General features: G+C 66.3%; 51 protein-coding genes and 6 pseudogenes (2 of these 57 running past the window's edge). 17 read left to right on the top strand and 40 right to left on the bottom strand.

Going from position 1 to position 56699, the window contains the following annotated elements:
* From J2S53_RS07075 to J2S53_RS07065, 3 genes and pseudogenes are all read left to right on the top strand, one after another.
* Window positions 1-177, top strand: partial view of a transposase gene (locus tag J2S53_RS07075; protein ID WP_456240324.1) — the 3' portion only. The gene continues 249 nt to the left of window position 1, outside the view; 177 of the gene's 426 nt are visible here — the last part of the coding sequence; its start codon lies beyond the left edge, outside the window; its stop codon occupies window positions 175-177.
* Window positions 137-529 (top strand): annotated as a pseudogene (locus J2S53_RS07070) (transposase). The gene J2S53_RS07075 and the pseudogene J2S53_RS07070 overlap by 41 nt, the downstream one beginning before the upstream one ends.
* Window positions 493-911, top strand: a pseudogene (locus J2S53_RS07065) (transposase). Before J2S53_RS07070 ends, J2S53_RS07065 begins: the two co-directional pseudogenes overlap by 37 nt.
* A 138-nt stretch (window positions 912-1049) precedes the next feature.
* Here the strand turns inward: J2S53_RS07065 and J2S53_RS07060 are convergent.
* Complete coding sequence (locus J2S53_RS07060) at window positions 1050-1271, bottom strand: hypothetical protein (RefSeq protein ID WP_456240323.1); 222 nt, start codon at window positions 1269-1271, stop codon at window positions 1050-1052.
* Between J2S53_RS07060 and J2S53_RS07055 the strand changes: the two genes are divergently transcribed.
* Both J2S53_RS07055 and J2S53_RS07050 read left to right on the top strand, forming a co-directional pair.
* A complete protein-coding gene (locus J2S53_RS07055) occupies window positions 1266-1397 on the top strand; it encodes a hypothetical protein (protein ID WP_456240322.1) in 132 nt (43 codons plus the stop codon). The genes J2S53_RS07060 and J2S53_RS07055 overlap by 6 nt on opposite strands.
* Before the next feature lie 383 nt (window positions 1398-1780).
* Window positions 1781-1957 carry a hypothetical protein gene (locus J2S53_RS07050; RefSeq protein ID WP_456242862.1) on the top strand — a complete coding sequence of 59 codons (177 nt, stop codon included), beginning with the start codon at window positions 1781-1783 and terminating at the stop codon, window positions 1955-1957.
* 129 nt (window positions 1958-2086) lie between these two features.
* On the opposite strand, the pseudogene J2S53_RS07045 reads toward J2S53_RS07050, so the two are convergent.
* Window positions 2087-2338: pseudogene (locus tag J2S53_RS07045) on the bottom strand (DUF4158 domain-containing protein); the annotation flags it as partial.
* Window positions 2339-2594: 256 nt separating this feature from the next.
* On the opposite strand from J2S53_RS07045, the gene J2S53_RS07040 reads away from it, so the two are divergent.
* Together J2S53_RS07040 and J2S53_RS07035 are read left to right on the top strand one after the other, a co-directional pair.
* Window positions 2595-3251 (top strand): hypothetical protein, encoded by a 657-nt coding sequence (locus tag J2S53_RS07040; RefSeq protein WP_456240321.1) that lies wholly within the window; start codon window positions 2595-2597, stop codon window positions 3249-3251.
* 53 nt (window positions 3252-3304) lie between these two features.
* Window positions 3305-3598 carry a hypothetical protein gene (locus J2S53_RS07035; RefSeq protein WP_456240320.1) on the top strand — a complete coding sequence of 98 codons (294 nt, stop codon included), beginning with the start codon at window positions 3305-3307 and terminating at the stop codon, window positions 3596-3598.
* Between the two features lie 308 nt (window positions 3599-3906).
* Here J2S53_RS07035 and J2S53_RS07030 read toward each other — a convergent pair whose 3' ends face one another.
* The 5 genes from J2S53_RS07030 to J2S53_RS07010 all read right to left on the bottom strand — a co-directional run bounded on the left by J2S53_RS07030 (window position 3907) and on the right by J2S53_RS07010 (window position 7995).
* Entirely contained in the window at window positions 3907-4095 is a 189-nt protein-coding gene (locus J2S53_RS07030) for a hypothetical protein (protein WP_456240319.1), read from the bottom strand.
* Window positions 4096-4138: 43 nt separating this feature from the next.
* Window positions 4139-4411 carry a hypothetical protein gene (locus J2S53_RS07025; RefSeq protein WP_456240318.1) on the bottom strand — a complete coding sequence of 91 codons (273 nt, stop codon included), beginning with the start codon at window positions 4409-4411 and terminating at the stop codon, window positions 4139-4141.
* A gap of 61 nt (window positions 4412-4472) precedes the next feature.
* A complete protein-coding gene (locus tag J2S53_RS07020) occupies window positions 4473-5696 on the bottom strand; it encodes a helix-turn-helix domain-containing protein (RefSeq protein WP_456240317.1) in 1224 nt (407 codons plus the stop codon).
* Window positions 5697-6193: 497 nt separating this feature from the next.
* Window positions 6194-6553, bottom strand: a complete 360-nt coding sequence (locus tag J2S53_RS07015; RefSeq protein WP_456242728.1) for a pyridoxamine 5'-phosphate oxidase family protein — start codon at window positions 6551-6553, stop codon at window positions 6194-6196.
* 332 nt (window positions 6554-6885) lie between these two features.
* Entirely contained in the window at window positions 6886-7995 is a 1110-nt protein-coding gene (locus J2S53_RS07010) for a tyrosine-type recombinase/integrase (protein WP_456240316.1), read from the bottom strand.
* A 235-nt stretch (window positions 7996-8230) separates the two neighbouring features.
* Between J2S53_RS07010 and J2S53_RS07005 the strand changes: the two are divergent.
* Window positions 8231-8404 (top strand): annotated as a pseudogene (locus J2S53_RS07005) (helix-turn-helix domain-containing protein); the annotation flags it as partial.
* A gap of 15 nt (window positions 8405-8419) precedes the next feature.
* Here J2S53_RS07005 and J2S53_RS07000 read toward each other — a convergent pair.
* The 16 genes and pseudogenes from J2S53_RS07000 to J2S53_RS06925 form a co-directional block, all read right to left on the bottom strand.
* Window positions 8420-8608, bottom strand: coding sequence for a DUF4158 domain-containing protein (locus tag J2S53_RS07000; protein WP_456242727.1), 189 nt, complete (start codon window positions 8606-8608; stop codon window positions 8420-8422).
* Between the two features lie 258 nt (window positions 8609-8866).
* Complete coding sequence (locus J2S53_RS06995) at window positions 8867-10213, bottom strand: aspartate kinase (RefSeq protein WP_456240315.1); 1347 nt, start codon at window positions 10211-10213, stop codon at window positions 8867-8869.
* Between the two features lie 404 nt (window positions 10214-10617).
* Window positions 10618-10874 (bottom strand): annotated as a pseudogene (locus J2S53_RS06990) (hypothetical protein); the annotation flags it as partial.
* A gap of 51 nt (window positions 10875-10925) precedes the next feature.
* On the bottom strand, window positions 10926-11906 hold the full coding sequence (locus J2S53_RS06985) for an LLM class F420-dependent oxidoreductase (protein WP_456240314.1): 981 nt from the start codon (window positions 11904-11906) through the stop codon (window positions 10926-10928).
* Window positions 11907-12053: 147 nt separating this feature from the next.
* Entirely contained in the window at window positions 12054-12464 is a 411-nt protein-coding gene (locus tag J2S53_RS06980; protein ID WP_456240313.1) for an ectoine synthase, read from the bottom strand.
* Window positions 12465-12506: 42 nt separating this feature from the next.
* Window positions 12507-13727 (bottom strand): NAD(P)/FAD-dependent oxidoreductase, encoded by a 1221-nt coding sequence (locus tag J2S53_RS06975; RefSeq protein WP_456240312.1) that lies wholly within the window; start codon window positions 13725-13727, stop codon window positions 12507-12509.
* The gene (locus J2S53_RS06970; RefSeq protein ID WP_456240311.1) at window positions 13724-13921 is read right to left on the bottom strand and encodes a ferredoxin; all 198 of its coding nucleotides are present in this window, start codon (window positions 13919-13921) and stop codon (window positions 13724-13726) included. Before J2S53_RS06970 ends, J2S53_RS06975 begins: the two co-directional genes overlap by 4 nt.
* Before the next feature lie 20 nt (window positions 13922-13941).
* The gene (locus J2S53_RS06965; protein ID WP_456240310.1) at window positions 13942-15147 is read right to left on the bottom strand and encodes a cytochrome P450; all 1206 of its coding nucleotides are present in this window, start codon (window positions 15145-15147) and stop codon (window positions 13942-13944) included.
* Between the two features lie 45 nt (window positions 15148-15192).
* A complete protein-coding gene (gene ectA / locus J2S53_RS06960) occupies window positions 15193-15732 on the bottom strand; it encodes a diaminobutyrate acetyltransferase (protein ID WP_456240309.1) in 540 nt (179 codons plus the stop codon).
* Window positions 15733-15772: 40 nt separating this feature from the next.
* Complete coding sequence (ectB, locus tag J2S53_RS06955) at window positions 15773-17035, bottom strand: diaminobutyrate--2-oxoglutarate transaminase (RefSeq protein ID WP_456240308.1); 1263 nt, start codon at window positions 17033-17035, stop codon at window positions 15773-15775.
* Window positions 17032-17295, bottom strand: coding sequence for a phosphopantetheine-binding protein (locus J2S53_RS06950; protein ID WP_456240307.1), 264 nt, complete (start codon window positions 17293-17295; stop codon window positions 17032-17034). The genes ectB and J2S53_RS06950 overlap by 4 nt, the downstream gene beginning before the upstream one ends.
* Before the next feature lie 49 nt (window positions 17296-17344).
* Window positions 17345-18880 (bottom strand): class I adenylate-forming enzyme family protein, encoded by a 1536-nt coding sequence (locus J2S53_RS06945; RefSeq protein ID WP_456240306.1) that lies wholly within the window; start codon window positions 18878-18880, stop codon window positions 17345-17347.
* Window positions 18880-19767, bottom strand: a complete 888-nt coding sequence (locus J2S53_RS06940) for a 4'-phosphopantetheinyl transferase superfamily protein (RefSeq protein WP_456240305.1) — start codon at window positions 19765-19767, stop codon at window positions 18880-18882. Before J2S53_RS06940 ends, J2S53_RS06945 begins: the two co-directional genes overlap by 1 nt.
* Window positions 19764-21044, bottom strand: coding sequence for a diaminopimelate decarboxylase (locus tag J2S53_RS06935; RefSeq protein WP_456240304.1), 1281 nt, complete (start codon window positions 21042-21044; stop codon window positions 19764-19766). The genes J2S53_RS06940 and J2S53_RS06935 overlap by 4 nt, the downstream gene beginning before the upstream one ends.
* Before the next feature lie 709 nt (window positions 21045-21753).
* Window positions 21754-22734 (bottom strand): LuxR C-terminal-related transcriptional regulator, encoded by a 981-nt coding sequence (locus J2S53_RS06930; protein ID WP_456240303.1) that lies wholly within the window; start codon window positions 22732-22734, stop codon window positions 21754-21756.
* Between the two features lie 110 nt (window positions 22735-22844).
* Window positions 22845-23420, bottom strand: coding sequence for a CGNR zinc finger domain-containing protein (locus J2S53_RS06925; RefSeq protein ID WP_456240302.1), 576 nt, complete (start codon window positions 23418-23420; stop codon window positions 22845-22847).
* A 263-nt stretch (window positions 23421-23683) separates the two neighbouring features.
* On the opposite strand from J2S53_RS06925, the gene thpD reads away from it, so the two are divergent.
* Both thpD and J2S53_RS06915 read left to right on the top strand, forming a co-directional pair.
* Window positions 23684-24586: an ectoine hydroxylase gene (gene thpD, locus J2S53_RS06920; protein ID WP_456240301.1), complete on the top strand. Its 903-nt coding sequence runs from the start codon at window positions 23684-23686 to the stop codon at window positions 24584-24586.
* Between the two features lie 276 nt (window positions 24587-24862).
* The gene (locus tag J2S53_RS06915) at window positions 24863-26173 is read left to right on the top strand and encodes an MFS transporter (RefSeq protein WP_456240300.1); all 1311 of its coding nucleotides are present in this window, start codon (window positions 24863-24865) and stop codon (window positions 26171-26173) included.
* A gap of 104 nt (window positions 26174-26277) precedes the next feature.
* Here J2S53_RS06915 and J2S53_RS06910 read toward each other — a convergent pair whose 3' ends face one another.
* Entirely contained in the window at window positions 26278-26448 is a 171-nt protein-coding gene (locus tag J2S53_RS06910; protein ID WP_456240299.1) for a hypothetical protein, read from the bottom strand.
* 250 nt (window positions 26449-26698) lie between these two features.
* On the opposite strand from J2S53_RS06910, the gene J2S53_RS06905 reads away from it, so the two are divergent.
* A complete protein-coding gene (locus J2S53_RS06905; protein WP_456240298.1) occupies window positions 26699-27571 on the top strand; it encodes an IS5 family transposase in 873 nt (290 codons plus the stop codon).
* Window positions 27572-27586: 15 nt separating this feature from the next.
* Here the strand turns inward: J2S53_RS06905 and J2S53_RS06900 are convergent, their stop codons facing one another.
* From J2S53_RS06900 to J2S53_RS06890, 3 genes and pseudogenes are all read right to left on the bottom strand, one after another.
* Window positions 27587-29578, bottom strand: a complete 1992-nt coding sequence (locus J2S53_RS06900) for a hypothetical protein (RefSeq protein WP_456240297.1) — start codon at window positions 29576-29578, stop codon at window positions 27587-27589.
* Window positions 29575-30723 (bottom strand): annotated as a pseudogene (locus tag J2S53_RS06895) (5'-methylthioadenosine/S-adenosylhomocysteine nucleosidase family protein). Before J2S53_RS06895 ends, J2S53_RS06900 begins: the two are co-directional and overlap by 4 nt.
* Window positions 30720-31448: an NUDIX hydrolase gene (locus J2S53_RS06890; RefSeq protein WP_456240296.1), complete on the bottom strand. Its 729-nt coding sequence runs from the start codon at window positions 31446-31448 to the stop codon at window positions 30720-30722. Before J2S53_RS06890 ends, J2S53_RS06895 begins: the two are co-directional and overlap by 4 nt.
* A gap of 746 nt (window positions 31449-32194) precedes the next feature.
* Between J2S53_RS06890 and J2S53_RS06885 the strand changes: the two genes are divergently transcribed.
* From J2S53_RS06885 to J2S53_RS06875, 3 genes are all read left to right on the top strand, one after another.
* Window positions 32195-32338 carry a hypothetical protein gene (locus J2S53_RS06885; RefSeq protein WP_456240295.1) on the top strand — a complete coding sequence of 48 codons (144 nt, stop codon included), beginning with the start codon at window positions 32195-32197 and terminating at the stop codon, window positions 32336-32338.
* Complete coding sequence (locus J2S53_RS06880) at window positions 32326-32652, top strand: hypothetical protein (RefSeq protein ID WP_456240294.1); 327 nt, start codon at window positions 32326-32328, stop codon at window positions 32650-32652. Before J2S53_RS06885 ends, J2S53_RS06880 begins: the two co-directional genes overlap by 13 nt.
* 219 nt (window positions 32653-32871) lie before the next feature.
* A complete protein-coding gene (locus J2S53_RS06875; protein WP_456242726.1) occupies window positions 32872-34599 on the top strand; it encodes a coagulation factor 5/8 type domain-containing protein in 1728 nt (575 codons plus the stop codon).
* 839 nt (window positions 34600-35438) lie between these two features.
* Here J2S53_RS06875 and J2S53_RS06870 read toward each other — a convergent pair.
* Entirely contained in the window at window positions 35439-35915 is a 477-nt protein-coding gene (locus tag J2S53_RS06870; RefSeq protein ID WP_456240293.1) for a winged helix-turn-helix transcriptional regulator, read from the bottom strand.
* Window positions 35916-36002: 87 nt separating this feature from the next.
* Between J2S53_RS06870 and J2S53_RS06865 the strand changes: the two genes are divergently transcribed.
* Window positions 36003-37250 (top strand): MFS transporter, encoded by a 1248-nt coding sequence (locus J2S53_RS06865; RefSeq protein WP_456240292.1) that lies wholly within the window; start codon window positions 36003-36005, stop codon window positions 37248-37250.
* Between the two features lie 49 nt (window positions 37251-37299).
* Here J2S53_RS06865 and J2S53_RS06860 read toward each other — a convergent pair whose 3' ends face one another.
* The 6 genes from J2S53_RS06860 to J2S53_RS06835 form a co-directional block, all read right to left on the bottom strand.
* Window positions 37300-37533 carry a hypothetical protein gene (locus tag J2S53_RS06860; protein WP_456240291.1) on the bottom strand — a complete coding sequence of 78 codons (234 nt, stop codon included), beginning with the start codon at window positions 37531-37533 and terminating at the stop codon, window positions 37300-37302.
* Between the two features lie 234 nt (window positions 37534-37767).
* Window positions 37768-38772, bottom strand: coding sequence for an SDR family oxidoreductase (locus J2S53_RS06855; protein ID WP_456240290.1), 1005 nt, complete (start codon window positions 38770-38772; stop codon window positions 37768-37770).
* Window positions 38769-42044: a polyketide synthase dehydratase domain-containing protein gene (locus J2S53_RS06850; RefSeq protein WP_456240289.1), complete on the bottom strand. Its 3276-nt coding sequence runs from the start codon at window positions 42042-42044 to the stop codon at window positions 38769-38771. The genes J2S53_RS06855 and J2S53_RS06850 overlap by 4 nt, the downstream gene beginning before the upstream one ends.
* Window positions 42037-46725: a type I polyketide synthase gene (locus J2S53_RS06845; protein ID WP_456240288.1), complete on the bottom strand. Its 4689-nt coding sequence runs from the start codon at window positions 46723-46725 to the stop codon at window positions 42037-42039. The genes J2S53_RS06850 and J2S53_RS06845 overlap by 8 nt, the downstream gene beginning before the upstream one ends.
* 17 nt (window positions 46726-46742) lie before the next feature.
* Window positions 46743-48257 (bottom strand): PfaD family polyunsaturated fatty acid/polyketide biosynthesis protein, encoded by a 1515-nt coding sequence (locus J2S53_RS06840; RefSeq protein ID WP_456242725.1) that lies wholly within the window; start codon window positions 48255-48257, stop codon window positions 46743-46745.
* 13 nt (window positions 48258-48270) lie between these two features.
* Window positions 48271-49002, bottom strand: coding sequence for an EF-hand domain-containing protein (locus J2S53_RS06835; RefSeq protein WP_456240287.1), 732 nt, complete (start codon window positions 49000-49002; stop codon window positions 48271-48273).
* 531 nt (window positions 49003-49533) lie between these two features.
* On the opposite strand from J2S53_RS06835, the gene J2S53_RS06830 reads away from it, so the two are divergent.
* The gene (locus J2S53_RS06830; protein WP_456242724.1) at window positions 49534-50733 is read left to right on the top strand and encodes an acyl-CoA dehydrogenase family protein; all 1200 of its coding nucleotides are present in this window, start codon (window positions 49534-49536) and stop codon (window positions 50731-50733) included.
* Between the two features lie 145 nt (window positions 50734-50878).
* Here the strand turns inward: J2S53_RS06830 and J2S53_RS06825 are convergent, their stop codons facing one another.
* From J2S53_RS06825 to J2S53_RS06805, 5 genes are read right to left on the bottom strand one after another with little or no spacing between them, the layout of a single operon-like run.
* On the bottom strand, window positions 50879-51439 hold the full coding sequence (locus J2S53_RS06825; protein WP_456240286.1) for a GAF domain-containing protein: 561 nt from the start codon (window positions 51437-51439) through the stop codon (window positions 50879-50881).
* A gap of 16 nt (window positions 51440-51455) precedes the next feature.
* On the bottom strand, window positions 51456-52043 hold the full coding sequence (locus J2S53_RS06820; RefSeq protein ID WP_456240285.1) for a GTP-binding protein: 588 nt from the start codon (window positions 52041-52043) through the stop codon (window positions 51456-51458).
* Complete coding sequence (locus J2S53_RS06815) at window positions 52021-52377, bottom strand: DUF742 domain-containing protein (RefSeq protein ID WP_456240284.1); 357 nt, start codon at window positions 52375-52377, stop codon at window positions 52021-52023. The genes J2S53_RS06820 and J2S53_RS06815 overlap by 23 nt, the downstream gene beginning before the upstream one ends.
* A complete protein-coding gene (locus J2S53_RS06810; RefSeq protein WP_456240283.1) occupies window positions 52374-52790 on the bottom strand; it encodes a roadblock/LC7 domain-containing protein in 417 nt (138 codons plus the stop codon). Before J2S53_RS06810 ends, J2S53_RS06815 begins: the two co-directional genes overlap by 4 nt.
* Before the next feature lie 20 nt (window positions 52791-52810).
* The gene (locus J2S53_RS06805; RefSeq protein WP_456242723.1) at window positions 52811-54328 is read right to left on the bottom strand and encodes a sensor histidine kinase; all 1518 of its coding nucleotides are present in this window, start codon (window positions 54326-54328) and stop codon (window positions 52811-52813) included.
* 961 nt (window positions 54329-55289) lie between these two features.
* On the opposite strand from J2S53_RS06805, the gene J2S53_RS06800 reads away from it, so the two are divergent.
* Entirely contained in the window at window positions 55290-55694 is a 405-nt protein-coding gene (locus J2S53_RS06800) for a four-helix bundle copper-binding protein (RefSeq protein ID WP_456240282.1), read from the top strand.
* Window positions 55695-56466: 772 nt separating this feature from the next.
* Here the strand turns inward: J2S53_RS06800 and J2S53_RS06795 are convergent.
* Window positions 56467-56699: the final stretch of a Rieske 2Fe-2S domain-containing protein gene (locus J2S53_RS06795; protein WP_456240281.1), read on the bottom strand. It continues 664 nt past the right edge of the window; only the last 233 of its 897 coding nucleotides appear in the window; the start codon falls outside the window, past its right edge; the stop codon is at window positions 56467-56469.

The following is a 56699-nucleotide window of genomic DNA, read 5'->3' as shown; positions in this document are numbered from 1 at the left end:
CGGAACGGTCACAGCGGTAAAACCATTTCCACCACCGCCGGACCGGTCGAGGTTTCCGTTCCCCGTGATCGGGAGTCCAGTTTCGAACCGAAAATCGCAGGAGAAACATTCCCGGCGGGTCGGGCAGGTCGAGGACATGATCCTGTCGTTGTACGCCCGCAGCATGACCACGCGTGATATTCAGGATCATCTCACAGAGATCTACGAGGAGGATGCGTCTCCGGCGTTGATGTCGACTATCACCGATGTGGTCACCAACGTGATCACCACCTGAGCAGAATCGCCCGGTCGACGAGGTGTATCCCATCGTGGCTCTGTCGATGCCCTCCGCATCCGGGTGCGCGACCGGGGTGTGGTCACCCTCAAGTCCGCCCACCTGGTCGTCGGCGTGGACCTGGAGGGGTTCAAACAGGTGCTGGGCATCACCGATCGCCGAGACCGAGAACGCGACGTTCGACAACAGCGCCCTGTCGCAACGGCGGTCATCGTGGTTTGCGGGACATTTTCATCGCGTGTTGTGACGGACTGACCGGGCTGCCGGAGGCGATCACCACGGTATTTCCCGACACGGTGGTGCGAACCTGTGTGGTGCACGTGATACGCAACGCGATGCGGTTCGTCTCGTACGGAGATCGCAGAAAGTCGCGGCCAGTATGCGGGCGATGGGCACCGCCCCGTCGGTCGAGGCGGCCGAGGCCGCTTTCCGGGAATTCGACCGAGACCATGGAAACCATTATCGGGGCGCGGTGGAAGTATGGCGCCGTGCCTGGAGCGACTTCATCCCGTTCCTGGACTACCCGCCCGAGCTACGTCGGATTGTCTACACCACCAACAGGATCGAATCGCTGAGCTATCAACTCCGGAAAATCACTAAAACGAGGGACATTTCCCCGACGACGGGGCTGCCATGAAACTACTGTATCTCGGAATCCGCAACATCGACAACAAACGCGGCGGGCCGTCCGGCACCGGAACGAACGGGTGGAAAAAGCACTCAACCACCTCGTCAGCATTTTCCCAGAACGATTGCCCCTCAACTAACAACACGCCTACCAGGCCTTACACAAAAACTTGACAAGCCCAACCGGCACGCGTTGGTGCTTGCCGCCTTTGCGGGTCAGCTCGACCACCCGGTAGTCGGCGTGGGTGTAGTAGTCGCCCACATCCAGGTGCAGCGCTTCGGCCACGAGGCAGCCGGTGCCGGTCAGCAGCGCCACGAGCGCGGCGGTACGCAACCGGTGCCGGCCGGGGTCGTGGTCGGCGGCGTGCACGAGCAGATCGAGCTGGTGGAACTGGAAGGCGACAGCGTGGAAACACTGCCCATCCTGGAACGCATGAGCATCCGCAGCTCCCGCCACGGCGCCGAGCTGTACCTCGCCGGCCAGGCAGCCTGGTAGGACCTGCGGACCACAGTGGAACCTATGCGCAACCTCCTCGGCCACGCCGCCCCGGACGGGCTCGAATACCACCAGGCCCGGGACTGGACGTTCGCCCTGCTGGCCGACCGCGACGAAACCCAAGTCGAGCGCAAAACCCCGAACTCGCCATCACCCGGGAAGCCATCCACGCCACCACCCGCGCCCGAGAGGCCCGTGAAACGAACGGATATCCCTAGCCACGTCAGGTACAGCGCAAGGAATTGCGCGACGGACATACGTCAAGGTGACGCAATACCGAGACGACGACACGAAAGCGACCGAGAGTATGGACGTGGACGACACCACCCGATTCTCCCCTGAAGGAGCAGCGCGCACGCTGCGGGCGCACCGACGACCTCGACGTGGCCACCCTCGACACTACCGTGGGCATCATCTGCCTGACCCTGTGCGGCAGGTGCGTCGCGCAGGAACGACTTCCTCGACTGCCGGTGACGACCGTGATGACCATGGCCACCGCGCACTGCGGGCACCTCGGCATCACTCTCGACGAGATGGCCGTGGCCCAACGGAGTACCTAGCCGACACTGGCACCGTCGACCACGCCTCGCCCCTCGGTTCCCGTGTGGAGACCTGGGCGGTTGTCGTTGATCAACCGGCGTGGCACTCGGGGTCTGAGGAAGAACCGGGACAGACAGATCATTGATGTCGACCTGCCCCGCCAGCCGCTCGACGATTTGCCAGGGCACCTCCAACGGATCGGGCAGAAACCGGCCGAGCATGCGCATCGTCACCAGCTGCACGGCCATCCCCAGCCGATTCTGCGGACGCCGCCGCTGCCGCACGCGGGTCACGTCGATATCGCTGAGCACACAAAACCGGTCCAACTCCGGCTGCGACGGCGCCCACGTAGACCACCCGAACTCCTCTACCTGCTCATCACTCAGAAACTCCAGCGACACACTCCCGCACCCCACACCGCACGCTGAACTGCGATCAAGGGCTTAGCGTTCAATCTGTCCCGGTTCTTCTTCAGACCCAGAGGCTGATAGCGGGAATCCTCGTACGACGCCCGAACCCACGGGTGAACGTCGTTTTACCCGCCCAACGCTCGGACTGATCTTGAAACCGCACTGTTTTTGTGATTTTCCCTCGACCTGGGAGTGGTGTTTGTTAGCTTCCAACCGAAAGTTGATCAACGATGCTAGGGAGAGTCTGATGACTGTGAACGAGTCCAATGCGGTAACCAGTACTGCCCTGGATGCCCAGCAGGACGCGTTGGCCACCCGGCTGGCCACGGAATCTCACGCGGCGACGATCGTGGCCGATGCTCGGGGTGTACCGGTGGCCGACGTGGTGGCGCGCTCGACCCGCAACATGGTGCACGGCCCCGATGGCCAGTTCATCGAGGTTGCCTTCCCGTCCCCGTCGACGGAGGCCTTCAGCGCCGGGGGGATCAACATTGTGCCCTCGCGCGAGAGCGTCTCGGTGGACCGGGCCGTGACGATGTCGGCCGAGGCCAGCATCACCGCGCGCGCCGGCCAGCTGAACAGCTTCACCTTTGGTGAAAAGCAGTCTTTCACCGGGGCCGAACTGGCCGACCACGTTGCCGCCCAGCGCCGCACGGCCAGTGTGCCCGACGTGCAGGCCCAGAACCTGATCACCAACGTCACCGACTGCCTCGTGGCTGGTGGCGTGATTGTGACCGCCACCGGGTTGGTGTTGGCCGCGATCGGTTGTGGCACGATCTGTTCAGCGCTGATCGTGGGGACCGCGACCGCGGCGATCGCACCGTTTGTGTGTGCTGGCTGTATCGGTGCGGCGCTGGGAGCCCCCACCGGGGTCATCTACCAGTGCCTCACGTCTTTCACCTGACCCGCCGGAAGCACCACTTCGGAGAGGCGCCCGCGAGAGGAGAGGGAACACTCGTGTCCGAGGTCCTCGACTGGCTGCCTGTGCTGGCGCAACTGGTCGCCCTGGCTGGCACGGCGTGGTATGCCCGTGCCCTGTGGGCAGCCGAGGTCGGTCGCCGCTACAGGATCCTGTCCCTGCTGGGGGGGTACTGCTTCCTGAGTATGCCCAGCACGCTGTTCGCCGCTGGGACCTACTCGGTGACCTGGGGGCTGATTCTGCTGGGGATGTGCATGGTGGGATTCGTGGCCACCTTCGCCCTGGGCGGCGTGCCGTTTCCCAGCACAGTCGCCTCCCACCGGCACCGATGAACCGATTCCTTCACGCCGCTCTTGTCCGGTGGCATGCGATGGTGGTGTTCGTATACCGCGAATACCACCTCGTGGGGTTGCGGCAGCGCCGGGGGTGGAACCGGCGGATTGCCAAGTCAGGACCGACGAAGACAGCGCTGGCGGGCCACCTCGTATGCTACGCTGACCTGCATATACGTTGTTCTCTCGGCCATTACTGCCGCTCCCGCTCACCAGGAAACAAGTTTCGGGGTCACTCAATCAACGGGGAACGTGCTGTGGACACACGTCGGCTCCGGAACAGGAGCTCCGGGGCCGACGTGCCGGGGTTATTCCGAGGGTCTGGTGTGGATGTGCAGGCGTACGTCGTAGCCGTGGGGAATTCCGTCGGGAAACGCCACGGCCAGAGCCTGCTGTTCGAGGGTTCGCACGCTGGTGGCCACCGATGGTCGTGCTGAGTTCGGCGGCGTGTCGGGCAGGTGGCCGTGCAGCGTGATCCGTCGGGTCGGGCGGATCACCGGCGGTCGTCCTGACTGGAGACCGGCGTGTGCAGCAGGCAGGTCATGCAGGGCATCCCGGTGATCTCGGTGACCAGTTCGGCCTGGCGGGGTAGATCGCGGTGCTACAGTAAGCGCGCAGCGACTCCGGGATGCCGCCGGGCTCGGGCGTTTCCAGCAGGTGCACGACGCGTCGCGCTTGGCCACCGGCGACGGTGGTGTGCAGCCGTGCGGCGAAGATGCCCGGCAGGTATTCCCGAATCTCGGATGTCGACAGGGTCGTCAGGGAGCCGGTGGGCTCGACCGTGCGGGCCTGTTCTGCCCCGCGGTGTGCCATGACACGCAGTGTGCCCCGGGTATTACGCATGGTGTGCGCTGGTGGCGCACACGCGGAAAGATCACCCGCTCGGGGCAACGCCCATGCGCCAGGCCAGCCCACGCAGATCGCGGTCGGAGCGGGAATCACGGGGTGAGCGGCCCAGCAGGTCGGCCACGGTTTCGCGTACGAGAGGACTGTTGCGCACTCGCTGGGGGGCGATGGATTCGGCGGTGATCAACGAGCGCAGTCCCTGCTCGCGGGTGCTGCGGTCGGTGGCAAGGGCGCGGCCGAGGTCGGCGTAGAACATGCCCCGCCGCGCTTTGGCCGGCAGAAGATCGACCCGAACGTGGCGGGCGATCTCGGCGACCGCCGGTCCGCGGCCGAGTTCGGTGCCCAAGCTCACCCGCCACACCCCGACGTTGTTGTGCCCGAAGTGCAGGTACCCGAAGTTCTCACGGTTTTCAGGCAACCGTGCGGCGAGCTCGCTGGCTTCGCCGAGGTGCTCGTAGGTGCGGTCGGCATCGGCGCGGGCGGCGCAGGCCAGCGCGGCGTTGAGGTGCAGCATCCCGGCGATCTGCCGGGTGTTGACACCGTCGAGGTGCCCGCGTAGCTCATCCAGGGCGCGCAGGCTGACCTCGTACTGAAACGTCCTGCCGTGTGCTCCGGCGGCATGCCCGCGCAGCCAGGCGGCGAACGCGCGCCATTCGGGCATCTCCAACCGCTCGGCGCAGTGTTCGGCTTCTCGGGCGGCCACCACCGGTAGGCCGCGCACGCCGAGGTTTTTCGTGAGCACGGCCGCGGAATGGTAGGTGTGCAGCAGTCCGATCAGGATCGCTGCCCGGTGGTGGGGCTGCTGGAGGTAGGCGGCGTGCAGCTGTTGCAGCAGCTCGGGAACTACTTGGCCTTGGGCGGCGTAGTCGGCGCTGGCCCGCAGCACGGTGTTGAGATGGTTGACCTCGGCGGCGAGTTCGGCCCACGGACGGGCGGCCACGCCGGGATCGATCCCGAGGTTGAGGGTCGACAGCGCGTGCTCGACCTCGGCCAGGGCCGCGTGCGCGTCGCTGCCCACCGGGTTGGTCGGCGGATACGGGGTGCCGGTCAACTCCTGCGGACTCACCCGCAGGGCGGTGGCCAGCCCTTCCAGCGTGGCACGGCTGGTGACCACCTTCTCGCCCCGCTCGAGTTCACCGAGATAACCGTGGGAGAGCCCGGCCAGCTCCGCGGCCGCGCGCAGACTCAGCTGCCGCCACGAGCGCACCTCGCGAAGCCGACGTCCCAGCGCATCCTGGTCCACAGTGTTCACCTCCGTCACTGCCTCCCTCTCGGAGAGTACCCGGATTGACCGGGTCGCTGACGACCCCGAGCTCGTACACCGGCGAGAGATGCCTGGTGCGATGGTTCACCCTCGAGTCGATGAGTTCGTGTGGCGACCGGTGTGCCACACGGTCGGTGAAAAGAACGTGGTGAAGCTCCGAGACCACGCGGTGTGGTGGCAGACTCCGAAGGGGGAAACGAATCCGCAGCAGCGCTTGTGACGTCACAACCAGGTAGACAGAAATGGGCCCGAGTAGCAGACGTACAAGATCCTTCGGTAGAGCAGCGGGCCGCCAGTGTCGGAAAACTCTCGTCTGTCGACACGCTCAGAAGCCCTGGCGTTTTACCAGATCGCCAGTGTCGATAACCCGTGGCGACAAACAATGTCGGCAAACGGTGAGGTAAGACCGTTTCGGCACCTGTCGCTCGGCAGGTGCCTTGAACAGGATTAATCGTCGTTACCGGAGGATCTTGTACCGGTACTACTCAACCCCCAGATCGGCGAGGCGTTCCAGCTTCGTTCGCTCGGTGACGCGCTCGGCCTGCCCCTCGACGATGACGTCGAGACCGTCCCGATACGAGTTGTTCCCTGTGGTGAGAATGCAGTGCGGGTTTCGTTGAGAGGTTGCCGCCCTCCTGCTCTTCGAGGCCGGTACTGAAGTGCAGCGCGCCGTCGAGCCACATCGCCGGCAGTGGTGTCACATGCGGTCGGTTATCGGCCCGGACAGTCGAGAGCCAAAAGATCTCCGCCTGCTCAAGGAGTGCGACCACCGCATGCCACGGTGTCGCCCTGGCTCCCGCACTGCTGTAGTCCGGATGGAGCTCTGCAACTGGTTCGTTGGTCATGACTACCGTTACTTTCATCGCTGGTCGATGCGGCTTCTCGTTCAAGTCATGAACTGCGAAAACCTCGACGTTCGATCGTATGGGCAGGCGCCCCACGGTGCAGTGCTCGATGGGGACGTTCATTAACGCCCTGCAGCGCAGTGGCGGTTCATGACACATCCCTTACCGGCGCCCCGAGTCAGACTGACTCGCCCCCTGCGGCCACAAGAACCGTTCCTCGGGGCCGTTTTCGTGTACGATCCCAGAGTGAATCCACGCCGGGACCGGACTGCGAACGACTGTGTGCGGCGATCAGCGATTCGTGTGTGCCGCTGTGTCGTCGCCGGAACGGTTCACTGTCCAACGTCGTTGCGCAACGGGTCGAGCTGGTAGTTGTCGATCTCAGTCTCGGTGTAGCGCCCCCTCCGGTGGGAGGTTTGGGACCTGGCGGGGTTCCGGGCTCCCGGAGCGTGCTGATGCTCTCCCGAGGCGGCGAGTGAGCTCGTGCTCGTCGTCTCGGTTCGCGTTTCGACCGGTGGCGCGGTGTCGTAGCCGGGCACGGGAACCGTGGTTTGGCCGGGTAGTTGCTGGTGGTCCAGCTCGGCCAGTCGGGCGGCGATCTCGTCGGCGCCGGGATTCCAGAAGCCGCGGGCGAGGTCGAGCTCGTCCAGCCGCCGGTGGGCACCCTCTTTGGAGGGGCGGAGGTAGCGCTGCAGGCTGCGGCGATCCTCGTGACCGGACAGGTTCATCAAATCGGCCTCGGTCGCGCCGTCTTCGCCGGCGTGGGTCAGCCGCGAGTGCCGCAGATCGTGGGGAGACCAGCCGCCGGTGGCGGCGGCGAGGCGCCGGGCGGCGGTGCGGGTGTCGTACATGAGCTCATCCGGGCGGCCGCCTTTGCGGATGACCCGGGCTCGCCGATCGGGCCGGTCGAGGTCGTCGACATCGAGCTGAAGTGCTTCCTCGCAGCGGGCGGCCGTGCTGTAGAGCAGTGAGAACAGCGCCCGGTCCTGCAGCGGACTGCTCTTGGTGGTGATGAGCCGATCGATCGCGGCGCGGTCGCGCACCCGGTCGGCCGATGTCGGTTCGGGCTCGCGGTCGATCCCGGACAGTGGGGACACGTCGGCGGGCAGCCAGCCTTCGCGGGCGAAGAACGACAGCGCACCGACGACGGCGACGCGTTTGGCGTTGAACGTCGCCGCGGTCTTCGAGTCCCACGCCTGAGCCAGGTTGGTCCGCAGGCGTCGCGCACCCTCCTCGGTGGCCAGTCCCTCGACCGTGGCCAGCCCGGCCAACGCCACCGGCAGGGCCGCCTTGTAGGAGCGCACGGTCTGCGACGAGGTTACCTGTCCGGAGCGGCCGCGCTTGGTCGAGAGCCACCGCAGGTAGCTCGCGATCGCTTCGGCGATCGGCGTCCCCTCCGACTGTCCGGCCTCGACGGTGTGCAAATGCCGCCGTGTGGCCATCGACGCCCCCTCCAGTCCACTTGTCTGATAAACGCCATTATCAGACAAGTGGACTGGAGGGGACCGTTGCTCCGCTCGGGCGATCTCCCAGCAAGATTGGCCACGGCGAGGTGTTCTTCCGGCACCCTGAAGCCTGAAACATGATCACGTTCCGGTTCCTCACCGGAGGCAGGAGCACCAGACCGCCCGAGGCTGATGAGCTCCCACCAGCCATCGGTCCGACCATCCACAGAGGAAGGGCAAGCTGCGCGGCAAGCAGCCCAAGCTCTCGGCTAAGCAACAGCGCGAACTCGTGCGGATGTACGGCACCGGCGAGTACACCATCGCCGACCTCGTCGAGGTCTTCACCGTCTCCCGGACCACGATCTACCGCACCCTGCAGCGCGAGCCGAACTGGCAAGCGCACTGACCTACGATCAAGGGCTTAGCGTTCAATCTTGCACGGTTCTTCCCCAGACTCCGGCACGTCATCGAGCGCGAACCCCAACCACGGCAACGCACACAGCTGCACCGCCAGACTCAACCGGTTGCCCGAACTCCGCGCCGACCGCTGTAACCACGCCCGGTCATCCGAACCCAGCGTGAAGTACCGGATCAGCTCGTTCCGGCCGATCTCCTCCGGCCACGATCACAACCGCCGAATCTCGTCGGTAGAGAAAAACCGTGTCGACACCCGCTCGCTCCGCTCACCACGTGATCACTAACGAGCGACATCGTCACCACAGGCGAAGAGCAAGCCGAGACCGGGGGCAGCACTGGAATCGCCGAGCACATGCCACTCACCCCCGTCTCTGACCTGGTGAAACAGAGCTAACCGTTGGTTTTTCGGCGTGTGCTACCGAACGACCTGATAGTGATCAGGGTGTGTCGATCAGTTCGCTCGTTTCGCAGTCCGCACCAACGTGTTCCCGGCCGCACGCATGGCCTTGTCCGGACTCCGCACTGGCAGAGCCTTCGACTCCTGCCAGCCCAGCCTGGCCGATCCGGTGCCGGCGTTCTCCAGCTGTCGCTCCAGGAACGCCTTGTGTAACGTCGCGACCGCACTGATCACGGCGTCCTCGCGGCAGGTCACCGAAATACGCTTGGCGTAGACGGCCACGTCGCCAAGTACTATGCCGCTATCGCGCAGGGACTCCAGCACCTGCGACAGTATCCGCGGGTGCGCGCTGAGCGCCCGCCCGACCAGGGAGACCTTGCCAACCGGCTCCGACCAGTCGCACGAGGTGAAGGCGCTGCGAGGCATTTCGCCGAGTACACCACTCACCCGCGGCTGGTCGCCAGTCTGCACGGTGAACAGCAGGGCGTCCTCTTGGGTGCGGAAGCTGACCATGTCCAAGGGAATGGCGGCGTCGGCCAGCGCAGCGAACACCGCGGCGGCCGTACCTTCCTCGACACCGCCGAGTCTGCAGTGTGACTGTCCAGTCTGGTGCGCGACGCCAGTGGGTACGAAGCGTTCGCTGAAGATCTCCGCCGGACCCCTGCAGAAGTGGTTGTTCACCCATGTGCCGTCGGAGGTGCCGAAGCTGGAGCGGACGTGCACCGGCACCTGGTAAGTGCTGGCGTATTCCACCGATGAGTGCGCGAGGATCTTCGCACCGCCGACGGCGAGCTCACACATGTCTTCGTAGGCAAGGCAGTCGAGCTTGTAAGCGCCCGGTACATGGCGGGGGTCGGCGGTGAACACGCCCTCGATGTCGGTGTAGATCTCGCAGGCTGTTGCGCCCAGTGCTGCGGTCAGCGCGACCGCGGTGGTGTCCGAGCCGCCGCGACCCAGCGTTGTGAGCTCGCCGCTAGTACTCGAAATCCCCTGGAAGCCGGTCACAACCGGCACTGTGCCCTCGTCGAGATGCATTTTCAGCAACGAAGGGTCGACGTCGACGATGCGCGCCCGGCCGTGTACCCCGTCGGTGATGATTCCGGCGTCATGACCGGTGAACGACACCGCGCTGACACCCACCTCACACAGTGCGATCGACAGCGCCGAGGCCGATGCCAGTTCTCCGGTGCTGAGCAGCAGATCCAGTTCCCGATCGGCGGGCCGTTGTGAGAGCTGGGCCGCTAGGCCGACCAGGTTGTCGGTGGACCCGCCCATCGCCGAGACGACTGCCACCACCGAGTGGCCGGCCTCCCGCGCGGTGGCAATCCGCCGCGCGGCGTTGCGCAGACCTTCTGAGTCCGCCACCGAGGTACCGCCGAACTTCTGGATTAACAGGCTCATCGTTCACTCCTCGATTCCCACATAGTTCTCCGCGAACCATCGGGCCACTTGCTCGTTTCTGTTTCCTGCGCAGCTCGGCGAGCCGAGAGCGGGCCAACTGATGAGTGAAGACAGAATCCTTGGCGGAGAGGTTGATCAGGTGCAGCAGCCAGTCGGCGAACTGCTGAGCCTGCCAGACCACGCGCGATCTGCGGTCGGAGTAGATGTCCAGAACGGTGGTATCCCTGTCACGCAACCGCGATCTGAGTGCATCGCCGATGGCCAGCCGTTAGCACAGTTCCGCTTCGATCCGCTCTTGCGGCCAGTCCCGTGTGGTGGCAGTCGGGCGCACTGCAGGTGGAAACGGCCGACTTCCGGAGTCCGCAGCATGTGCCCGGCGAAGCCATCCTGGTGCACGGCGTAGATCAGCTCGCTGGTCGACGGCGGTGCGGCGGCCATGCTGGTGATCCAGTGGTGCGGGCACTGCCTGGGGTGAAGACTTCGGCGAGGTCGGCGATGTGTACTCGCCAGTGCCGTACATGCGCATGAGCTCGCGCTGCTGCTTCGTCGAGAGCTCGGGCTGTTTGCCGCGCAGCTTTCCTTTGGCTTTGGCTACGGCCATGCCTTCCTTCGTTCTGGCCCGCAGGAGGTTGACCTCGAACTCGGTGAAGGTGGCCAGGATGACGCCGCGTTCCCTGCATATTCGCCCCGTCTTCCGTCGTTACGTCCGGGTTTATGGCGCGTGCGGCGAGGCGAGCGCGCCGAGAGTGCGTTGGCCGTGGTGGTCGCTTCTGGTAGCGGGCAGGATGGCGATCTCGTCGAGGCCGGCTTGGTGGTAAGCCTGGCTGCGGGCGCGTACAGTAGTCAGGTCCCCGACGAGGCCGACATCGTGTGCGGCTTCCTGCGGGAGCGCTTGGATCAGCTGGTCGCGGTCGGCGCCTGTGTGGGCGAGATGGACGGCGTGGCCGTAACCGGCCTGAGTGAACATGTCGGCGTAGCCGCGCACGGTCAGATATCCGGCGATGCTGCCCAGGATTTGGGTGTAGGCACCCTCGTCGGGGTCGACGGCGACCGGCAGCCATGCGGCCAAGCGCGGCGGGCGAGTACCGGCGGCCCGCGCAGCGGCGTCGAGCTTGCACCGCAGACCGGCTACCTGCTCGGGAGAGACCAGGTCGAGCAGCATCCAGTCGGCATACCGGGCCGCGACGGCGATCGCCCGCTCGCCGAAGGCCGCCACGGTCAGGCCACCATCAGGTGGGGGAAGCCGCCGCCGAAACCCGTGTGCCCGCAGCTCCTGGTCATCGGACTCGTGCAGCGATCGAGCCAGGACCTGAGAGGTCTCGGCCAGCACGGTGGCCGGGCGGGTTCTGGGGCGGTCATGGATCCCCTCCACGATCCGGGTGCTGGAGGTGCCCACCGCGATCCCGATCGGGCGTGCGGACAGGACGGCGACCGAGGCCGCGGCACGGATAATCGTGGCCGGGTCGCGTAGCGATACCGGTAGCGGTCCGATGGTCATCGCTATTTGGTTTGTGACCTGCCCGATCGCGGTGGCCAGGGCAAATCCGTCCCAGGTGGGCCCGCTTTCCCCGACCCACAGATGCCGGTAACCCAACTGGTCGGCCAGTCGGGCCACCGCGAGAGCCTCGGTGGGCGGGCGATCGTCTTCCCGCCCGGCCACGACCACACTGAACCGCGGCATGTCACGGCTCATCGGTCGTCCTCCTACCTCGGGTGTGGGCCCAGGCTGCGGCTCCACCGGCCAGGAGCACGCCCAGGCCACTCACACTGAGCAGAACGATCCACAGAACGAACACGAACCTCGCCTCTTTCCGAACGGGAATGCGGTATGGGCGATGATCTACTTCGATTCGACGATCTCGTCGGTCAGCAGCGGGTACACGCCGTTCTCGTCGTGGTCCTCACGTCCGGTCAGCGGCGGCGTGAAGATGCACAGGAACGTGCTGTCGACGATGGGCTTGATCGTGTGGTTGTCGGCATCGTCGAGGATGTGGAGGGTGCCGGGTTCGATGACGTGCTCCTCGTCCTCGTCCCGGTCGACCAGGATCATCTTGCCGGAGATGCAGAACACCGCCTCCACGTGGTTCGCGTAGCAGATGTCCGTTTCGGTGCCGGCATAGACCACGGTCTCGGCTACGGAGTAACCGAACCCGTCCGATGCGAGCAGGATGCGCTTGCTCCGCCAGGTGCCGGATTCGGCCATGACGTCCCGATCTGTGCCCTCGATGTCCGAAAGCCTACGAACCTGCATGATAATCCTCCTGATTATTAATTATGTACGGCATGAGCCGAATCAGCGCCGATGCGCCTTCAGCGTTTTCACAAGGTCGATGTAGATGCTGTTGAGTCGAGCACCCTTGTCCAGATAAGCGACTCCGACCAATAGATCCTCCTTCGAGAACGTGACGACCACTCCGTGATCCAGCCGGTCCAGATCTCCGCGGACGACCTCCATGGAGGTGGCTGCCTTCGGGTTTCCCGCGATCTGGATACGCAGTCCGAAGACCTCGGTGCTCATGAGAGGGAAGTACCTGATGTGGGAGATCTTCGATCCGCACCCCAGGGATGACGCCAACGACCTACCCGCGAGATCGCCGGTGTCGATCGCGTTCTTCCAGAACTCCCTGCGCGTGAGGCTTTCCGCTGTCCACGGGTCGGGGTAGCGGGCGACGTCCCCAGCCGCGTACACGTCCGCGCACTCTGGCACGCGCATGTGTTCGTCGACGCGCACACCGTCGGACAGATCCAGACCGTTCCCGTGCAGCCATTCCACGTTGGGAACACTGCCGATCGCCTCGACGAGCAGAGATCGGTCCGACGAGGGCTCCGAGTGCGCCGAGGAATCGCCGTTGCAGAGCCGATCCCTCGCGGAATCGCCGGTCAGGAACGTGACGCCGTTCCGGGTCATCCAACGCCCGAGCGCCGTTGCGATGCGTTCACCCAGAACGCGCTCGAATGGGCCACGTCGCCGCGCTTCCAGCATGGCGACGGCACAGCCGTACTCCGTGGCTAGGGAGGCCAACTCACAGGCGACGAATCCGGAACCCACGATCGTCAGTTCTGTGCCCGTCCGGAGATCACGGTGGATGTGATGCGCGTCGTCGAGATCGCGCAGGGTCTTGTGCATGTGGATCGCGCACTCCCTGGCGTCCTCGGCCGAGATCCGCGGGCGTACACCTGTGGCGATCACGAGACTGTCGTAGTCGAATGTCTCGCCGGTCCTCAGTTGCAGGACCTTGTTGTACAGGTCGGCGGATTCGACCCGGGTCCCCAGGCGCCAGGTCGCGCTGTCGCTTGCGGCTCCATCGACCTTCAGTTCGTCGGTGATGGTCGTGCCGGAGGTCAGTAGTTGGTACCTCTTCTTTGTCAGACCCGGCCGGTTGTAGGTGCGGTGGGTCTCGTCTCCGAAGATGACGATCCTGGCATCAGGATTGCGCTCGAGTACCGCGTTCGCTGACTGCAGTCCGGCGATACCGGTGCCGACCACGCCAACCACTGGCCCGTCGACAGTCATGCTGCATCACGACTCAGAGTGATGGCCTGCAGAGGGCAGGAGTCGACAGCGTCCTCGATGTCGTCGATGTTCTCTTCATTGAACGACTCGTGGTACTGGAGTTTCCCGTCAGTGTCGAGCGCGAAGTTGGCCGGAGCCGAAATCGCGCACAGTCCGTGATTCTGGCACTTTACTTGGTCGACGACGATCTTCACGATGTTCTCCCTAAAGTAGCTCAGTGACGCTGGGCGAATGTGATCGGCAACGTGACCGCACCTGTGTTTCCGGAGTCGGGCAGCCACTCGGCTCCTTCTCCGATGCGCAGGTCGGTAATGCGCGTGGCCATCGCCGAGAGCGCCACACCGATGTCGGCCCTGGCCACGAAATGGCCCAGGCAATGGTGTATCCCGCCACCGAACGCGAAATGCGGCGAGCGCTCGACTTCGAGGTCGATGCGGTCCGGGTTGCCGAACTCGGCAGGATCGGTGGCGGATATCAGGGTGAACAGATGCACTGTCGAACCCTTCTCGATTGTGCGCTCCCGGTGCTGGAAGGTTTCCGCAGCTTCGCGCGAGATCCATCGGCCGATCGGGTTGACCCGAAGCGCTTCCTCGACCGCCTTGGTGGCGTATCGATCAGGATCTGCGGCCAGTTTCTCCCATTGGTCGGGCTGCTTCGAGAATGACTCGATACTCAGTGCTAGCTGGTTTCGGGTAGTGTCGATCCCCGCGAAGATGAGCAGGATGACGAGATTGACCAGCTCCTCGTCCGAGAGTTTTCCGGCGTCGGCGTCCCGCGTTGCCACCAACGTGCTGAGGACGTCATTCCGAGGTGACTCTCTCCTACTCTGGACTAGGGACCGCGCGTACCGAGTGAGCTCGACGACGGCGTCGTCAATCGAAGCGATGTTCTGTTTGATGGTGACACCGAGACCCAGCCCGATGGTGGCCGCGAGCTCGTGGATCTTCTTCCAGTCGTGCTCGGCGATCCCCAGCATCATGCACAGGATCCTTGTCGCATACGGTGCGGCGAAACCACTGGCGAACTCGGTCTGTCCGTGGTCGATCCAGTCGTCGATCAGCTCGTCCGCGAGCGACCGGAACCGGTCGTGCATCGGTTCTATCTGGCGCGCGGAGAACGCCGGGTTGACCAGGCGCCGAATCCGGTTGTGTTCGTCTCCTTCTAGGACGAGCAGCGTCTTCTGCCACCACGTGTCGAAGCGCCCGCCGACCACTCCGTGTTGAGCCGGCCATTTCGCCGACCCCTGGGTCAGCTGGGGATGCTTCAGCAGGAAGCTGCTGTCCTCGTAGGTCAGGACGGCGATGCCCCATTCGGTTCGCGCGTACCAGTGTGTGGTTCGCGCTTTGCGGACTTCTTCCGAGTTCATGCGGAAGTGCTCGCCGGTGATGTCGAGGTATGACGTCGTGGGTTGCCGAGCCATGGCAGATCTCTCCAATCGGACCCAGTTTTAGGAACGCGGACGGAGTCAGGCAGCGGTCAACGGACCGATCCGGTAGAGGATCTCGTCGTGGTGACCGTCGGAGAAGAGGCTGCTGGGGAACAGCACACGCGTCTCGATAGGGGCCGAGTGTTTCTTGGCGAACTGCTTCAGCACCATGATGATCGCCTTGTTCTCTGCGGAGACTGTGGCCTCGACGTACCGGGCGCCATTGGTTACCTGCTGATCGGCTGCGGCCTGGAAGAGTTTTACGCCGAGAAAGGGGATGCCGTGGCGCGCGTTGACAGCGGTCTGCCAGACAAAGTAGGTATCGGGCTCATCGGGTCGGCGGTAGCCAGTGAGGAAGCCGACTAGCTCGTCGTCCACGGTCGCGACCAGCGAACCGTCAGTGAAGTCCCGGAACCACAGCATGTATTGGTAGCGGCTGTTGGAGTCCAGGCCGGGAGTGTTCTCGACCAGTTGCCACACGGCGTGCGCGTCCTGGGGCATCGGTGCCCGAAATGCCGCCTGCTTGGTTCCGACAGTGTCGTGGTCTGCGCGAGCCGCAGAGACATCGGTGGTCGTCATGGTGAGTGAGTCCTTTCGCTGTCCGCAGTGCCGGGTGCGCTCATGCCGTTTCGTCGACGGCGCGCTGAACGATGTGTAGTCCGTCGTCGAGATCGTCGGTGGTGATGGTCAGTGGGGGAAGCAGCTTGACGACCTCGCCACGTGCTCCAGCGGTTTCGACGAGTAGTCCGTGTTCGAAGGCCCGACTGGCGGCGCGGCCGGCGTGCCGGTGATCGTCGAGCTCCAGACCCCAGGCCATTCCGCGGCCGCGGTAGGCGGATCCGCTGTGGTGGGCGACGATGTCGCGCAGCACAGCCTCGATGGTCAGGGCGTGTACCGCGGTCTGCCGCTCCAGCTCATCGTCGGCCCAGTAGGTCCCGAGGGCGGCGGCCGCGGTGACGAACGCGGGGTTGTTGCCGCGGAAGGTGCCGTTGTGTTCGCCCGGTTCCCAGACGTCCAGTTCTGGTCGGAACAGACAGAGGGACATGGGCAATCCGTAGCCGCTGATGGACTTGGAGACAGTGACGATGTCCGGGGTGATGCCGGATTCCTCGAATGAGAAAAATGCTCCGGTGCGACCGCAGCCCATCTGGATGTCGTCAACGATCAGCAGCATGTCTTGTCGTCGGCAGAGCTCGGCGAGGGCACGCAGCCACTGCGGGCTTGCCACGTTGATGCCGCCCTCACCCTGGACAGTCTCCACGATCACCGCGGCCGGCTGGTCCAGCCCGGATCCGTGGTCCTCGAGCAACCGCTCGAACCACAGAAAGTCAGGTGTCGTCCCGTTCAGGTAGTTGTCGAAGGGCATCGTCGTGGTGTGCACGAGCGGAACGCCCGCGCCTGCCCGTTTGAACGCGTTACCGGTCACCGCGAGGGAGCCCAGCGACATGCCGTGGAAGCCATTGGTGAAAGAAACGACCGTCTCGCGGCCGGTTACCTTGCGCGCTAGCTTGAGGGCGGACTCGACGGCGTTGGTGCCCGTCGGGCCCGGGAACATGACCTTGTAGGGCAGTTGCCGTGGACCCAGGATCGTGTTCTGGAAGAGTTCGAGGAACGCGCGCTTGGCCATGGTCGACATATCCAGGCCGTGAGTGACTCCGTCGCGTTCCAGGTAGTCGAGCAGGGCGCGCTTCAACACTGCGTTGTTGTGGCCGTAGTTGAGGGCTCCGGCGCCAGCGAAGAAGTCCAGGTACTCGTGCCCGTCTTCGTCGTACATGCGGCTGCCCTGCGCGCGGTCAAACACGGTGGGCCAGCTGCGGCAGTAGCTGCGCGCCTCCGACTCCAGGGTCGTGAATGCTCTCAAATCGGGCTGAGTGAGCGTCATGCCGTCATCTCCTTGAACGTCGCGGCGAGGACGAAGTCGGTGAAGGTCTCCACCGAGAGGAAGTCGTCGACGTCCAGGTCCTCGGGGTCGACGACCAGGCCGATGGAATCCTCCAGCGCCATGAGCATTTCGAGCATGGTCGTGGAGTCGAGGTGCAGGTCGTCGAAGAGCTTCACATCACCGGTGAGGCCGGTGACGGGTCGCTCCAGCACCTCGGTGAGGGCGTCCTCCAGCGCGGTGACGACGTTCTGGCGGTCCATGGTGATGTCCTTTCGTTCGGTGCAGGATTGCTGTGATCGGGCGTGGAGATCAGTGGGAGACATGGGCCCGCAAGGGCTCCGATGTTGCCGGGGTCGGATCGACCAGAGCGGCCAGCTGCTTGCGGTCGACCTTGCCGTTGCTGTTGGTGGGCAGGGTGTCGAGGCGAACGCAGCGCCGCGGGATCTTGAAGGGCTCAATGTGGTCGCGCATGCGCTCGCGCACCTCGTCGGCGGTGATGTCGGCGACCACCACGAGGAGCGCGGTTTGCTTACCTTCGGGCGGCAGGACCGTGGCCGAGGTCACCCCGTCGACGCCGATCGCGGCGGCCTCGACCTCGGTGGTGCTGAGCCGGAATCCCTGTTCCTTGTAGAGGTCGTCGTGGCGGCCGGAGAAGTAGAGATAACCCTCGTCGTCCTGCCAGCCGTAGTCGCCGGTGCGCAGCTCGGGGAACAGTCCCTCCGTGCGGGGGAAGCGCTCGGCGGTCAGCTCGGGACGCCGCCAGTAGCCGGTCATGACGTTCGGACCGCGCACGACGAACTGGCCGATCTCGCCGGGAGGCAGCCGGTTCCCGCCGTCGTCGACGACGACGACCTCGGTGCCGGGCAGCGGCAATCCACATGAGCCCGGGTGGTCGAGGTCGCCGTCCGGCGGCATGATCGCCGTGCGTTTGCACTCCGTGAGCCCGTACATGACCTGGATCCGCAGATGAGGGAGCACGGCGCGCAGCGCGGACATGGTGGTTTCGGACAACGCCGCTCCGGTGTTGGTGAGCAGGCGCAGCCGGCTCGGTCCCTCGCTGCTGCGGTTGAGCAGCCAGGCGAGCCGATCCGCGATGGAGGGCATCGAGGGCAGCACGGTCGCTCCGACGTCTTCCAGGCTGCGCAGCAGCGGTGGACCGGACTCGGCGACAGTGCCCAGGTGCAGGCGGGCACCGCTCAGGGCTGCCAGGTAGATTTGGTAGAGGCCGTAGTCGAAGGAGAGCGGCAGCGGACAGTACACGACGTCGTCGCCCCGATACTCCAGGCACTCCTGGATCGCGGACACGGCGAAGAGAACCTGCTGATGAGTACTGACCACTGCCTTGGGCAGCGAGGTGGTCCCGGAGGTGTAGATCAGGCTGACGGGATCCACGGCCAGGACGTTCTGGCCGGTGGGCGTGGGTGTGCTCCCTGTGTCGAGCGCTGTCGTAACGAGCTCGTCGAGGTCGAGGAACGGTACGGACTGCTCGGCGGCAGTCCGCCCTGCTTCGGGGTCGTCGGACACCAACAGTGTGGGTTCGCAATCGCGCAGCACGTGCTCGAGTGGTCCGCCGCGTGCCTGTTCGTGCAGCACGCTGAAGACGGCACCCAGCCGGGAGGCCGCGTAGACCAGCATGGTGATGCCGATTCCGTCGGCTGCGGTGACGACGATCCGGTCGCCACGCCGCAGTCCTTCGCGCTGCAGGAGAGCGGCCATGGTTGTGCTCGCTGTGGCGAGTTCCTGGTAAGTCAGGCTGTGGTTTCGCGAGCTCAACGCGGTGGATTGAGGGCTACGGTCGGCCGCCGCGTCCAGAAGTCCGTGCAGCAGCTGTGCTGTGCGGCTCATCAGTTCTCCTCGGCGATGAGGGTGCGTGCTGTGTCCGTCCTGCGGTGAGGCACGACAGTGATGGCGGTGGCGGCGCACACGAGTTGGGGCGCGTCGAGGACGGCGACGGCGCTCTCTCCTGCTTCTGGGCGAGCGCTGAGCACCTTGTGCGCCTCGAGCTCGACGACTCGGCGCAGTCTGGTCTGTCGCACCAGTCGCGCGCGGGCCTCGATGTAGTCGCCGGGTTTCACTGGTGCGGTGAAGCGGAGGTCGTTGTACTGGGACAGCATGCCCTCGTCGCCATCGGTGCGGATAGTGATCTCGGTGACCAGATCGCCGAACATCCGCAGGATGCGGGCGCCATCCACCAGATCACCCCCGTAGTGGGCCTCTTCCTGACCGATCCGCACGCGGAGGAAGGCTGTGGTCTGAGCGGTCGTGGTGGTGCTCGGAGGCGACACGGCGTCAGGCTCCTTTGACTCAGTCGGTTCTGGTCGGCCGTTCCTAGCTGCTGCATCGGCATTCGCGATAAGGCTGACGGCGACTGCGGCAACGACGTTCTGTTTGTGGGTGATCGACACCGCGACGGAGCCCTGAGACAGTTCAGCGGCCCGCCCTTGAAAATGGACGACAGGACCACCATGAGGTGCGTGCTCGACGCATATCTCCCGCGGTGCCACTCCCTGGAGGAAGCCGATTCCCAGGGTCTTGAGAACGGCTTCTTTCGCGGCGAACCGGCCGGCCAGGAACTCCAGGCGCCGTTCGGCACCTAAGGTCTCGGCATGGGCGAGTTCCTTCGGGGCGAAGCCGAAGCGCAGAAACCAAGGGCGTTCGAGCAGGCGATGGAGTTCTGCGCGGTCGAGGACGTCCACTCCGACCCGGGCGGCCCGACGTGCTGCGGTGCTCATCGGAATGCCGGGTGGAAATCGACGAGGTGCTGCTTGGCCAGCAGGTCCTCGACGCTGTCGCGTTCCCGGACCAGATGGGGCTGCCCGCCGTGCACCAACACCTCGGCTGGGAATCCGTGGCTGAGGAAGAGCCCGGGCGACGCAGTGGGCCCGTAGGCACCAGACCGCTCCACCGCCAGCAGGTCCCCGGGCCGCACTTCCGGTAGTTGGACCTTCTTTCCGACCACGTCGTTGGGCGTGCACAGCGGTCCGGTCACCGTGTAGGTCCGCAGCGCTCCGGTGTTGCTCAGGTGTCGGATCGGGAAGTTGCGCTTGACGAAGCTTCCGACTCCCACGGCCGCCATGTGGTGGTTGGTGCCGCCGTCGGCGACCACGAACTTTTCGCCCATGGAGTCCTTCACGTAGCGGGCCCGGACGATGTACGTGCCTGCCATGGCCGTGAGGAACCGGCCCAACTCCATGATCATCCGGCACCGGGGGTTGCGCGCGGAGAAAGTGGAGAGGACGTCGGTCAGTCCGGTACCCAGCGCGGCGAGTTCCACGTCGTTCTCGTTGTCGAAGTAGGCGACGCCGAGGCCGCCGCCGAAGTCCACGGTCTCCAGAGGGAAACCGAGCACTCCAGCCAGTTCCTCCGCGGTAGCGAGGATCTGCCGGGTGTTGTGGACGACGTCCTCGTGGTTCAGGAAGCGCGTGCCCATGTAGGCGTGCACGCCCTTCACTCGGATGTTCTGCAGGGCTGCGAGCCGACTCTTTGAGTCGCGTAGTTCGACTTCGTCGATGCCGAACTGCCGAGGCTTGCCTCCCATGGCCAAGCCTGATCCCTTGCTGCCGAAAGCGGGGTTGATCCTCATCAGCACCGGGAATTCGTTCCGTCCGGCCGTCGCCAGCAGCGAGTCCAGCAGGTCGAGCTCGTCCAGTGATTCGCAGACGATCGCGTGGATACCTGACTCGATGCACGCGGCGAGCTCCTGCTCGTCCTTGCCAGGGCCGAGGAAGATGACGTCCCGGGGCGCGACCCCGGCTCGCAGCGCGGTGACGAGTTCGGTGTAGGAGGAGACCTCAGCTCCGGTACCCAACGAGTTCAGCATTGCGCAGACACTCACGTTCGGATTCGCCTTGAGCGAGTAGAAGATGTCGGCGCCGACGGGGAGAAAGTCACGCAGTTCGTGATAAGTGCGTTCCATGACGTCTGCGTCGTAGACGAACAGCGGTGTGCCGAACTCCTCGACGAGCGCCGAAATTGCATTCCCTTGAATGTCGATAGTCTCGGTTTTCATGAATTCACTGCCATCCGCCGTCGTCGAGTAAACGGCATGCAGTTCGCTCCGTTGCTAGTGGGATACGTGGGGAGAATGTCCTGTAAGTCATCGCTCGTCTCCTCGCCAGCGTGTTTCAGAGATTCCGATTATGCGAGTTCCTGTGCTGCGAAGGAAGAGCGAGAACTGGCCTGAACCGGTCCTGGCCCATTCAGGACTGTTGTCGGATTGCAGATTCTGGCGATGAGGCGAATGATCAGCAGTATTGTTCTGCACTCGCGCACATCAGTTCCGCCAAGCAGGGGAGTGAATATGACCTGCTTGGCGGAACTGTGATCGGCACGCAGCACTAATTCGGCGGCCGACCTGTGACCTCATTCTACGTCTTCGCAGGGAATAAGCGGAACTTCAGCACGTAGAAGCGACCATTCGGACAACTGGGGTATTGCGTCGACAGCGCATTCCCAGATTTGCCTCGCCATCGTCTCGGCCTCCTGCAGAGAGACAGCGCGGAGAAAGAGGCTGATCACAGGGTGCGGCCTCGCCTGGAGATGCAGGCTAACGTGTTCGAGAGCGTCCGGTGCGGTAGTCGCGAGCATCTGTTTGATCTCAGCAGGCAGGGCGATGTCGCCTGCGGTCGTGATAGTGAGATGTACGAGATACATGAGGAAGTTCCGTTCGAATAGTCGAGTCCCTTCGGCTGCTTGTCGACCGGCGACTGCACTGACGATCAAGACCGAATGAATCCCCTTGTGGTCGCCTTCACACCGGCCTGGAAGCGACTCCTCGCGCCGAGGTGCTCCATGATCTTCGTGGCGATGCGACGTGCCGTGCGAGTCGAGACGCCCAGCCGCTTCGCGACGTAGTCGTCGGTGTGTCCCAGAGATAAGAGCCGCAAGGTCTCCATCTGCTGCGGGCTCAGGCTCGAGGCCTCGGCAGGTGCGGTCGTGCCCATCGACGAGGCCGACTGCCAGACGCTCTCGAACAGGGCGTGCAGCGACGAGACCACTCCTGCAGTCTCCAGGACCACTGCCGCCGCGGCCGTGTCGTCGGGGTCGACGGCGACGATGGCGATTCGCCTGTCACAGATGATCATGCGGTTCGGCAGCGACGGGGCGGTGCTTACCTGCCCGCCACGCGCGGCTAGCCAGTCGGCGTGCGCCACCGTGGGCGGATCGTTGCGGACGCTGTCGAGGTACACCGTGCGTATCTGCACGCCCCGCTCCAGGAGGTTCTCGGCGAGCGGCCGTGAACTGTGCAGATTGGTCGCCGTCTGGGCTCCACCCGGGGCGAACGTCAACAGCTCGTTCTCGACATCGTTGCACAGCGCCGACAGGTATTCGCGGATGCTGTCGATCCCTGTCAGACGATGCGAGTCGTGTCCGACGCCTTCCAGCGTGAACTCTGACTTGAGCTGCGCGGCGATGGCCTGAGCTTCCCGCAAACGCTGCTCCTGCGCTGCGAACTCGGCCCGTTGCGTGGCCAGCAGGATCTGTGCGGCCAGCGACGGGTCGACCACGCGATAGCTCTGGGCATCTTCGGGAGAATGCCTCACTAGAGCCAGCTCACCGAGCGTGTCGAGCGCTGCGCGGACCGACTTCTCGCTCAGCTCGAGGCGGCGCATCAGATCGACCACACCGTTCTGTGGGTGCGCCAGCATCTCGCGGTAGACAGTCTTGACCGTGGTGTCCATCTTCAGAACGCCGAGCATGCAATCATCTCCGAAATGTTGTGCGACGTATGACGACCGCGCGCACCATCGACCAGATTGCTAAACGGGCACTGTCCGCTTTGGACAGTGCGGCGCACCGGCAATGGTGGTCAGCCGACCGGACTCGAGTTGTTGCGCTTGTTAGCGAAGAAGCGTGACTTCTTCTCGCGGTTCCCACACGTGTTCATCTCGCACCATCTCCGTGTGCCACTTCGACTGGTGTCGAAAAACGCGGCCTGGCACGTCGGTGACGCGCACAAGGCGATCCGTCCGTGGCGCTCTCCTGCAAGGATGCTGATCGCGTCGGCAGCGATCACGCTGAGCGCGTCTTCCACGGAGGCAGAGCCCAGGCGCCACTCGCGGCTGCCCTCGGACGTCAAGATCGCCGAGGCCTGTCCGCCGACGCTGTAGTCGTTGATGCCCTGGACAGCCCAGAAGGGAACAGGCTTCTGATTGCCGGCTGCTGTGACGGCCGCATGGATTGTCTCCCGTAGCTCTCGAGCGTGGTCGAGCTGAGTTTCGGTGCAGGAGTCGACCATGAGTCCCCAGACCGCCAACCAATCCACGAGGCGGGACGGCGCGGGGATGCGCTCCACTGGCTCGCCGCATCGTTCCGTCAGAGTCGCCGTGAAGCTGGTCGCCAACACCTTGCCCAGGCGGAATTCAGGAAATGCTCTGGCCGACATAGAACCATCATAGACGGTTCCGCGTGAAGCGCAAGTGCAACAGCAGAGAACGTCCTGCAGCGTCCCGGCGCGGAGCGACGACGGCCTGATCCGACAACGGGCCTGATTAGGTCAGGGCCGATTCAGTCCGCGCGCTCTCACTTCCTTCGCCACGCCGGAGCTCGCAGAATCAGCAACGCCGGAGCACGACCAGCCCGAGACGAGCGATGCAAGACCGAGCATGGCCATTTCCATCGACATTATTCTGTGAAGGAGACCGTCATATGACTGCCACCGTGCGCACTGACCTGTATCCGACCCGAATCACCGGTGAATCCGTTCCTCAGTCGCGAATCGATCCGACAGTGTGGGGAGAGGCCCTGACCCCGCTCGACAAGGAGCAGCTGGACCATTACGAGTCCAACGGTTACCTGGTCCTCGACGAATTGCTGTCCGACGAGGAGGTGCAGACCTATCTCGCAGAGGTCAAGCGGCTCAGCGAGGATCCGGCGGTGCGCGCGAGCGAGCGCGCAGTCCTGGAGCCGGATTCCGATCAGATGCGATCCCTTTTCGAGGTCGAGAAGGTCAGCGAGCTCTTCGCCGAACTGCTTCACTCGCCCCGACTCACCGACATCGCCCGCCAGGTGCTCGGCTCCGAGGTGTACATCCACCAGAGCCGGGTCAACTACAAGCCTGGATTCGGCGGCGCCCCGTTCCACTGGCACTCTGATTTTGAGACGTGGCATTCGGAGGATGGCATGCCGCAGCCGCGCGCGTTCAGCCTCTCGATCTCGCTGACCGCGAACTTCCCGTTCAACGGCCCACTCATGGTCATCCCTGGCAGCCACAAGTTGTTCTTTCCCACGATCGGCGAGACGCCGCCGGATTATCACAAGGAGTCACTGCAAGTGGCCAGCCCCAGCGTCGGCTCTCCGGATCACCGGCACCTCACGCGCATGGCCGACGAGCACGGGATCGCGCAGATCACCGGCGACGCCGGGTCCGCGGTGATGTTCGACTCGAACATGCTGCACGGCTCCAACGGGAACCTCTCACCGTTCGCGCGCTCCAACATCTTCATCGTCTACAACAGCGTGGAGAACACGCTGGAAGCCCCATTCGCCGCAGTCAAACCGCGTCCGCAGCACATCAGCAACCGCGAGTTCCCGTCCGTGTCGTCCACATAGCGTCCACGTGGTCGACAAAGCGCGTGCGCCAGCACTTCGCCGCGATGCTCCGACGTGGCCGGTTGCCACTGGAGGCGCGGAACTGGCTATGGTGGTTCCATGTCAGAGTTGAAGGCTCATGTCGTCCACATCCGGCCTCGACGTGGCGCATGTCTATCGTGCGCCACGCCGGGCTCGGAGGTGGACGGCTAGCTCGACGGTGCCGCCGGATTACGTCGGCTTGCCCTCTCTTCTCTCGTGATCGCCACAGAATTCCTACCGACAGAAGGTCCGCCAATGACGGGAATCACTCTTGCTTCAGCACGGCCCACCGTGCCCAAGAAGATTCTGTTTCCGCTGCTTCTGATTCCCATATTCCTCGGCGGTGTGGACTCCACACTGTTCAACTCTGTCGCCTACGACCTGCCGGTGCTGACCGATTCGTGGCGTCTCTGGTTCATCGACGGGTACACGATCGCCCTTGCCGCGAGTGTCGTTCTCGGATCCCGACTTGGTGCCCGAATGGGCCCTGGCGTCACGTTGTCGGTTGGGCTCTTCGTGTTCGGGATCGCCAGCGCTGGTCCTGCTCTACTGGATTCACCCGCGACGTGGACAGCGACCCGGTTCGTGCAGGGTTTCGGCTACGCGTTGGTCGTCTCCAGCGTCGCCTCGGTTATCGGTGGTCTCCCGGAGACCACCGAGCGCACGCTGGGCTATTCCCTGTGGATCACCACATACAGCATCGGAGCCGGTACGGGGCCATTGCTCGGCCGGGTGTTCGTCGACATCGGCGCATACACCTTGCTGTTCTGGCTGCCTGCCGTGGTCGCCCTGACGTGTGGATCGCTCACGACCCTGTTGTTGCGCGGTATCACGTTGCGGCAAGCCATGTCGACGAAGATCGACGTCGCGTCGTCGGTCCTGGCTCTTCTCGGATTCGGGCTCTTTGTGGGAGGCCTGCAGAGCCATGGCGTGGGATTTGTACGAGTACTGGCGACGAGCGCCGGATGTGCGATCCTGGCGGTGTTCTGCATACGTCAATTCCGCTCCAGCGACCCGCTGATCGATGTGCGCATGCTCAGCTTCTCCCGAGTGGGTGCCTGTTCGCTCGCGCTCGTCTTCGGTTCTGCGTGCTACACCGGATCGATCTTCCTTCTCAGCGTAGAGGCCAGCTCAGTGCTGTCCATCGTGCCGGTCTCTGTTCTGGCTTTGTGGGTCTCGCTCGGCGGGTTCGCCTTCCACAAGCTGCAATCCCGGTTTTCCCCGGTGCACCTCGTGCAGGTCAGCTTGGCCACGTGCGCCGTCGGGCTTCTCGCAGCCGCTTTCACCAGCGTGTGGCCTGCCAGCTTCCTGATCGGCCTGGGAGTGGGAGTCACCATGGCGTCCGGCGACGCATACCTGCTTGGGAGCGTCGGACCCAGGGACGTCGCGCGTGCCGCAGCCCTCCAGGAAACCAGCCTCGCGGTGGGTGCAGCTCTGGGAGTGGCCGGGTTCGGTGGCATGTACGCAGCCAACGGATCGATCGCCGAGACGGCCATTATCGCAGGGGCCGTTCTCGCTCTCGTCGGGTGGATTCTCCGCCACAACCGCGGCGTTCTCACCGCATAGTCGGCCCGATCGGAGAGCGCGGGAGACCGTGCAGAATGGACGCTAGCTAACGCATGAGATCACTCGTTAGTGTCCTCGTGGATGGACTCGTCATTTTCTCCCCATCAGCCTTCCGAAGCGAGTTCGACATGGAGTGGTTCGAGGTCGCGGTGGTCGGGGATGCATTCGGAGAACGGGGAGTGTTCCATGTTGGTCAGCAGCGCCAGGTGGGGGTCGGCGTGCTGTAGGCACGAGCTGTTCATCGCGGCGGGACTGTCGATGCGTCCGCTCTTCACGTGAACGTAATCCCCACAGACGCGGTGATGAACCGGGAAATTGTCGATCGTGACGCACTCTTCGACACCGCGGGCAACCATGCTGGAGACTGTTCTCACTCTCGACCGGGACTGTCACATCCACCAGCTCACTCAGAGCCTGTTCCTGAACTGATGTTGGTGTTCGGGGTCATGGCGGGATGAGAAGGGACTCCTGGTAGATCGGGTGGTGTCTAGTCAACCGTCCTACCGAGGAGTCCCGGGTGTCATCGTGCCCGAGTTCGGCGATCGTTGGCGCGCGGGGTGGATCGTGCTGCTTGCTGACCACCACGCACCAGCTTTCTTCCGGGTCACGGCGTTATCCGTCGGACACCACCGACGCTCAATGGGCGTTGATCGAGCCTTTGTTGCCCGTCCCAGCTTGGCTAGCCGGGCGGGGGTGGTCGCCGGGCGAAGCGCTGTCGCCGTGAGATCGTCGACGCGATCTGCGTACGTGGTCGACAACGGGATCAAATGGCGTGCGTTACCGGCGGATTTCCCGTCCTGGTCCACCGTGTACAACCACTTCTCCGAGTGGGAACAGGCGGGCATCACCCACGATCTGCTCGATGGGTTGCGTGACCGCGTCCGGCTTGTCGAAGGCCGCACAGCCGCCCCGATCGCGGGCAGCATCGATTCCGCCTCGGTGAGAGCCGCCGAGACCGTCACCGGCGACACCCGGGGATTCGATGCCGGTAAGCGCGTCGATGGCCGCAAACGCCATCTAGCCGTGGATACTCTCGGGTTGGTGCTGTGTTTCCTGGTCACCCCGGCCAGCGTTCAGGATCGCACCGCCGCGCGGAACTTGCTGGCGCGGCTGCGCTACCTCTGTCCGACAGTCCGGCACCTGTGGGCCGTCGGCGGCTACACCGGAAGTCTTCTCGACTGGGCGAGGACCCTGTTCGGAATCACGATCACCATCGTCACGAAAATCGCAGGCCAAACCGGGTTCGTCGTCCTTCCCAGACGCTGGGTCGTCGAACGAACACTGTCCTGGATCGCCCAACATCGCCGTTGCGTCCGCGACTACGAACGACTCCCCGAACACCACGAAGCCATGGTCCGCTGGGCCATGATCCACACCACCAGCAAACGCCTCACCTAAGTTCAGGAACAGCTTCTAAGCGGCGGACTCGATGCCGAAGGGAACCGGGTTGCTCCGCTGTGTCGCGGCGGTGTCGCGTTGGATCCATGCTTTGCCCTCGGCGGAGATTCCTTCCAGGACGTGGAGGGCGTGCGTGAATCCGGTGGCGTCGAGGCTGATCCGGGACAGGCCCGGTTCGTCAGGACTGGCCGGTTCGAACTTCCGCTCGGGTTCGGTGACTTCGATGGTGCGGGAGGGACCGTTGCTCAGGGTCAGCTCCAGCGTGTATTTGGAGTCGCCGGATTCGACCACGCGGAGCGATGAGACGGCGTCGAAGCGGAAGTGCCCGCGTTCGTTGCCGTGGAAGGTTCCGTGCTCGACGTCGAGCTGCTTGGCCAGCTCCCGCACCCCTTCAGCGGTGATCAGGAACAGTTGGAGGTCGTACTTCGAGTAGCGCCACGGCCCGCCGTTGACGCGTGCTCGCTTGCAGCTCTTCGCCGGGGTTCGCACGATCGTGTGGGCGGTGATGTCGCGCCAGGCGAGGCGGTAGTGGCGCAGCGCCTCGTCGACGAGTAGGACTCGATCGCATTCCAGCCAGGTCTCCATCTCCTCCTCGGTGGGGCAGGTGGCGGCCAGCTTGTCTTTCCACCGCTGGTACGCGGTTTGGCGAGCTTCCATCTTGCGTGCGTGCTCTTGATCCTCCTCGGCGAATCGTCGGCGTTCACCGAGGATGTAGCACCAGCGAAACGTGACGACCCGACCGGTTATCACTGCGATGAACACGCTGGCCAGCGCCGACAACGGGGCCGTCCGTACGGCCGCATCGACGACGGCACAAGCCGCGAGGACACCGACCACGAGCGCGGACAGGCACCAGGCTCGTGTGGACAAGGGCGTCCGGTACTGCTGCCGGTAGGAGAACAGGATGTTCTTGCTCCACTGTCGTTGGACGTCCTGGATCAGGTGCCGGATGAGCCACCTGACCCGGCCGACCTGGATTCTGTTTTCGCGGTACAGCTCGACGACTTCGTTGCGCAACGCGGCGCGGATGCCTCTGGTATCGGCCAGCCAGACCGAGCGGTCGACTCCCTTGGGCGCGTACTTGTGGGCGTAGTACTGGAAGTCGTGATCGACCTGATTGGCGAACCCCGAACCGGGTGCCGCATGGGCAGCGACTTCGCCGGCGTACTCGCGCTCCTTGGCGCGGAGGCGTTGTGTGCGGTACCGCCACTCGAATCCCGTCCTGGCCGCGAGCGCTCCGACCGCCAACGTCATCGAGTAAGCGATTACTGATATCGCTGTCGGGCGTTGCAGCAGAATCCAACCGAGGATTCCCAGGGATCCGGCGAGCAGTGCGCTCGCGAGGACGGCGCGAAGCCAGTGCTGGGGAGTGGCACCGTTCGGGTCAGGATACTGGGCCCGCGGCGGGATCGGCTCGGGTTGAAAGTAGGCCCACACGCGGTTCTCGCGATTTCCGGCGCGCTGTCCCCGCCCGGCGGTGCGTCGGTTCTCCGCCCAGAGGCTGTCCTTCACCCCGCTGGTCAGGACGAGATCGCAGTGGCGCACGATCTTCTCGCGTTGTCGGAAGGGAAGGGACCGCAACTTTTCCAACACCGGCGCGGGATCGGGGTCGGGGACGTCGAGATGGCCGAGTAGCTCGCACAGCGCTTCGAGTGCTCGTGTCCATTCGCTGTCCGGATACGTGGCGATGTGGTCGGGCAGCTCACCGAGCAACCCCCGCTCGTCGGCGCTCAGTTCGCGGTACGAGCGCTTGCTGAGCAGGGCCAGGGCCCAGTGGAAGCGTACTTCGGCACCGTCGTAGTCGCGGGCGATGGCTTCGTCGATCCACTCGCGGGCCCGCAGGGGCACCCCGTTGTCCAGGTAGTTCACGCCGACCTGGTACTTCTGTTCGGGCGGGTCGTCGGAGGAGACCATGTACACGGTGGAGTTGTGTACCCATTCGGCCTGGATCCCCACGCTGGAGCCGGATCCGGCGGTGTTGGTCGTGGTGGTCTCGTTCCCACTCATGACAGGCCGTTCACCGCTGTGATCAACATCGCGACCTTGGAGGCCACCTCGGCAGCCTCGTCGGTCAGCCCGCCCAGACGCTTGAGCGCGCGTACGGACCTGTTCTTGCTCTCGGACGTGTCCTCCTCCAGCGCCTTGCTGGCGAGGGCGAGCTCATGCTGCGCGTCTTCGTAAGTGGGGGAGTCGAGCGTGCCGCTCGAACGGGCACGTTCGAGCTCGTCGCGGAGGGAGGCAAGCTTGGCCGCGAGATCGTCGGGCGTCGTGTCCGGTTGTGCCGCGCCGATCGTGACGGTGCTGTGGGTGACGTCTCTGGCCTGGATGCCGACTGTGCTGCCGTGCGCGATGTGGGTGACATCGCCGTTGCCGGGCCTGTTCCGATGCCGCATCGGGCTGTTCTCCTGTTCAGTGATGAGTTCTTCGGCGAGCCGAGTGGCGAATGCCGCGGCGTTGTCGGCGGCCCGCGGTTGCCAGGTGCCGTCGCCGTCGGTGTTCTTGGTCCCGTCGGCCTTGTCGCTGATTCCGCGCACGACGGCCACCGGGGAGCCGTTGAGGTGGCCGGCTTGGGCGACACCGGCTGATTCCATCTCGATGGCCAGCGCGTCGTTGTAGTGCCGGCGGATCCATGCCGCCTCGTAAGAGATCCGGGAGTTGTGCACGATCTCTCCGGCAGCGATCGCTCCGAAGTGGACGTTGTGGTGGTGTCGGCCGGAACCCGCGTGGCCGGTCCAGCCGTCGGTGCGGGCCACGTGCGAGGCGAGCTGGCTGATCCCGTGTTCGGCTTCCCACACCCGAGGTCTGGCTTTGAGTCCGTCGTCCTCGCTGGTGCCGCCGTGGTAGGCGTAGACGTGCGTGGCCACCACGACGTCGCCCAGCGGCGTGGCGTCCCACAACGCCCCGGCCACGCCGACGAACAGCACGGCCGCCGGATCGAACTCGTGGATCGCTCGCTCGGCCAAGACCGCCGCGGAGTGATTTCCTTTACTGGTCAAGGCAAGCGCGAGCTGACAGCCCGTATCGCGCAGGGAACCGACCTCGAACCGGGTGCCTCACTCATGTAGCTGAAGCTGCGGGTCGACCAGTCTGCGCCGCACGGCGTCGTACTCGAGATTCAAGGCGGTGAGCACCACCACCATGTTCTCCGTCATCTCGCTTCTTCGGAGTCGATGGATTCAGGTCTCACCAGCGGTGGATGCAGCACAGTCGTCGGCCCGGCCTTGAACAACCGCGCAGGCCGTCCCTTCGTGGCCCTGCGTTCCTGTCCGGCCGGCTCGATGAATCCGGGGACCTTCTGCACCTTCCGGTAGAAGTTCCGCGGATCCAGCCGCACCCCCCACACGGCCTCGTAGACCTGCTGCAGTTCGGCGATCGTGAAGGTCTCCCGGCAGAAAGCGGTCGCCAACGCCGAATGCTCCAGCTTGGTCCGCGCCCGCTCGATGCCATCGGTCACGATCCGGAGGTGGTCGAAGGCCAACTTCGTCCGGCCGAACAGCACGTCCTGCACCGATTCCCACCCTGCGTTGGCCGCGTCGGTACCGGCCACGGGGTCCGGAAGCTCGGGCGCGATCGCCAGGTAGGCCACCGAGATGACCCGCCCCCGCGGATCGCGACCAGGAGCCCCGTAGGTGCTCAGCTGCTCCAAGTGCAGCCGTGCCACGTCCAAGTCCGCCTCTTCCCGCAGCTCCCGATGGGCGGCATCGAGGATGTCCTCACCGGCATGGTTCAAGAATCCACCGGGTAACGCCCGCGCACCCCGATACGGGTCCACACCACGTTCGACCAGCAGCACGCGAAATTCCTGCTCCCGCAGGGTGAAGATCAGCAGGTCCACAGTGACCAGAACTTCCGGCGGCGACCACGACTCTTCGATCACGACGACTACGTTAGCTTAACGTCATTCTGACAGAAAGGGGGTCGGTGCTGTGCCGGTCGAGCTACAGTGCCAGTAGGGCGGCCCGCAGGGCCTCGTCGACGCGGCGCATCGTCTCCCGGGGCAGCGCGCCGTGGATACGACCGCGGGTGCTCGGCGGCCTCCTTGCGTGGCAGTGGGTCATTCGGCGTCCTCGGCGCGCGTGCGGCGACGGCGCGACATCGTGATCGCGCTCGTCAGCGGCCTCCTCGGCGGTGGTCTGCTCGGCAATGCACCTGCTGTGAGGCTCCAGGATTACTGCTCTGTTCCTGAGGTGGGTTGGGGGATGGGCGGCCTGTGATCACCGCGGTATGCCTTTCGGGGAGAGCACAGATGGGTTCTGTGACCGAGGGTGTTTCGTCGTTGAGGTGCCCGCGCTGGACTGAGCTGCCTCGGCTTCGGGCGGCCGAGTTGCTGGAGTGGCGGCATTTCTAGACCGAGATGGGATGCAGCCCGCGGCAGCGGCTTCGCACCGCGATTCCTTCCCGCTTCGGCGGTCGATCGTGGTGATGAGGACCAAGCGATTCCGTCGGGGGGAGTACGAACGGGACTCCGTGGGCGCCAATCTGCGAGTTGGTGAATCGATTCGGAAAGCATGGGCCCTTTACCGACTGGTGGTCTAGACGTTTCCCTCTTTATGCATTGAGAGCGCTCTCCTTCGGTTGCCCGGTGGGCCGGAGCGGTCCGCCCCTCCAGGAATGAGGAGTTCCATGTCCGCGCGAAACCGTTTCGCGATCGTGGTGGCGACAGCCCTGCCGCCGTTGTCGGCGGCTCCGGCGGCCGTGGCCGAGCAGGGGGGTTCCTTCGACGACTTCTCCGGTTCGACGATCGATCGAAGTGGATGGCCGAGGTGACCGGGGAGAACTTCGGGGCGGTCAACTCCGAGCAGCAGGCTTGGGTCGATTCTCCGGAGACGCGCTACATCCACCAGGACGCCGCTGGTTCCCGGAACGGCGCCCCGACCATTCATCCGCGTTACGGGCCTGGCTGTCAGGCTCCGGACGGCAACGCCTACGACTTCGTCGCCGGGCGGTCGCAGAGCCTGGGCAGGATGAACTTCGCCCACGGCACCTGTTCGGTTCGGCTCGAACTCCCCGAGGGCGCGAGCTCGCCCGGGAAGTCGGGCGATTTCCGCTACCTCGTCGACCGGCTCCGCGTCGAATCCTGAGAAACATCGCTTATTCGGGGATCGTGTCGTTCCACTCGAAACCCGAAAGCGGCGAGAGAAGTCGTGTTTTCGCGGTTTTCCCGTTTTTTCGCAAACGGGAATTCCCGAGCACTGTGACCGATCACCTTCGTAGTTGGAGGATTTTTCGTGTCCACCTCTTCATCCGAGAACCAGGAATCCGGCGGCACCGCGTTCTCCCGCCGAAGCGCCCTCGGCGCGATGGCCGCCGCCGTGGCGACTCCGGCCGTGCTGGCCGGTTCGTCGCAGCGCTCCGCGCAGGCCGCCACGACTACCTCGTCCTCGACCGCCGACGTCGACCTGGGACCGAACGTGCTGGTTTTCGACCCCAGCACCCCCGACATCCAGGCGCGACTGGACCAGATCTTCGCCGAGCAGGAGTCGTCCCAGTTCGGCACGGGCCGCTACCAGCTGTTCTTCAAGCCCGGCACGTACAACGGGCTCAACGCCCAGCTGGGCTTTTACACCACGATCGCGGGTCTGGGGCTGTCTCCCGACGACACGACGATCAACGGTGATGTCACCGTCGACGCCGGCTGGTTCGACGGCAACGCGACGCAGAACTTCTGGCGTTCCGCGGAGAATCTCGCGCTGCGGCCGGTGAGTGGAACGGATCGCTGGGCGGTCGCCCAGGCCGCGCCCTTCCGGCGGATGCACATCAAGGGCGGGCTCAATCTGGCACCGAGCGGGTACGGCTGGGCCAGCGGTGGCTACATCGCCGACAGCCGTATCGACGGCACGGTGTCTCCGTACTCGCAGCAGCAGTGGTACACCCGCGACAGTGCTGTGGGCGGTTGGAGCAACGGCGTGTGGAACATGGTCTTCTCCGGTGTCGCGGGGGCTCCGGCGCAGAGCTTCCCCGAACCGCCGTACACGACGCTGGCGACCACCCCGATCTCGCGGGAGAAGCCGTTCATGTATCTCGACGGCGGCGAGTTCCGGGTCTTCCTGCCCGCGCTGCGTACCGGAGCCAGCGGCACCACGTGGGAGGGCGGTGCGCCCGCGGGCGAGTCGCTGTCGCTGTCGCGGTTCCACATCGTCCGGCCCGGGGAAACCGCGGCCACGATCAACGCCGCGCTCGATCAGGGCAAGCACCTGCTGGTCACGCCAGGCATCTACCACCTCGACCAGCCGATCCGGATCAACCGGGCCAACACCGTGGTCCTCGGGCTCGGCTATGCCACGCTCATTCCGGACAACGGGGTCACGGCCCTGCGGATAGCCGACGTGGACGGGGTGCGGATCGCCGGGCTCCTCGTCGACGCCGGAACCGTCAACTCGGAGACCCTGGTGGAGGTCGGTCCCGAAGGCTCCTCTGCCGACCACGCGGCCAATCCGATCTCGCTGCAGGACCTGTTCGTCCGCATCGGCGGGGCAGGGGCCGGTAAGGCTACCACCAGCGTGGTGGTCAACGCCCACGACACGCTCATCGACCACACCTGGCTCTGGCGCGCCGACCACGGCAGCGGCGTCGGCTGGGAAACCAACCGCGCCGACTACGGCCTGATCGTCAACGGTGACAACGTGCTGGCCACCGGCCTGTTCGCCGAGCACTTCAACAAGTACGACGTGCAGTGGTACGGAGAGTACGGCCGGACCGTGTTCTTCCAGAACGAGAAGGCCTACGACGCCCCCGACCAGGCAGCGATCAACCACGACGGGATCCGCGGCTACGCCGCCTACAAGGTCGGCGACTCCGTGACGACCCACGAGGGTTGGGGGATGGGCAGCTACTGCAACTACACCACGGACCCGACCATCCGCCAGGGGCGCGGCTTCACCGCACCGAACACGCCGGGCGTGGTCTTCCACGACCTGCTCGTCGTCTCACTCGGTGGCAAGGGGCAATACGACCACGTCATCAACGACACCGGAGCCGCCACCTCCGGATCGGACACCGTGCCCTCCACCGTCATCTCCTACCCCTGACGGACAGGACTCCGCACAACACGGGCACCACGCCGAAACAATGTGCGAGCGTGCCGCGAGTCATCATCTCGCGGCACGCTCGCACCTCCTCGGGGGCTACCAACCCGCCCCGGCCAGACCCCCGAGGACATCGGGACCGGGTGATCACCCGCGAGCGGGTGGAACGGTCGAGGAACACGGGCGCTTTTGACACCATCGTGGCCTTTCACGCGGGCCGTATCTTCCCGTGGAAGACGTTGAGGAATACAGCACACCGATGTGCCTGAGGAGTAACGGATACTCGCCAAACCCAAGAACCCGCCGTGACCAGGAGTAGTGCTGCTGAGGGCGAGTACGGGTCATGTTCGTTGGGGGCATCCGATTATTGGTCGGCCCCTGAGCTGCGATGTTGTCAATAGTGCTCATGTTGGGATGCCGGCTACCTCGAGATGTCAGGAGGGGTCGACCGAGAGCGTGCAGCAAGACGTCGTCCAGCTTCCGGCAATCGGACGCGGGTGGATAGTGTGTATCTCGCCCCTCCGACACACTGTCAGGGGAAAATTCCCCGATGTGCGAGGTTCGTAGGTCTGTTCTCGTGGCACCGCGGATGCCGCCTTTTCTCATGTCTTGACGCGCTGGCTGTGCGTGGGGCGTGCTGTGGCCAACGGTGTGGTGGATCGGCGTGGTTGAGTCGCTCGTGTCCGCGGTGATTCTCGGTGTGGGGCGTGGTGAGTCCGCCCGGAGCCCGGTGGGGTGTCGCCGCGTGTGTTTCCGGTGTGAGGCCCCGGTGGCACTGGCAGCTTGCCCCCGTGTCTTCAGGGGGAATTCACGTGAACGCTCCTGCGATGGGAGATCGATCGTCAGCTGAGCTTTTGGACGTGGGTGTTGTTGGCGGTGAGGGTGGTGCCGTCCGGGCGTTGCAGGTGCAGTGTCGGTACCGGTGTGCCGGTCTCGTCGTCGACCAGTACCGAGTGAGGCTCGCCGGTGTCGAAAGCGTGTGCTTCGCCCCATTGCCGTAGGGCCACCATGGCGGTGAACAGCTGTTCACCGGAGTTGGTGAGGACGTATTCCTGCCGTTTGCCCGACGCGGCGGTCTGTCGGTCGAGGATGCCGTGGGCGACGAGCCGGCGGAGCCGGTCGCTCAGGATGTTCTTGGCGACACCGAGGTTGCGCTGGAAATCGGTGAACGCCCGGGTCCCGTCGAAGGAGTCGCGGAGGATCAGCAGGCTCCACCTGTCCCCGACGAGGTCCACGGCGCGCGCGAGAGCGCAGGGAGGGTCGGACCACCCGTCGGAGGGCGCGGCTGGGTGTCCTGACCCGGCGGGTGCTGTGGTCACGGCAGACCCCCAAACAGGTCGGTTGCATATTGCTACCTTTACAGCTACATTCCGATTGGTTTCATACTACTACCGATTGGAGTGAGGGTGCCGTCCTCGGCGTCTACCGCGCCCGCCGCGCTCCTTACCCGGCCACGCCTGCTGTTGCTGGCCGTGTTGTGCGGGGTGTCGGTGGCCAACGTCTACTACGCACAGCCCCTGCTCGAACGCATGGGTTCCGACCTGTCGATCTCGACCGGACAGGTGGGCTGGGTGGTGGCCCTCGGACAGGCCGGTTACCTGGTCGGCCTCGCCGCGCTCGTCCCGCTGGGGGACTGGCTGAACCGCCGGATGCTCATTCCGGCGCATCTGCTGCTGATCGCGGTGGGCACCACGGTGGCGGCGCTCTCGACGACTGCCGCGGTCCTCTATGTCGGAGTGGCGATCGCCGGTCTCTTCGCCGTGGTCGTGCAGACCGCGGTCGCCTACACCGCGGCGAAGTCCCCTCCCGAACACCGCGGCCGCAACATCGGGATCATTACCTCCGGAGTGGTGGTCGGGATCATCCTGGCCCGCACCGTCGCCGGTTTCATCGCCGACGTGGCCGGTTGGCGCGCCGTCTACGCGGCCGCGGCCGTCATGGCCGTGATCATGGCTGTCCTGATCTGGACGGCTCTGCCCGACGATCAACCGAGTCGGGCCCCACGCTCGTACGGGTCCGCGGTCGCCTCGATCCTCGTTCTCGGAGCGACCGACCGGGTGTTCCGGACTCGCTCGCTCATCACGTTCTTCCTGTTCGCCTCCTTCGGTGTGCTCTGGAGCGGACTGGCCTTGCCGCTGAGCAACGCGCCCTGGCACCTTTCCCCGGCTCAGATCGGTCTGTTCGGGTTCGCCGGGCTGGCCGGGACTCTCGGTGCGGCACGGGCCGGTCGGTGGGCCGATCGCGGGCATTCAGGTGTGGTCACAGTGGTGTCGTTGATCGTGCTGATCGCTTCGTGGTGGTTCATCGGACAGGCCGAATGGTCGTTGTGGCTCGTGGTTCTGGGCGCGGTGCTGCTCGACTTCGCCGTCCAAGCCGTGCACGTCACCAACCAGAACCTCGTCGTCGCCCGGGATCCGGACTCGAGCAGCAGGATCATCGGCGCCTACATGATCTTTTACTCCCTGGGATCAGCCCTGGGCGCCGTCACAGCGTCGAGTCTCTACGACAGCATGGGGTGGACGGCTGCTTCGGTCGCCGGTGCCTGTTTCGCCTGCGCCGCGCTGGGGATCTGGCTCATCGACCGAGTCGTGCCCGACCATTCAACGCGCCCCGGTGTCGAGCGTGCCCCCGTGTCGGCCTCGGCCGAATGCTGAGCAGTGCTCGAAGAGTGAACCATACGTTGATGCACTCGCCGCCGTAGCTTCAGCGCTGGCGGTTATCGGGTGCCAGCAAGCTGGTGACTTCGACAAACGCCCGTTCGGAGGGCTTGAAGTAGCGGCGGATGTTCTCCGGATTCTCGTGCCGGGATTTCGCTATCAGCAACAACAGGCTAGCGCCCTGCCCACCGAGTCGGGGCAGTGCGGAGTGGCGAAATTCGTGCAGGGTTCCAACCGGTACCAGGACCGCATAGCGCGGTGTGACCATCGAGCAGGACACGGGCCTGGTTCCAGCACAGCCGGCACCAGTGAACCCGGTAACACCCCCGGATCATGCATGACAGGGGGACAAGTCCGGCCGGACTCACAAGCCGGGAACTCCATCGCGGGACCACCCAAAAGGTAATGGGTTCACTTCCGTTCTCGGGCCGCGTGGAATTCGTTCTCAGCGCCCGCGCGGTGACCTTCGAACGAAAGTGGCGACTTCCCGACGTGTCCGCGGTATAGCGTCCATCTAGGACAGTTCCCAGGTCTGCCGGGGCAGTCCGGTGAGGTAGTCGGTCAGGTGGCGCAGGGCTGTTTCACTCGATTCGACGGTGGGAGCGGGTGGGCCGGAGGGAATCCGGCCCAGGGAGGTGGGGAACGGTTCGGCGTTGTCGTAGGCGGCCATGAGGTTGGCGGCACGCTCGATGACGCTGGGCGCCGCGGAGCTGGAGGAGCGGGAGAGGACGGCGGTGAGCACCGTGGAGGCCACCGCGGGGTCGATCAGCCGGGTGTGGAAGATCGTCTGGTCGATGTCGCGCAGTTCTTCGTCGTCCTGGGCGCGGGCGGCAGCGGCGTCGATGGCGATCTCGATGACGCGTTCCATCGGCAGGGCGGCCGGGCCGGCGGTGAGCCAGTGGTCACCGTGCGCCTCGTGGTCGTGGGCGAGGGCGGCCAGCGCGGCGGCGACGGCGTCCCGGGGAACGAGGTCGACACGGGTGCCGGGTGTGCAGGGCAGGAAGGGGAGCTGGCCGGACAGCGCGAAGCCGAGCAGGTAGTGGAACGCCTGGAGCCGCGGGACGTCGCCGATCACGGTGGAGATGCGGGCGATGCAGGCGGGCAGGCCGGATTCGCGGACCAGGGTCTCGCCCGTGGCCTTGGTGGCGGCGTACGCGTCGAAGGGGGTGCCGTCGCCCGCGCGGGCGACGAACGCCGTGGAGCCGTGCACGAGGCGGGCGCCCGCGTCCGCCACGAACCGCAGCACGTGGCCGGTGCCGACGACGTTGACCCGGTGCAGGTGCTCGTGCGAGGCCGAGAAGTTCACGGCCGCCGCGCAGTGCACGACCACGTCGACCTTGGCCGCGAGCTCGCGGTACTCGGCCGGGTGGAGCCCGAGCCAGGGACGGGTCACGTCGCCGCGCACGGATGTGGTATCGACCGGTTTGTGGTGGGTGAGCGCGATGACCTCCTCGGTGCCGTCCAGCTCGCGCAGCAGGGCGGAGCCGACGGCCCCGGAGGCTCCGGTGATCAGAATCATGGGGTCCTCACGGTGGCGGAGTCCTCGTCCCAGCTGACGTCGTCGAGGGTGGTCACCTCGACCGTGCTCGGGTGGACGCCGGCGGTTCGGGCGACGTGGTCCTTGACGGCGATGTGGGCCAGCCAGTCCGCGGCGCGGGTGTCCGCGGGCAGGCCGTAGACGGCGTTGACGGTGCCCGGCACCGTGTCGGCCCGCTCCACGTCGCGCCTGCGCAGCACTCCGTCCGAGCCGATCAGCAGGAGGCGGGAGTCGGGCGCGGCGTCGCGCAGGTAGGCGCGTCGCTCCGGGCCGGAAACCGCGGTCAGGGCTCCGATCGGGATGTGCATGACCACGGTCCGGAAGGCGACCAGCACGTGCTCTCCGCGGCACATCTGGATGTCGATCGCGACGAGGTCGTCGGGCAGCGTGCCGGCGAAACGGGCCTCGACCTCGATCTCGCCGTGGTCGGGCAGGGGCTCGTACACGGTGAGGTGGCTGAGCCGGTGCGGGAACGCCAGTCGGTCGGAGCCGATCGCCGGGTCCCACCGGTGCAGCGCGTCGTGCGGGATGGTGTGCAGCGCTGCGTCCAGCAACCCTTGGTGCAGCGCGCCGCGGGGTACCGACCCGCGTTCGGCGTCGAGGACGCCGCTGGCCCCGGTGGAGCCCATCCGCAGCCTCGTCAGGTACTGGAAACTCGGTCCGTGGAAGAGGTTCGCGTTCTCGTACGGGTCCGGCGCGTCCGCGAGGTTCGCCAGCGGGGTGAAGCGAGCCGGCCGGGGTGGGGGTTCGAAGTCGATCGTCGCGGTGGCCACCGGGACGAATCTGGAGAGCGAACCGGCCTCGTGCCACACCGCGAGCCGCGTCTGCTCGTCGGTGCAGGTGGCACGAAGCCGGACCGGGTCGGCGACGGGCAGCCAGCGCTGCATGCTCAGGTCGCGCAGCACCCGCACCGGGCGTCCGGCGCGGTCCCCGGCGGACCGGGCGAGGAGCTCGGCGGTCGACATCAGCGGCACGGCGGGGACTGTCCAGGTGGGGCAGTGGTCCGCCAGCCACGTGTCCGCCCGAGGGTCGAGCGCGGTGTCGACAATGGAGGGCGAGTCCGGCGCGCCGGGCACCACGCGCACCCGCAGGCAGGGCACGTGGTAGATCTTGCGACCGTCCACCCACAGCCAGGCCTCGGCCTCCGCGTACCCGCCGTCGGGGCTCAGTTCGATGTCCAGCACGTCCAGTTCGACGGTGACGAGCGCGTCGGAGGGCAGGACCTGGCCGCGGTACTTCCACGAGTCGGGCACGACGGGCTCGAGGCGGAACCCGTCGTCGACGCCGCGCTGGATCAGGTAGCAGGACAGGAGCTGGCACATCGCCTCGACACCGAGGGAACCGGGCTGCACCGGGTCGTTGAAGAAGTGCGCTTTGAAGTACCAGGCCTCGGCCCGCACGTCGCACTCGGCGCGTAGCCGTCCGAGTCCGGCCGGGCCGCCGTCGGGCCAGTAGCCGGCGAGCCGGTCGAGCATCAGCAGCATCTGACCGGGCAGGCGGGCGGAGCGCCCGAAGAAGCGGGCGGGGCGGGATCGCAGGTCGACAACGGGGTGTTCGCAGGGTTGGGCGAGGCGGGAGCGGTCGTGGTCGGTCACCGGCAGACCGGTCTGGGTCGTCAACTGCTCCGCCGAGGTCAGGGCGAAGACCGTGGTGCCCTCCAGGGCGGTGACGCCGTCGGCTTCGCAGTGGACCCGGAACGTTTCGATCGTCGTGCCGTCCCAGTGCTCGATGTCGGTGAGCTCGACCGTGGTGCGCAACGAGCCGACGTCGGGGGGCACCTCGCGGACCGTCGAGAGTCGACCGTCGAGGTTGCGGATCCGCAGCTGCTCGTCGGCCGTGCCGCCGTTCATCAGGGCGGTCAGGAAGCCGCAGGGCTGTAGCGCGATCTCCATCAGCACGGCGACCGGCACCGTCCCGCTCTGCTCGCGGAACCACACGTGCCGGGGCACGTCGTACTCGGCGACCAGGCTGCTGCCGAGGCGGAAGTCCCCGTGGGTGACGGACAGCTCGGTGACCCGGGTGAGGAACAGGTACGGCGGTCCGGGCAGCCGTAACGCGTCGTCGCTGGCGTCGGGGAGGATCTCGGCGCGCGGCCCCCAGGCGGCGGTGAGCATCGTGGCGTGGTCGTAGCGGATTCGGCCCGTGCTCGCTGCGGCCGGATCATCGTGGCCGCGCAGGCCCGCCAGTGCGCTGAGCGGGACCGGATCGCCGGTGCGCTGGACCGCGGGTGGTCCGAGGAGCTTCCAGTGCGGCAGGGGGGTGTCGGCGACGAGGTGAACGGCGAGCCCTTCGGCGCACAGCACCACCTGCTCGTCGATCGTGACGACCACGTCCGCGTGGGCGGTCGTGCCGGTGAGCGACCGCACGGTGAGGTGGTACCGGGGTGTGCCGCTCGGTGCGTTGAGCAGGACCCGCAGGCGGGTGGGCGCCTCCGGCAGCGGTTCGAAGCGCCAGCCGTCGTGGTGGATCGTGCTCCCGGTGGCGGCGAGGTGGAACGCCATCGCTTGGAGGCCGCCTTCGAGCAGCGCGGCGGGCGAGTGCCACGTGCTCGGCGGGGTGCGGCCGGTCGCGGTGAGCCCGCGGTCGGGATCGAACGCGGTGACCTCGCGCAGCAGCAGGGTGCGTCGCGACCCGATTCCGGGGGTTCGGACGTGGGCGCGCGTGAGTTCCCACTCGGGGCCGGTGAAGCAGTCGGCCGGGCGGCCCTCGGCGAACGCCGTGACCGCGTCGGTGTCGAACGCGGCACCGGGGTGCTCCGTCGGCAGTGGCACGTCCAAGCCGTCCGACAGGCTGCCGCGCAACGACAGGTGGCCGTCGACCTCGCTTCGCAGCGCCGCTTCGGTGACGGTCAGCGAGCTGAGCAGCTGATCGCCCGGTGCGGGTAGAGCGTGGTGGAAGGTGAGTTCGCCGTCGAGCGCGCCATCGCGCTGTGGCCACAGCGCCAGCGGTTCGTCCAGTACGGCTCCGGCCGTCATCCGGCCGGCCCGGTCGAGATACCAGCCGTCGAGCTCGACGGTGGCCCGGGCCGTGCGGGCCGGTTCGGTGACGGGCTCGACGGCCGTCCCGGTCGCCGTTCCGGTGACCCTCCCGGTGGTGGGCGGGTGAAAGCTCGTCTGAGTGGCCAGGAAGCGCTCGTGGAGCTCGGTGGCCTGCCGCAACTGCTCGGAGATCAGCGCCGCGGCACTCCTCGGGGCCGGTGTCGGCTGGTGGGACCGCGGAGGGCGGGGCATGACCTCGAAGTCCTGGTCATCCATTGGTGGCCTCCCCGAGTCGCGTCAGCGCGCGGCCGGCGGTGAGCAGCACGCGCGGGTCGTCGGCAGGGGAGCTCAGTTCCCGGGCGAAGACGCGCGCTCCGTCTCGCAGGGGGATCAGGTCGACGCCGCCGAGGCGGAACACCTCGGCCAGTTCGGGGGTGACCATGCCGCCTTCCCACGGTCCCCACAGCAGCGAGCGGACCACCGCTTCCGGCCGAGCGTTCTGCTCGGTGGCGAGCACGTGGTTGAGGGTTTCGTTGGCCATCGCGTAGTCGCACTGCCCGGCGTTGCCGGTCGCGGCGACGACCGAGGAGAACACGCACAGCAGTCGCAGCGGGTCCTCGCGGGTGGCGTCCAGCAGTGCTCGCAGCCCGTCGACCTTGGTGCTGAACACGGCCTCGAACTGGCCCTCGGTCTTGTCCTCCACCCGCTGGTCGTTCAGCACCCCGGCCGCGTGGACGATGCCGGTGATCGGTCCCCACTGCTGCCGGACGTCGGCGAGCGCCGTCCGTACGGCGTTTTCGTCCCGGACGTCGACGCGCATGTAGTGGACCTGGTCCAGCCCGTCCACCTCGCGGTCGGAGCCGCGGCCGAGCAGGACGAAGCGTGCGCGGTGCCGGGATCCGAGCTCTCGCAGGGCCGCCGCCGTGACGGCCCCGGTACCGCCGGACACGACGATCACCGGGTCGGTTTCCCAAGCACCGGCCCAGTCATCGGCCGCGGCCGGTTCCGGGGCCTCGGTGGTGTCGAGTGTCCACCGGGTGCCGTCCGCGGCGAGCGCGACGTCGAGGTCCGGGCCTCCGGTGAGCAGTTCGTCGACGAGGGCGGTGGCGGTCTCGGTCGCCGAGCGGTTCGCACGCTGGCAGTCGATGGCCTTGACCGCGGCGAGCGGCCATTCCCAGCGGACGGTGCGGGCGAGTGCGGCCAGGCCGCCGATCCAGGGCCGTTGCGCGTCGCGGTGGCCGAATCCGCCTCCGGTGTCCTGCACGGTGACGAAGACACCGCCCGCGGCGCGCAGCCGGGGCGCGATCGCCTGTGCGGCTCGGAAGGCGTCCCGTTGGATGGCCAGGGCCTCGTCCGCGGACGCGGTCTCGGCCAGTCCGCCGAGCAACACCAGGCCGTCGGCCTCCAGCGTGGTGATGTCGGCCGCGGTGCCGACCCGCGCGTGGACGCCGCGCTCGGTGAGCAGTCGTGCGGTCTCCTCGGCGACTCCGGTTCCGTCGTCGGTGACCAGGACGGTTCCGAGCCCTTGCATGGCGCCGCCCGGTGCGGGCGCGTGCCGCAGCGCCGGCACGTGCCGGTGGATCGTCCCGTCGGGGACGGTGGTGACGGGCTGGGCGGGTGCGTTCAGCAGCTCGCGTAAGCGGTCGGCGATCTCGCCGAGGGTGCGCAGCGTCAGCAGCGGGGTGAGCCGTTCCCGGTCCATTCCCTCCAGTTGCGGGAACATCGGGCGCAGGGCCGAGAGAACCTGCGCGCGGGTGATCGAGTCCAGGCCGAGGTCGGCCTCCAGCTCCATGTGCGGTTCCAGGATCTCCACCGGGTAGCCGGTCTTCTCGGCCACGGCGGCCAGCACCTGGGGTTCCAGTTCCTCGATGTCGCGCGACGGCACGGGTTCCGGGGCCGTGGCGGTCACCGGGGCGACGGAGGCGGCGGGCGGTTCGGAGGTCGCAGGGGGTTCGGGGGACGCGGGTGGCTCGGGCGGTGCGGGTGGTGGGGTGGTGGTCCGGAAGGTCGACGAGGGAGCGGCAGTCTGCCCGAGGCCGTGGCCCGAGGCCGGGTCCAGCGAGGTCAGCGCGTCGATCGACTTCTCGGCCATGCTCAGGTACGCCGCGTGGGCGCGGGCGACCTCCTGCTGGGCTTCGGCGACCGCGCGCAGCGTCTCGTCGTCCTGGCCGCCGGATCCGGTCCCGGACAGCGCAGGGGCCGGTGTGGTCGGCGCGGACTCCGGTGTCGGTGGGTAGGACCCGCCGTGATTGCCTCCGTTGATCATGATGGGCATCGCCGGTCGTGCGGGCTCGGGCTCCTCCGGGCCGTGCCACAGCCCGGCGAAGTCGAGCGGGACGCCGAGCGCGGTGAGCTGTCCGAGCGCGTCGAGCAGCCCGGTCACCCCGTTGGAGCTCGCGCGGTCCAGGGCGATCGCATGGACGTCGGAGAGGTTCTCCTTGACCAGGCTGGTCAACGCGCCCCCCGGGCCCACTTCCAGGAAGATCCGCACCCCGTCGGCATGCATCGCGTGCACCATGTCCGCGAACCGGACCGGTGAGGCGACGTGGTCGGCGATCGCCTGCCGGATCTCGGCCGGCCGCACCGGATGCACGGCTGCCGCGGCGTTGCCGTACACGTTCAGCAGCGGTGCGCGCACCGTCTCCGCGGACAGGAAGTCCCGCAGCGGTTCGGTCGCGGGGGCGACGAGAGGGCTGTGGAAGGCAGCCGAGGTGTCGAGCGTCCGTGCGGTCATTCCGGCCGCGTTGGCGTGCTTGCGCACGAGCGCGCCCGCCTCGGCGGTCGCGGCCACCACGACCTGGCGCGGGCCGTTGTGGTTGGCGATCCAGGCTTGCTCGAGGTTCTGCTGCTCGAGGAGGTTGGTCACCTCGTCCACGCCCGCGTCCAGGGCGATCATGACGCCGGAGCCCTCCCGCATCAGCTCGCCCCGCCGGACGGCGAGCCGCATCAACGTGTCCTCGTCGAACGCGCGTGCCGCGTGCAGCCCCACCAGCTCGCCGAAGCTGTGCCCGGCCACGCAGTCCGGCCGCACCCCCGCGGTCTCCAGCACGTTCAGCAGCGCGAGGCTGTGCGCGGCGATGGCGGGTTGCGCGACGCCGGTGTCGGTGAGCGCGTGCTGCTGTGCCTGCCGCTCGGCGTCGGTGAACACCGGTGGTGGGAAGACCAGCGGTGAGACCTCGTGCCGGTCCCACACCGCGTGGGCCTGGGGGAAGTGCATCGCCAGGTCGGCCCCCATGCCGACGTACTGGGCTCCCTGACCGGGGAAGAGGAACGCTATCCGCCCCGGCGTGCGCCCGACACCGTAGTGCAGGCCGGAGGGCGTCGAGAACGGCTTCGTGCCGACCAGTCCCCGGGCCTGCTCCAGTTTCTGCTCGAGGTCCTCCGTGGACGAGGCGACCACCGCCAGCCGGTGCTCCCGCGTGTGCTGGAAGGCGTTCTGGGAGCGCCGCGCGATCGCCGTGAGGCTTCCCGACAGGTCGAGTGAGAACAGCTCCTGCGGCGTCGCGGCGGACAGCACCACCAGTTCTCCCGGTCGTGCTTCGCAGCGCACCGCGGGGCGGGCTCCCGCCGTTTCGTCGGTGTACTCCTCCAGCGTGACGTGGAAGTTCGAGCCGCCGAAGCCGAAGCTGGACACCGAGGCCCGCCTGGGGTGCTCGGTCGTGTTGATCCAAGGCCGTGCCCGCGTGTTGAGGTAGAGGGGGCTGTTCTCCAGGTTCAGCGCGGGGTTCGGGCGGTCGACCTTGATCGTCGGCGGTAGCACCTTGTGCCGCAGTGCCAGGGCGGTCTTGAGCAGGCCCGCGGCGCCGGCGGCGGCCTTGGTGTGTCCGATCTGGGATTTGACGGACCCGAGCGCGCACCACTGGCGGTCCGTCCGCCCGCTCGCCTCGAACACCGAGTGCAGGGCGGCTGTTTCGGTGGCGTCGCCGGGGGCGGTGCCGGTGCCGTGCGCCTCGACCAGACCGACCGTGTCCGGTCCGTAGCCGGCGGTCTCGTAGGCCCGGCGCAGCGCCCGCGCCTGCCCGGTGTCCAGCGGCGCGTACACCGAGGTGCCGCTGCCGTCCGAGGAGGAGCCGATGCCGCGGATGACGGCGTGCACCCGGTCGCCGTCGCGTTCGGCGTCGGCGAGTCGTTTCAGGGCGAACAGACCGAGGCCCTCGCCCAGCATGGTGCCGTCCGCGTGCTCGTCGAACGGGCGGCAGTCGCCGGTGGGCGAGAGGGCCGGGGTCTTGCTGAAGCACTGGAAGGTCATCGCGTCGTTGAGCGTGTCGACCCCGCCGGTGATCACCATGTCGGAGCGGCCGAGCAGCAGGTCGTCGACCGAGACCGAGAGGGCGGCCAGCGAGCTCGCGCAGGCGGAGTCGACGGTGAAGTTGGTGCCGTGCAGGTCGAAGCGGTTCGCGATCCGCCCGGCGACCACGTTGCTCAGCATGCCGGGGAACGTCGCTTCCTGCCACGGTGGCGAGTACTCGAGGATCCGGTCGCAGACGGCGTCGGCGTCGGCTTCGGACAGTCCACTGTCCAGCAGTGTCCGGCGCCACTGCGGGCGTCCGGACCGCATCGCCATCTCGCCGAGCAGCTGCAGGGAGGCGCAACCGAGGAACACGCTGACCCGTTCGCCGTCGATCTGGCCGAGCCCGGCGTCGGAGAGCCCGGCCAGCAGACGTTCCGCGGCTACCAGGGCCAGCAGTTGGGCGGTGTCGGTGGCGGGCAGGTTGCGGGGCGGCACCCCCAGAGCCATCGGGTCGAACTCGACCTCGGGCAGGAAGGCCCCGCGGCGGGCGTAGGTCTTGTCCTGCGCCTCCGGGGCGGGGTCGTAGAAGTCCTCGATCAGCCAGCGGTCGGCCGGTACGTCGGTCATGAGGTCGCGTCCTTCGACGACGTTGCGCCAGAAGGCGTCCACGTCCGGCGCGCCCGGCATGATCGCGCTGACGCCGACGATCGCGATCCGGTGGTCCATGTTCGTTCTGCCGTTTCTCAAACCAGTGGGCGGGGGCGGAAGTCGAAGGCATCGGAGGGGAGGCGGGCCCCGAGAGTGCGCAGCTGGTGCACGCGGGTGAGCACGGCGGCTCCCTGGAGCAGGTTGCGGGCGAGCTGCGTGACCGTGCGTCCGCCGGGTTCGGCCAGGAAGCTGCCCGCGGTCCAGGTGTTGAACGCTCCGGCGGCGGGGCCGCACCACAGCTGGTAGTCGCTGCGGCGGCCGGGCGTGCCGTCGACCGCCCAGGTGACCGAATTACCCAGGTACCAGCGGAAGATCAGCGCCATCCTGTGCCTGGGGTCCGCCTGCGCCCGGGTGATCTCGCTCGGGCAGCGCTGCGTCCAGTACTCCTCGGTGCGTCGCCACACCTCGTCCAGGCCGGCCCCGAGGACCTCGCGTTCCAACGAGTCCCTGGTCTCGGCGGGGAGCGAGTCCAGCGACGGGTGTTCGAGGTAAAGCTGGTACAGCCGGGCCGCCCGGCCGGCGAACATGGTGCCTCGGCGCAGCACCTGGACCTTGGCGCCGAGTTCGAACATGTCCCCCGCCGGCGCCATCGCCACGTCCGCCACCCCGGCCTGCGCGAGCATGGCCTTCGCCTCGTCGCTTACCGCGGCCTCGCGCGACATCTGGTTCACCGAGCCGGTGAGCACGTAGGCCGCGCCGAGGGAGAACGCCGCGGACACCGCGGCCGGATCGCCGAGTCCGCCCGCCGCGCCCACCCGCACTCCCGGGCTCTTCCGCCGCGCCAGGGACAGGATCGCGGGCAGGATCGACACCAGCGGTCTGCCGTCGGTGTGCCCACCGCTGTCCGCCTCGACGGTGATGTCGTCCGCCACCGGTATCCGGGTGACCAGACGGCCCTCCTCCTCGGTGATCTCGCCGGTGTCCACGAGCCGACGAACCAGCCCGGGAGGGGGCGGCGACATGAACAGCTCGGCCGTCTCCGGGCGTGAGACCTTGGCGAACAGCGCGGTCTTCCGAATGATCCGGCCCGTCGCGTCGGTGCGCAGTCCGGAGGCCGCGCAGCGCACCACCGCGGGGGTGATGTCCAGGAACGCCGACAGGGAGATCTTCGGTACTCCGGCGCGTAACAGGCGCGCCGCGACCGCGTCCTCCATGGCCGCGTCGTCGGGGTGGTGGATGAGGTTGACGCCCCAGTTCCGTCGCCCGGCGAGACGGGTCCGCAGTCGTTCCAGTTCCCGGTCGAGCCGTTCGAGGCCGAGCCCTGCCGCCCCGAAGAAGGCCAGCATCTCCGCCCGCGCCATGGCCTCGACCAGTTCGAGGCCGGTGATGCCGTGCGCCATCTCGCCCGCGACGTAGGGGAACCGCACGTCGTGCGCCTCGGTGAAGCTCTGGTCGCCCAGCCACTCCGGGTACAAGGCCGGCACCGTACCGACAGCTCCCGGAATCGGCCGTTCCGAGAGTCCCAGTGTGCCGTCCCGCTCGTGTGCCACCAAGTGCGCCGGCTTCGTCACCCGTTGGGCGAGTTCGACGAGGCCGGCGCCGTCGAACACTCCTGTCACGGCGTCAGATGCGTCCGAGCGCCAGGTTGCCCGGTGCCTGCGGGTCGATGCTGATGATGAAGTCGGTGACCGCCATCAGGCTCTCGGGGTAGCCGAGGTAACCGTTCTCGTCGGAGTCCATCACCGACCACGCGTGCTCGGCGTGCTCCCGCTCCACGCGCAGCACCTCCGTGACGAGCCGGAGTCCGTCGTCCCGGGTGACCCGTCCGTCGTTGTCCTCGTCAGCCATCGCGAAAGCCAGGTTCGTGACCACGCCGATGTACTGCAGCGTCTTGTCCGGCGTCTCCGCCACGCTGTTCGCCATCACCGTGACGAACTGCTCCCTGTCCAGCCGCTCCGGGTCCGGTACCCACGCGGGTTTGACCACCAGCGCGTGCCAGATCCGGTTCACCGTGGCTTCCAGCTGCTGTGCCCGCGGCGAGTCCTCGGTGTGGCCGGTCAGCCGTGCGAGGCGGTGCGCGAACTGCATCGTGTCGGCGGGCGTCACCGCGCCGTCGCCGTCGTCGTCCAGCACGTCGAACATCCACAGCTGTTTGCGCCGCAGGTACGAGTCCTGGTTCGCCGCCAGTCGCTCCGCCGCGGCGATGGTGGTCGCCGCGTCCGGTTTGGACTCGGCGGCTGTCTCGCCCGCCATGGCCATTCCGGACACGGACCCGGCCGCCACCTCCGCGGTATCGCGCAGTGTCGACCCGTGCGTCACCTCTGTCGTTTCGTCGTCCTTCGGTGCTTCAGCCACCCCGAGCCCTTCGAATTCACGACGTGATCGCTGTCGGAAACGTCGTTCGTGATCTTGCGCCCGGCATGTTAGCAACTCTGCGAGTTATTGATCTTGAAAATGCTCGATCCGGCCATGTGAAAATGAAAACTCTTGCGACGGTTTGATGTGTTTGGTACTGCGAGGCGTTCATGGGATACGCGTGCACCGGCGTCGCGTCGAAATCGTCGAGCCTCGTGCTTTCGGCCGCTGTCGCACGTGGACGATCAGCGGGCTGGTGTGATCGCGGTCTGGTGGTGCCCAGGTGGTGTGGCGGCGGGGCGCAGCGATTCCGAGGGGTGTGCTTTCAGTACGGAGCACGGCACCTGGTGCCGCGTTGAGCAGTCGCCTTTATCACACCTCGCGTGGTGCGAGTTCTCGGGTCAATCCCCATGAAGGTGGTACCTCGGCTGGAGCACCCGTGCGAGCCTGTTGATCATCCGTGCACCCCGGATGGCGGGCAGCGACGGAGACCGGATCGGGGATTGGAGAAGTATGAGCGTTGCAGTCCAGATGGACGGCCTGTTCACCACTGCGAGCCACGATCGCCTTCGTGACGAGGTGCGTCACTTCGCCGAGACCGAAGTGCGCCCGCAAATTCCTGACATGGAGCAGTCTCGGTCGGTCCAGTACAAGCTCTCCCGTCTGATCGCCGAACAGGGCTGGATCGGAGTGACGATCGGGCCCGAGCACGGTGGAATGGGCCTGGGGCACCTGGCGAAGTCCATCATCATCGAAGAGCTCTCGCGGGTCAGTGGAGCGATGGGCGCGATGGTGCAGGCTTCCCAGCTGGGGGTAGCGAAGCTCCTGCACTTCGGGAACGCGGATCAACAGCACCGGTGGCTTCCGGAGATCAGTGCGGGACACTGCTTACCGACCATCGCCGTCACCGAGCCCGACTCCGGCGGCCACGTACTCGGCATGACGGCGGCCGCACGTCGTGAGGGTGACGAGTACGTGCTCAACGGGCACAAGGTCTTCGTGGGCAACAGCCACGTGGGCGACGTGCACGGTGTGGTGGCCCGCACCGGGGAGGGCTCCCGGGGGTTGTCGGCGTTTTTGGTGGAGTCGGACCGGCCCGGCTTCTCCCTCGGGGAGCACCAGGCGTCGATGGGGCTGCACGGGTTCAGCTACGGCGAACTCGTCTTCGACGAGTGCCGCGTCCCGGCCGAGAACCGGCTCGGCGACGAAGGACAGGGCTTGGCGGTGGCCTACAGCTCCAGCATCCTCTACGGGCGGCCCAATCTGACCGCTGTCGCGTTGGGGATCCACCGCGCCTTGGTGGAGGAGACTGTCGACTTCGCGGCGCGGCACTACCGCTACGGCCAACCGTTGTCCCAGCTGCCGACGGTGCAGCAGAAACTGGGGCAGATGCAGTCCCAGCTGATGACGGCCCGGCTGGCCGCTTATCACGCCGCGCACTCGCTGGACAACGCCGTGCCGTGTGATGCGGAGCTGATCAACGCCAAACTCGTCAACGTGGAGTACGCGCTCGACTCGGCACGGACCGCGATGGAGGTGCACGCCGCGTACGGGCTCGGCACCGACAGCCCGGTGGAACGTTACCTCCGCGACGCGCACCACATCTTCGCTCCCGCCGGCACCTCCGACATCCAACGGTTGCGGCTGGCCGAAACGGCCCTGGGGAACTCGCGTACCCCGTGGTCGGAGCGACTGGCCTCGCAGCTCGGTGTCTTTCCACGTTCGAGCTGACGCCGCCGCGGTCGAGATCCGTGTCCGCCGGTATGTACCTACCGCCGCGGACACGGACCCGCAACGGGGCGACGTGTCGACCGGTGCGTCCCGGAGCGTGACCCGCCACTCCCGCATGAGCGCTACGTTGTGCGCTTCTCGGTCGTCACGGCCGCTCGCGGCCGTGTACCAGCTCCATCACCTCGGCCGCGAAGTCTTTGATCGTCTCCAGTTCGCGGCGGCCCCATGAGTGGGTCTCCGGTGCGACGGTGCAGACCGTGCCCAGTGTGAGGCCGGTGTGGTCGATGAGCGGGGCCCCCATGTAGGACCGGATCCCGATCTGATCCACCACGGGATTGCTGGTGAACCGTGGGTAGGAGCAGACATCGCCGAGGACGAGTGGCAGTCCGCGGGACACCACGTGCGGGCAGAAACCGTGGTCTTTCGGCATCTCCCGTCCCGGTGACACGGCCGTTTGTGCCGCTTCCATCGCGGCACTGGTCTGGGACTCGGCTCGCGTGTACAGCCCGGTGAAGTACTGCCGTTGTCCGCTGATGATGTTCACCATCGCGTAGGGGGCGCCCGCGGCGTCGGCGAGCCTGCGCGCGAGGGCATCGAACTGCGGGTCGGGTTCTTCCCGGATGCCGAGTTCTCGCAACCGTTCCATCCGGTGCTGAGCGTTCGGATCCGGTGGGGTGCCTACGAGGCGCATATTGCTGGCGGACATCATGTTCTCCCTGGGGTCAGCCGATGGGGTGTGGTGAGGACGTCGTCGATACGTGTTCGAGCAGCGTGATGAGTGTTCGGGTCGCGGCTTGGGAGTCGCGGGCGTCGCACATCACCAGCGGAACGTTCAGGTGCAGCGCGAGGGCGTTCCGCACCTCGTCGGGGGTGTAGTACATCGCGTTGTCGAATTCGTTGACGGCGACCAGGAAGTAGATACCCCGTTGCTCGAAGAATTCGATCGCTCCGAAACAGTCCTGAAGTCGACGCGTGTCGGCGAGCACTATCGCACCGACGGTGCCGCGGGAGAGCTCGTCCCACATGAACCAGAAGCGGTCCTGGCCCGGAGTGCCGAACAGATACAACGCGATGTTGTCGTCGGGGAAGGTGATGCGGCCGAAATCCATGGCCACCGTGGTGGTGGACTTTCCTTCCACACCGGCCAGACTGTCCGTGTCGACACTGGCCGTGGTGAGGTGCTCCTCGGTGTTCAACGGCTCGATCTCACTGGACGCGCCGACGAAGGTTGTCTTCCCGGCGCCGAATCCGCCCGCGACGAGAATTTTGAGCTGCCAGGGGAATGCGTCAGAGTCGGTTTCTAAGCCCATGGAGTACCTTCTCGATCAGGTCCGGGGTGACGTCAGCGGTCGCGGTTGGATCGTGAGTGGTTACCGCACCGGTGCCGATGAGATCGGAAAGCAGAATTTTGACGACCACCGCGGGTTGCCGCAAGTGTCCTGCTACCTCGGCGACAGTGGTCGGGGAACGGCACAGCAGCAACGTCTGGGAGTGCTCGGGTCCCAGCACGTCGTGGGACACCTGCCCCGTGCTGCGCACCATGGACAGCAGGTCCAGTGGCGCACTGGGGTGGGTGCGCCCGTTGGTGACCAGGTAGGGCCGTATCCCCTGTTCCCGCGGCGGGTGACCGTTGAATGCGCTCATACCGACCGACTCTCCTCCGCCGGGGAACGTCGTGACGGCGTGGCCAGACTGCTGGGCACTTTCCTGCCGAGCTGCTGCATCTCGTAGCTGAGAACCCCGGCGTTGACCGTGCTGTCGGCCAGGACGGCGAGGATGCTGCCTGAGCTGGCGGCCGTGATCGCCAGGATACTGCCGTCACCGAGTTCGGCATTGGCCTGGCGCATCCCGTGCCCACCCCCGAAGCATTTGCCCACTTCCTGGACCAGCGAGCACAGGGGACTGGCCAGGGAAGCCAGCCGGTCCGCGTCATCGCGCTCCAGACCATGGTAGAACCGCGGGATCGCATCGGTGGACAGTAAGAGGGCGCTTCGGGTGTGGGGAACCTGGTTGACCAGGTTCGCGAGTAGCCAGGTCAGATCCTGTGGTTGGGTCACGGTCGACTCCTTGGGGCGTTTCAGGCGGACGTCGAAGGGTTTCGCCGATCTTCTGACGAAGCTGACTGGTCGGACTCGGACTGGCTGAAGGCGCTCAACAGCCCCGTGTTGTGGCCGGGGATCGGGGTGACGCTCTCCTGTCGTGTCCGCAACTCTTCCGGAAGGTTGTCCGTGCCGGGCCTGCGTTGCGGAAGCTGTGACGCGTCACCTCGACGGCGCTCCCCGCCCGTGGGTGGGCTCGTCGTCTCCGCCGATGGGGGAGCGGTCCGCGCCGGCGGTGGTGTCGACGCCGGTTCAGAAGTGGGTGGTGCCGGTGTGTGTCTTTCGGGCGAAGGTTCGGCAGCGGGCGCTGCTACGTCGCCGGTCCATTGCATCCGACTGGGAGAGTGAGCACGGGAAACCGGCGGTGGTGGCCCGCCGGAAGGTGGCGGCGTGGGCGTCAGCTCTTGGGCAGTTGGACCGGGCTGCGCGGGTTCCGGGGGCGAGGTGGTGAGCAAGCTGTCCGGCAGCAGGACGACCGCTTCCATCCCTCCGTAGATGCTGCTTTGCAGGCGGACCCTGATGTTGTAGCGCTGCGCGAGGACTCGGACCACCGACAACCCGATCCGTCCGTCCGCGAGAAGCTCGTCGAGGTCGACCCGATCGGCGTCCTCGAGCAGGCGGTTGTACCGGTGGATCTCATCGCTCGTCATACCAAGACCACGGTCCTGGATCTCGATGGCCACGCCGGCCGTGACGGTTTCGGTCCGCACCACCACAGGAGTGTTGTTACTGGAGAATTGGGTGGCGTTTTCCAGCAGCTCCGCCAGCAGGTGAATCACCTCAGCGGTGGCGGGCCCTTTCAGTGTTCCCTCCACCGCGGTCATCTTCACCCGGGAGTAGTGCTCGATCTCAGCCACGGCGGAGCGCAATACTGTCTGGAGGCTCACGTCCTCCTGTGTTTGTCGCTGCGGCGCTTTACCACCGAGTATGGCCAGACTTTCCGCCTGGCGGCGAGACAGGTTGACGAGGTGGTCCACGCGGAACAGGCGCGCGAGAAGATCAGGGTCTTCCACCTGGTGTTCGGCTTCGTCGATTTCGGTGATCGCTCGGTCGGCCATGGCCTCCAGCCCCCGTGCCAACTTGGCGAACGCGGCCTGGAGCGCGTCGTTGCCGTACGACGGGGAGAAGAGCTCATCGGCTGCGGAGCCCGTGTCAGCAGCGGTGGCGGCAGCGTCAACTCTGGCCGCCTCGTGTCTGACCGCCTCGCGCTTCCGCAGGAGTTGTTCGACACCGTTCCTGGTCCGCTTGAGGGCGATGAAACCGACCAGCAGTGCCGCCGCGATCGCCAACGCACAAAGGGCGAGTGCGGCTCCCGGGAACGAACGATCGACGGTCACCAGCATAGCCGTGACAGCACCCAGCACGAGGAGTAACGGCACCACCGGCAGCAGGGCAAGCCACAGCATGCGGTTCCGTAGATCCGCGGCAGCTTGATCCGAACAGCTCTCAGGACCATCGTCCTCAAGGCAGCCGGCAGTAGGTAACAGTGCAGACATCAAGGTCCTCTAAGCAGCGATGTGCAACGGACGGGTGGTACGGCGTCATATTTGAATCGATGAACGTGGCATCTCCGGCTCACCCTGTTCCACGTATCCGCACACGGTGCCACCGACCATGTCCGCCACTCCTCGCAGCTCCATTGCATGGATTATCCTGTGTGATCTTGCGAAAGCAGATCGTACCTCAGCCAGGTGTACGTAGTCGGATCCTCCACATGGAGCAATCACGAACTTGTGACTGAGCAGGTCACGGTGCACATTCGGGGCAGTAAGATTCACCCTGTGGGGTGACTTAAGGCAGTGTCTCATTTGGTGAGTTCTTTGTAGCGGGCGAGGGCGGCGGCGAAGATGGGGAAGCTGGGGCGGAGTTCGGCGCGGAGTTCCCAGCGTTCGGCCAACCGTCGGAACCGGTGCGGTAGCGCGGGGCGTGCTCGACGAACCAGCGAGCGGCCTGGTTGCTTTCGCGGGGTTCGCGTCGACCGATGAACGGCTGGATGCCCTGCTGGCGTGGCTGGGCACGGAGCGGATACACCGACCACCACCCCTACCAGGGCGTCGAACACTCGAACGGGCTTTCCTTCCCTCGAGCACGAAACGGATGGGGCGAAGCTGCCGGACCGGCACGGAACCGGTCCGCCGGTCCCACCGCCTGCCGATCCAGCCACCGGTTGCGTCACGCCCGCTCCGCGAGCATGCTGAGCTTGCCGCCGAGACGAGGCTGGGGGCCCGGGACCGCGGCGGCAGATGGGTGGCTCGGCGATGTTTTCCGGCCACACCCGCCCACGCCCCGGCAGAATCCGTGTTCGGTGGTTCCTCGTGGGGTTCGATGCTGCGCCCTCACGGATCCGCGTGCGAGACCACCGCTCGTGGTGGCCCGGGAGTGGGGGTTCTCGAGTTGACCCGGGCCGGACAGGGACCGATCGCCACGATCGGTGGCTGATCGCGGAAGGAGGAGGGTATGCCGTACTCGAAACAACTTCTGGAGACCCACCCCTGGGCGGGTCATGTGGATCGCGAGGTCCTCAGCGCCTGTATCGAGGCGTGCGTGGAGTGCGCCCAAGCCTGCACCGCGTGTGCCGACGCGTGCCTGTCCGAAGACGACCTGCAGAATCTGCGTCGGTGCGTGCGTCTCGATCTGGACTGCGCGGACATCTGTGCGGTGACCACCCGTGTCCTGTCCCGACAGACCGCCTACGACGCGCCGACGTCGAAAGGCCAACTGGAGGCGTGCCGCGAGTCCTGCGCCACTTGCGCCAAAGAATGCGAAAGCCATGCCGATATGCACGAACACTGCCGGTTGTGCGCCGAGGCCTGCCGCCGTTGCGAGCGGGCCTGCGAACAACTGCTGCAGGCGATGAAGTAAGCCTGCACGGCGGCGGGTCGGGACTGAATCCCGGCCCGCCGCCGCTGATCCGAGCCACCGCCCGACAGGGCCTCGCCCGTCCCATCTCCCTCGTTACGGTCCTGCGAGCTGATCGAAGTCTGGGCTCGAATCGTGGGGTGCTCGCTCGGCGGAACCTCCGCTCGAAGGAGCTTCGTCGGGGTGCGGCTTGCTCTAATGGAACCGACGCGGCCCTCGTTCGGCCGCGGGTGGGCAGGATGGCACTGATCAGCGGCAGGTCTTCCCACCCGAGGCCGTTCACCGCGCAGCCGCACCAAGGAATCCCGCCTCGAAGTCACCAATGTGTCAGAGACTCTCAGAGGGGCCATCACTGCTGGCCACCACGACCCGGGCCCGCGGTATCACCTGCGCCTGGAGCACCGATGCGCCCACCCCTCCAAGCGTCCGCCGTGCGGTATCGGTGAGCCCCGATCAGGCAGGCGCGGTCCTCGACGCCCCGTCCCACGAACGTGGTTGGGGGTTACCGAGTACGTCCGGTGATGGGCATCCGCAGCCGGCCCACCAGAGCGATGAGGGGTGGTGCTCCCGTTCGTCGGTGGCTGTTTCGCCGTGGTCCTCTCGGTCCGCCGGCCCTTGGTCCCCAGTTCCATTGGCCCCAGTTCCACCAGTCTCGCCCGGCTGCCGGTGGTACGCACTTTCGGAAACGGCTCGTTTTTCCTCGTCCGGCAGGGGCGGCTCGATTGGCCCAGCTGCCCGGCCGTGTGCTCACGCTGGGAATCGTCGAGCCCCGACCTCAGCCGCCTGCCGGGACGCCGGGTATTCGGCGGACGAGCACCTGCAGGCGACCGGCCACGACGCGGGTGTGGAAGGTGGGTTGCGGCGCCGTGGCCGGGCCGTGTACGACCTCACCGTCGGCCACCCGAAACACGCTGCCGTGCCACGGGCACTCCACGCACGGGGACCCGTCGGGCCACGACAGCGAACCCCGGTTGAGGGGGCCGGAGGCGTGGGCGCAGCGGTCGGCGA

The sequence above is a fragment of the Actinopolyspora lacussalsi genome, assembly GCA_030803735.1.
Classification (GTDB): Bacteria; Actinomycetota; Actinomycetes; order Mycobacteriales; family Pseudonocardiaceae; genus Actinopolyspora; species Actinopolyspora lacussalsi.
Note: the sequence above shows the minus strand (reverse complement) of the source record. Positions and strands in the feature narration are given on the sequence as shown.

What these genes read in the sequence shown, in the direction of transcription:
- J2S53_RS06980 (WP_456240313.1), bottom strand. Translation starts at nt 12,464, where the DNA reads ATGCAGGTTCGTAGGCTTTCGGACATCGAGGGCACAGATCGGGACGTC.
- J2S53_RS06815 (WP_456240284.1), bottom strand. Translation starts at nt 52,377, where the DNA reads ATGAGCGCATTCAACGGTCACCCGCCGCGGGAACAGGGGATACGGCCC.
- J2S53_RS07025 (WP_456240318.1), bottom strand. Translation starts at nt 4,411, where the DNA reads ATGGCACACCGCGGGGCAGAACAGGCCCGCACGGTCGAGCCCACCGGC.
- J2S53_RS06950 (WP_456240307.1), bottom strand. Translation starts at nt 17,295, where the DNA reads ATGGACCGCCAGAACGTCGTCACCGCGCTGGAGGACGCCCTCACCGAG.
- ectB (WP_456240308.1), bottom strand. Translation starts at nt 17,035, where the DNA reads ATGACGCTCACTCAGCCCGATTTGAGAGCATTCACGACCCTGGAGTCG.
- J2S53_RS06850 (WP_456240289.1), bottom strand. Translation starts at nt 42,044, where the DNA reads ATGGATGACCAGGACTTCGAGGTCATGCCCCGCCCTCCGCGGTCCCAC.
- J2S53_RS06805 (WP_456242723.1), bottom strand. Translation starts at nt 54,328, where the DNA reads ATGTCTGCACTGTTACCTACTGCCGGCTGCCTTGAGGACGATGGTCCT.
- J2S53_RS06880 (WP_456240294.1), top strand. Translation starts at nt 32,326, where the DNA reads ATGGCCGAGGTGACCGGGGAGAACTTCGGGGCGGTCAACTCCGAGCAG.
- J2S53_RS06820 (WP_456240285.1), bottom strand. Translation starts at nt 52,043, where the DNA reads ATGGGCTTAGAAACCGACTCTGACGCATTCCCCTGGCAGCTCAAAATT.
- J2S53_RS06975 (WP_456240312.1), bottom strand. Translation starts at nt 13,727, where the DNA reads ATGACTGTCGACGGGCCAGTGGTTGGCGTGGTCGGCACCGGTATCGCC.
- ectA (WP_456240309.1), bottom strand. Translation starts at nt 15,732, where the DNA reads ATGACGACCACCGATGTCTCTGCGGCTCGCGCAGACCACGACACTGTC.
- J2S53_RS06830 (WP_456242724.1), top strand. Translation starts at nt 49,534, where the DNA reads ATGGACGGCCTGTTCACCACTGCGAGCCACGATCGCCTTCGTGACGAG.
- J2S53_RS06945 (WP_456240306.1), bottom strand. Translation starts at nt 18,880, where the DNA reads ATGAGCCGCACAGCACAGCTGCTGCACGGACTTCTGGACGCGGCGGCC.
- J2S53_RS06800 (WP_456240282.1), top strand. Translation starts at nt 55,290, where the DNA reads ATGCCGTACTCGAAACAACTTCTGGAGACCCACCCCTGGGCGGGTCAT.
- J2S53_RS06855 (WP_456240290.1), bottom strand. Translation starts at nt 38,772, where the DNA reads ATGATTCTGATCACCGGAGCCTCCGGGGCCGTCGGCTCCGCCCTGCTG.
- J2S53_RS06825 (WP_456240286.1), bottom strand. Translation starts at nt 51,439, where the DNA reads ATGTCCGCCAGCAATATGCGCCTCGTAGGCACCCCACCGGATCCGAAC.
- J2S53_RS06845 (WP_456240288.1), bottom strand. Translation starts at nt 46,725, where the DNA reads ATGGACCACCGGATCGCGATCGTCGGCGTCAGCGCGATCATGCCGGGC.
- J2S53_RS06965 (WP_456240310.1), bottom strand. Translation starts at nt 15,147, where the DNA reads ATGGCTCGGCAACCCACGACGTCATACCTCGACATCACCGGCGAGCAC.
- J2S53_RS06900 (WP_456240297.1), bottom strand. Translation starts at nt 29,578, where the DNA reads ATGAGTGGGAACGAGACCACCACGACCAACACCGCCGGATCCGGCTCC.
- J2S53_RS06885 (WP_456240295.1), top strand. Translation starts at nt 32,195, where the DNA reads ATGTCCGCGCGAAACCGTTTCGCGATCGTGGTGGCGACAGCCCTGCCG.
- J2S53_RS06925 (WP_456240302.1), bottom strand. Translation starts at nt 23,420, where the DNA reads ATGTCGGCCAGAGCATTTCCTGAATTCCGCCTGGGCAAGGTGTTGGCG.
- J2S53_RS07040 (WP_456240321.1), top strand. Translation starts at nt 2,595, where the DNA reads ATGACTGTGAACGAGTCCAATGCGGTAACCAGTACTGCCCTGGATGCC.
- J2S53_RS07010 (WP_456240316.1), bottom strand. Translation starts at nt 7,995, where the DNA reads ATGGCCACACGGCGGCATTTGCACACCGTCGAGGCCGGACAGTCGGAG.
- J2S53_RS06875 (WP_456242726.1), top strand. Translation starts at nt 32,872, where the DNA reads ATGGCCGCCGCCGTGGCGACTCCGGCCGTGCTGGCCGGTTCGTCGCAG.
- thpD (WP_456240301.1), top strand. Translation starts at nt 23,684, where the DNA reads ATGACTGCCACCGTGCGCACTGACCTGTATCCGACCCGAATCACCGGT.
- J2S53_RS07015 (WP_456242728.1), bottom strand. Translation starts at nt 6,553, where the DNA reads ATGACCAACGAACCAGTTGCAGAGCTCCATCCGGACTACAGCAGTGCG.
- J2S53_RS06940 (WP_456240305.1), bottom strand. Translation starts at nt 19,767, where the DNA reads ATGAGCACCGCAGCACGTCGGGCCGCCCGGGTCGGAGTGGACGTCCTC.
- J2S53_RS06935 (WP_456240304.1), bottom strand. Translation starts at nt 21,044, where the DNA reads ATGAAAACCGAGACTATCGACATTCAAGGGAATGCAATTTCGGCGCTC.
- J2S53_RS06995 (WP_456240315.1), bottom strand. Translation starts at nt 10,213, where the DNA reads ATGAGCCTGTTAATCCAGAAGTTCGGCGGTACCTCGGTGGCGGACTCA.
- J2S53_RS06915 (WP_456240300.1), top strand. Translation starts at nt 24,863, where the DNA reads ATGACGGGAATCACTCTTGCTTCAGCACGGCCCACCGTGCCCAAGAAG.
- J2S53_RS06930 (WP_456240303.1), bottom strand. Translation starts at nt 22,734, where the DNA reads ATGCTCGGCGTTCTGAAGATGGACACCACGGTCAAGACTGTCTACCGC.
- J2S53_RS06985 (WP_456240314.1), bottom strand. Translation starts at nt 11,906, where the DNA reads ATGAGCCGTGACATGCCGCGGTTCAGTGTGGTCGTGGCCGGGCGGGAA.